This is a genomic window from Paractinoplanes brasiliensis (assembly GCF_004362215.1).
Taxonomy (GTDB): Bacteria; Actinomycetota; Actinomycetes; order Mycobacteriales; family Micromonosporaceae; genus Actinoplanes; species Actinoplanes brasiliensis.
Genome location: NZ_SNWR01000001.1, coordinates 345689 through 402098 on the forward strand (window position 1 = coordinate 345689; position 56410 = coordinate 402098).

Below are 56410 nucleotides of genomic sequence, written 5' to 3' on the forward strand. Positions count from 1 at the left end.
CCCAGCTCACCCGGCGCCCGCAGCCGAGCGCGGGCCGTGCGATCACCGGCGGCGAACCGGCGCGCCGTCACGGCCAGGACCACCAACGGCCGAGCCAACCGGCCCGAGACGAACGCACTCGCCACCAACGCCGCCAGCAGTGCAGCACCCGCCGCACCAGCCACCCACGACCAGGCAACCGTCCGGCCGGACGACGCGGTCGCGGGGAACGCCAGCCGGACACCACCGACCCGTTGCCCACCGACCTCGATCGGCTGCTCCACCACCGGTCCGGTGCCGTCCTCACCGCGCATGCCGCCCATGCCGGGACCCATGCCGCGTCCTGGCCACACCATGCTGCCGTCGACATCCCGCACTACCAGCCGGGCATCGGCTGCCGCAGCCACGGCCGACGCCGGCGCCAGGTCCGCACCGTCCCAGCCGTCCGACCGCGCGTACGCGTCGGCAGCAGCACTCGCCACCCGGGCCGCGACGCGCTGCCGGTCCTGCCGGGCCACGCTGGCCAGTCCACGGTCGGTGGCGATCAACGCGGCAACCGTCAGCACCGCTACCGAGGAGAACGCCACCAGCACGAACACGGCCAGCAGACGCCGCCCCAGCGGACCGGCCAGGGCCGAAGGATCACCGGTCACGCGACCACCCCAGCCGGTAGCCGACGCCCAGCACCGTCTCGACGATCCGCACTCCGTCGGACCCGAGCTTGCGGCGCAGATTCTTCACGTGCGAGTCGACCGTGCGTTCGTAGCCGGGGAACTCGTAGCCCCGCACCTGATTGATCAGCTCGTACCGGGAGTAGACCCGCCCCGGCGTGGCGGCCAGCGCCGTCAGCACACCCCACTCGGTCGGGGTCAGCTCCACCCGAGCGCCGTCCAGATGAGCCTCATGACGGCCCTCGTCGAGCCGAAGCCGCCCGCCGCCGAACGTCACCGCCGCCTCACCGCCGTTCCCGCCGCGCGTACGGTGCAGAACCGCCTCGACCCGCAACACCAACTCGGTCGGCGAGAACGGCTTGGTCACATAGTCGTCGGCGCCACCCCGCAGCCCCTCGATCCGGTCGTCGACGCTGCTGCGCGCGGTCAGCACGACGACCGGCACTCCCCGGCCGCTCTCTCTCGCGACCGCCAGCACCTCCCGGCCGTCCACGTCCGGCAGGCCGAGATCGAGCACTACCAGCTCCACTCCACCGGCGGTCACCAACTCGATCGCCTCGGCCCCCGAAGCGGTGGTACGCACCGCGTGACCGGCCCGCTGCAAATAGCGGCGGACCAACTCCCGCAGCTCCCGATCGTCCTCGACCACCAGCACGGCACCTGACACACCGCCAGCGTTCCCCGGGCGCGGGCACCCCGGCCAGGGCCGAGCGGCCCGAATCACGAATCGGCACACAAGCCCCGTTCAGATCTCCCGCGCCGCTGCCTGTCGAACCGCGATGCGTACTCATGAACGGTGTACGGCACGAGATCGTCGCCGCCGGGTGAGAGCACCCCTGTGGACGGGCCATGACCGGGCATCCCCGGCCGGAGCGGTCAGCGTGGCGCGCGCCAGCGCCTGTGTGAAAGCGGCCGGAGAGCCGTCGATCTCCCACTGGCGAAGCTGGCGTTCGGCGCCGGTGCCCCGCTCCACCAGGAGCGCCAGACAGCGGCCGACCATGTCACGGTCACCGGACTCGTCCAGGGCATCGCGGGTGTAGGCCATCAGGCGCTCGACCTGTGCGTACGGTGCCACCACAGGTTCACTACCGGCGACGAAGCCTCTTCCGCCGAGCCCCGAGCGCGCCGCGGCGGTCAAACTGCCCCGCATGTGGGTGGTACGGCAGCTCGTGATGCGGGGCGATCGCAGAACAGTCGTCACCAGGGCGCGGAACAACCCGGTGAGCAGGACCGCGGTGTCGACGTCGGGGCAGACGTCCGCGACTCTCAGTTCGACCGTGGGATATCGGGGTGACAGCCGGGCGAAGAAGTAGACACTGCGTTCGTCCATCGCCGCGCCCTGACGGATCAATGCCCGGACAACGTCCTCGTAGTGCCGGGCGTCGCGCCACCGGCCCGGCGGGCGCCCGGTCGGCCAGCGCGACACCATGGTGTAACGCCGGCTGTGCCATCCACTCGGCCGCCCCTCCGAGATCGGTGAATTGACGCTGAGCGCCAGCAGCGGCGCCAGCCACGGCCTTATCCCGGCCAAAACCCGCACGCCCTCGTCGCGAGAGGGGACGGCGACGTGAACGTGACAGGCGCAGGTTCCGGACAGGGCGGTTTGCACCGGAAAGCGCCGGGCCAGCTCGCGATAGCGCGGGTCGTCGGTCACCCAGGCCAGACCGGGGTTCGTGTACGGCGAGACTCCGCTCGCCACCAGGCGGCACCCCTCTCGGGCCGCCGCGCCGGACAGCCGGTTCCGCATGGTCCACAGCTGGTCCCGCACTTCGCCGAGCCCGGTGCACACCGCGGTGACGGCTTCGATCTGATATCGCATCAGCTCGTGCTGCAGCCCGCGTGACTGCCCGGTACGGCGCAACACCTCGGGCGCGGCCGGCACAGGGCGCCCGCCGGCCGGGTCGAGCAGAAGGAACTCCTCCTCGACCCCGACTGTCGGCACGGTCGGCGTGGTCATCACGCCTCCAGGCTCGCGCCGTCCGGGGAACCCGCACAGGGACATAAGTCTCGTCTTCGTGGTGAACGGCCCGACGTGCCGTGGCCAACAGCTCACTGCCGGTCCCAGGCATCGGGACCAACGGCCCTGGCGGCAGACGTCCGCGCGGGATGGGATGAGGCCAGGAGCGACGGGTCCGGGAGGCCGGCCATGACTGATTTCGGCAAGCTCCGGACGGAACGAGAAGCCCGGCAACGGCCGGCGGCGTCCGGTGGAAATGTCACTCGGTACAGCGCAGCTGTCGGCCGCTACCTGAGCGCCGCCGGCTACAGCCCGGAGGACTCCGTCAGCGCTCCCCCGCCACCGGCAGCGGTCCGGAAAGGACTGGTGCTGGTGGGGGTGGATGAGACCCCGACCAGTTATATCGCCGTTGACCATGCCGCCATCGAAGCCGAGTTGCGTGGCTGGAACCTTCGCCTGGTCCACGCTCAGCGCCCCGGCGGCGTCCGGCCACATACCCGGGAAGCCGGCTCGCAGCTGCTGGATCGGCTGGTCGACCGCGTTCATGCCTATTCACCCACGGTCGCGGTAACCGGACGGCTGGTCGTCGGGTCGCCCGCCGCGTTGCTGCTGCTGTCGGCGCGAGACGCCGATCTGGTTGTGGTGGGGCACCGGCACGGTACGCCTGGCGCGGTCTTCGGCGTCAGCGTCGGCGACCGGATCGCCGCCGACCACACCGGCGCCGTGCTGGTTGTGCGCATTCCCGGCTGGCCGGCGGGCCCTGAGTTCGGCACTCGGCCGGTCGTGGTGGGAGTCGACGGCGACGACAGCACCGCGGTGGGGTTCGCACACCGCGAGGCACGCCTGCGCGGCAGCGGCCTGGTATTGCTGCACGCGAGCCGGACGCCCCGGATCGACCGGGTCGAGCAGTCGGACGGTGTGGAGATGCGGTGGCGCTACGTCGTCGAGGACCCTTCCGAGGCACTGATCGAAGCGTCGAGCAGGGCGGCGGCCCTGGTGGTCGGCCGCCGAGGGCCAGGCGGGATCCCGTCAGGCCCGCTCGGCTCGGTGAGCCGCTCGGTGGTCCAGCGAGCACACTGCCCCGTCTTCCTGGTCGGATGAGAGTCTTCCTGGTCGGATGAGATCAGTCGGACGAGATCAGGCGGAGGAGATCAGGCGGGCGGCCAGATGCCGAGCCGCCTCCGGCCGAGAGCCACCCGTATCTCCTCCCGCCATGGTCTCGCGCGCAGCACCGATCACTGTCATTGCCCCTTCCCGGAAGCGGGACGAGCGGGCCGGGCATCGGCCGGGAAGCGCTCCGGCCCGCGGGTGGCCATCTCCTCGTAGACCTGCCAGCGCTGGTCGACGGCCTCCTGAGCGAGTGCGGCGAGCCGGGCCGCCTCGGCCGGGTCGGTGTCGCGGAGCCGGCGGAACCGCAGTTCCCGGTCGGTGTAGTCGGACAACGGGGTGCGCGGGCGTGGGGAGTCGAGCAGGAACGGGTTGCGTCCGGCGGCCCGCAGCACGGGGTCGTACCGCATCAGCGGCCAATATCCGGAGCGCACGGCGCGGCGCTGCTGGTCCATTCCGTCGCGCATGTCGATGCCGTGGGCGATGCAGTGCGCATAGGCGATGATCAGCGACGGACCGTCGTAGGCTTCCGCCTCGCGCAGTGTGCACAGGGTCTGCTCCGGGTCGGCGCCCATCGCGACCCGGCCGACGTAGACGTTGCCGTAGGCGATCGCCTGCAGCGCCAGGTCCTTCTTGGGGGTGGTCTTGCCGGCGGCGGCGAACCGCGCGACGGCTGACAGCGGTGTGGCCTTGGACATCTGCCCGCCCGTGTTGGAGTAGACCTCGGTGTCGAGCACCAGCACGTTGACGTCGCGCCCGCTGGCCAGCACATGGTCCAGCCCGGCGGAGCCGATGTCGTAGGCCCACCCGTCACCGCCGACGATCCACACGCTGCGTCGTACGAGATGGTCGAGGACGCTGCGCAGATCGGCGACGGCCGGATCGTCGGCCGGCAGAGTGTCCAGCCGGCGGGTGATCTCGCCGAGCCGTTCGCGCTGGGCGGCGAACTCGGACTCGCGCCGCTGGCCGGCGTTCAGCACCGCATCGACCAGTTCGGCGCCGATCCGGTCACGAAGCAGGCCGAGCCGGTCGGTGGCGAGCCGGTGGTGCAGATCGGCGGCGAGCCGGAACCCCATGCCGAACTCGGCGTCGTCCTCGAACAGGGAGTTGGACCAGGCCGGGCCGCGGCCCTGTGCGTTGCGGGTCCACGGTGTGGTGGGCAGGTTGCCGCCGTAGATCGAGGAGCAGCCGGTGGCGTTGGCGACCATGAGGCGGTCGCCGAACAGCTGCGAGAGCAGCTTCAGGTACGGCGTCTCACCGCACCCCGCGCAGGCGAGGGAGAACTCGAACAGCGGTTGCAGGAATTGTGCGCCGCGCACCGTGCCGAAGTCGACCCGGGACCGCTCGGCGTACGGGAGGGTCTCGAAGAAGGCGATATCGGCGCGCCCCGCCTGAAGCCGGGGTTCCCGAGGTTCCAGGTTGATCGCCTTCCGTTCCGGCGTGCCCACCGGGCAGGCTTCGACGCAGAGCCCGCATCCGGTGCAGTCCTCGAGATACACCTCGAGCGTGAAGCCGCTGTCGGGCAGGCCGCGGGCGTTCAGCGGCGCCGTGGGGAATCCGTCCGGCGCCCCGGCGAGCTCCTTGAGGTCGTAGAACTTCGACCGGATGACACTGTGCGGGCACACGAACGAGCAGGTTCCGCACTGGATGCACGTCTGTGGGTCCCAGACCGCCACGAGATCGGCGATGTTGCGCTTCTCGTACGCGGTGGTGCCGCCGGGATAGGTCCCGTCGGGAGGCAGGGCGCTGACCGGGAGCAGATCGCCCTGCCCGGCCAGCATGGCGCCGGTGACCCGCTGGACGAAAGGTGGTGCACCGGGTGGCACCGGCGGCGGTCGCCGGCGGGTCGCGGTGGCGTGGCCGGGCACGTGAACCCGGCGCAGCGCGGCCAGGGTCGCGTCGACGGCAGCGTGGTTACGGGTGACCACCTCGGCTCCACGCCGGGCGTACGTCTTGCTGATCGCCTCCTTGATCCGGGCGATCGCCGCATCGGACGGCAGCACATCGGAGATCGCGAAGAAGCAGGTCTGCAGGACGGTGTTGGTGCGTCCGGGCAGTCCGTTCTCGGTGGCGATGCGGTCGGCGTCGATCGCCCAGACGCTGAGGCCACGTTCGAGGATCTGTTCCTGCACGTCCAGGGAGAGTTCGTCCCAGACGTGCTCGGGTCGCGCGCAGTTGAGCAGCAGGACGCCGCCCGCAGCGGCACGGTCCAGCACGTCCACGCGGTCGAGCAGCCCGAGGTGATGGCAGCCGACGAACTGCGCCCGGCGGATCAGGTACGGCGCGCGGATCGGTTCGGGTCCGAAACGCAGGTGCGACACGGTCATCGAGCCGGACTTCTTGGAGTCGAGCACGAAGTAGCCCTGCGCATGCAGCCCCGGGTCAGCGCCGAGGATCTTGATGGTGTTCTTGTTCGCACCGACAGTGCCGTCCGAGCCGAGCCCGAAGAAGACGGCACGGACCGCACCGGCCGGCTCGATGTCGAACTCGTCGTAGGGCAGGCTGGTGCCGCTGACGTCATCGACGATCCCCACGGTGAAGCGTGAACGCGGATGTTCCCGGGCCAGTTCCGCGAAGACGCCCGCGACCATTCCCGGTGTGAATTCCTTGGATCCGAGACCGTACCGCCCGCCGATCACGGTGGGCATGGCGTCGCGGCGGTTCTCGGCCAAGGCGGCCACGACGTCCAAGAACAGCGGCTCACCGAGCGATCCCGGCTCCTTCGTGCGGTCCAGCACGGCGATCCGGGTCGCTGTGGCCGGGATGGCGGCTGCCACCTGTTCGGCGGGGAACGGCCGGAACAGGCGAACCTGCACGACACCGACCCGCTGGCCCTGGGCGATCAGGCGGCTCACGGTCTCCTGGGCCGTCTGCACGCCCGAGCCCATCAGAACGATCACGCGCTCCGCGTCGGGTGCGCCGGTGTATTCGACGGTGTCGTACCGGCGGCCGGTGCGCTCCCCGAGTTCCCTCATCGCGGCTCGCACGGCGGCGGGAACCCGTGCGTAGAACGGGTTCACCGTCTCCCGGCCCTGGAAGTACACGTCCGGGTTCTGGGCCGTGCCCCGGATCACGGGACGTTCGGGCGACAGGGACCGGGCCCGATGGTCGCGGACCAGCCCGGCCGGGATCAGAGCCCGGAGGTCGTCGTCGCCGAGCGTCTCGATGGTGTTGATCTCGTGCGAGGTGCGGAAGCCGTCGAAGAAGTGGACGAACGGCACCCGGGTCCGCAGCGTGACGGCCTGGGCAACCAGTGCCAGGTCGTGCGCCTCCTGCACCGAGGCCGAGGCGAGCATCGCGAAACCGGTGGTACGCGCGGCCATGACATCGGAGTGGTCACCGAAGATGGACAGACCCTGCGCCGCGAGCGAGCGCGCGGCCACGTGCAGCACCGCGGGGGTCAGCTCACCCGCGATCTTGTACATGTTCGGGATCATCAACAGCAGGCCCTGCGAGGCCGTGAAGGTGGTCGTCAGCGCACCGCTCTGCAGGCTGCCGTGAAGCGCGCCGGCGGCGCCGCCCTCGCTCTGCATCTCGACGACGGCCGGCACCGACCCCCAGATGTTCGGCCGACGCGCGGCCGACCACTCGTCGGCCAGCTCCGCCATCGCCGACGACGGGGTGATCGGATAGATGCAGCACACCTCGTTGACCCGGTACGCCACCGACACGCACGCCTCGTTCCCGTCGATCGTCGCGCGGCTCATGAGGTGGCCTCCGGAATCAGCGAGATCGCGTGCACCGGGCACTGGGCGGCGCAGGTGCCACAGCCGGTGCAGCGGTCGTAGTCGATGCGGTACCGGTCGCCCGGCCCCACCTTGATGACGGCACCCTCCGGGCAGGCGCCCAGGCACCCGTCGCACTCGAAGCAGGTGCCGCAGGACAGGCAGCGGGCCGCCTCGTATCCCGCCTGTGCGGCGTCGAACCCGCCGACGACCTCGGTGAAGTCGCCCACCCGCGAGCGCGGGTCCTGCTCGGTCTGCTGCCGGCGGTCGGCGTCGCCGAAGTACCAGGGGTGCAGTCCGGCGAACTCGGCGATCGGTGCTCGGGCCGGCTCCGCCGCGGGGCGGTTGCGAAGATAGGCGTCGATGTGGCGGGCGGCTGTGCGGCCGTGGCCCACCCCGACAGTGACAGTGCGTTCGGCGGGCACCATGTCGCCGCCGGCGAAAACACCCGGGCACCCGGTCATCAGCTGGGCGGAGACCAGGACCGTGCCGTCCGATGTGAACTCGATGCCGGGCACGTCGCGCAGGAACGCGGTGTCGGCGCGCTGACCGAGAGCGAGCACGACCGTGTCGGCGGCCAGGGTCTCGGTGCGTCCGGTCGGCACCGGCCGCCCGTCCTCGTCGAGCTCCATCAACTCGACGGTCAGGGCAGGAGCGTCGAAAGCCTGGATCGTCCGCAACCAGTTGATCTTCACACCCTCCCGTTCGGCCTCGTCGGCCTCCTCGACGTGCGCCGGCATCTGCGCCCGGGTGCGCCTGTAGACGATCAGGGCCTCCTCGGCGCCGAGCCGTCGAGCGACGCGGGCGGCGTCCATGGCGGTGTTGCCGCCGCCGTAGACCGCGACGCGCCGACCGATGGCGGGCCGTTCCCCCGCGGCCACCCGGCGCAGCAGGCTCACCGCGTCGACGATCCGGCCGGCCTCCCGAGCCGGAATGTCGACCCGTTTGGACAGGTGAGCACCGACTGCCACGAACACGGCGTCGAAGTTCCCCGCCCGGCGTTCAGCGGCCAGATCCCGTACGGGGGAACCGGTCTTGATCTCGACACCCAGTGCGGCGATGCGGGCGATCTCGGCGTCCAGCACGTCCCGGGGCAGACGGTAGGCGGGGATGCCGTAGCGCATCATCCCGCCCGGTTCGGCCCCGGCGTCGCGGACGACCACCCGATGTCCGAGCCGGGCCAGGTGGTAGGCCGCGGACAAGCCACTCGGGCCGGCGCCGACCACCAGGACGCGCTTCCCGCTCGGAGCGGGCGGTGGGTCCAGCCGCCAGCCACGTTCGACGGCGAGATCGCCGAGGAAACGTTCGACACCGTGGATCGAGACCGAGCTGTCGAGCTCAGCTCGGTTGCAGAGGTTCTCACAAGGGTGGTAGCAGACGCGACCGTGGACCGCGGGCAGCGGGTTGGCGGCGACCAGTTTTCGCCAGGCGCCCTCGTTGTCGCCCTCCCGGGCGAGCGCCAGCCAGCCCTGGATGTCCTCCCCGGCCGGGCACCCCGCGTTGCACGGCGGTGTCAGATCGAGATAGACCGGACGCCGCGCCCGGTCCGGCCCGCCGCGCGGCGTGTCGAGGCGCAGATCGGGGGGTGCGGTCAAATCGTCATGAGGCCTGCTCATGCTTCCATGCAACGCCCGTACGCAGATCGCCTCTCAGGGCCGAAGGACCCTTCTGTGCGGGCGGGCGACCCTGCCCGTCCAGGGGCGGGGCGTCAACTCTGAGGTTATGACCGAGACCCTCACCGGGCTCGACGCCGTCGACGGCCGCCGCCCCCCGCAACAGCTCTTCCGCGATCTGCGCACCTCGGCCGGCGGGCTGGGCGCCCGCGACGCGGCCCGGCGGCTGGCCGTCTACGGCCCGAACGAGTTGTCGCGCAAGCATGCCCGGACCTGGCCCGGGGAGTTGCTGGCCCAGTTCACCCAGCCGCTCGCGGTGCTGCTCATGCTGGCCGCCGTGCTCGCCTGGCTCGGCGGCACCCCGGAGCTGGCCCTCGCTGTCGTCGCTGTCATCCTGCTCAACGCCGCTTTCGCCTTCGTGCAGGAGCGGCAGGCCGAGCGGGCGGTCGAGGCGCTGGCCGCGTATCTGCCGTCCGGCGCCCGGGCCCTGCGCGACGGCCGGATCGCCGACATCCCCGCCCGTGACCTCGTTCCGGGCGACGTCATAGAGATCGCCGAGGGCGACCGGATCTGCGCCGACGGCCGCCTGATCGAGGGCACGGTGTCGGTCGACCTGTCGGCTCTCAACGGCGAGTCCGTACCGGCCGGTCGCACCGCCGACGCGCGTTTCGCGCCGGGCCCGCTGCTCGAGGCGCCGGAGCTGGTGTTCAGCGGCACGGTGTGCGTCGCGGGACAGGGCCGGGCCGTGGTGACCCACACCGGCATGCACAGCGAGATCGGCCGGATCGCGGCACTGTCCCAGCGGGGTAAGACCGAGCCGAGCCCGCTGGAGCGCCAGGTCCGCCGGGCGACCTGGATCATCGCCATCGCCGCGGTGGCCGCCGGGGCGGCGTTCCTGCCGATCGGCGTGGTCGCCGGGCTCGGCTGGGCGGCCGCGATCAGTTTCTCGATCGGCCTCATCGTGGCCAACGTGCCGGAAGGGCTGCTGCCCACCATCACGCTCGCGCTCGCCGCCGGGGTGCGGGAACTGGCCCGCCGGGGCGCCGTGGTGAAACGGTTGTCCGCGGTCGAGACCCTCGGCTCCACCACGGTGATCTGCACCGACAAGACCGGCACGCTCACCGAGAACCGGATGCGGGTCGCGCGGATCTGGCTGCCCGGCTCGGAGGTCGGACCGGACGATCCACGGGCTCGCGACCTTGCCTCCGCCGCGGCCCGCTGCACGACGGCAAACGACACGGGGGACCCGACCGAGCTGGCCCTGCTGCGCCTCGCGGCCGACTTGGGCATTCCGGTGAACACCGTTGAGCGCGACGAGGCGCGTACGGCTCTCCATGCTTTCGATGCCCGGCTGAAGCGCATGTCGACCGTCGACCCCGACGGCGTGCACACCAAGGGCGCCGTCGAATCGGTGCTGCCGCTGTGCACCGGTGTCCGAGCTTCCGACGGGCTGATCGTCCCGGTCACGCCGGAGGTACGTGCCGACGTCGCCTCGGCGGTCGATCGGTACGCGAACGCCGGCCTGCGCGTGCTCGCCGTCGCGGCTCGTCAGCTCGATCCGGCGCCACCGGACCGTGCTGCCGCCGAACGCGATCTGCACCTGCTCGGCCTGGTCGCCATGGTGGACCCGCCCCGGGCCGGGGTTGCCGGCGCCGTTTCCGCCGCTCACCGGGCAGGCATCCGGATCCACGTCATCACCGGTGACTACGGGCCGACCGCGGCCGAGATCGCCCGGCAGGTCGGCATCGGAGGTGAGGGCCGCCGGATCGTGACCGGCGAGCAGCTGGACCACATGAGCGAGGCCGAACTGGACGCTCTGCTGGCCGAGCCGGACGAGGTGATCTTCGCCCGCTCGTCGCCCGAGGGCAAACTCCAGATCTGTGAGGCGCTGCGCGCCGGTGGGCAGATCGTGGCGATGACCGGCGACGGGGTCAACGACGCCCCGGCCCTGCGGCACGCGGACATCGGGGTGGCCATGGGCCGCTCGGGCACCGACGTCGCGCGGGAAGCGGCGACCATGGTGCTCACCGACGACAACTTCGCGACCATCGTACGGGCCGTGGACGCCGGGCGGCGGGTCTTCGACAACGTCCGCAAGTTCGTGCTCTACATCTTCGCCCACGCTGTTCCCGAGGTGGTCCCCTTCCTGGTCTTCGCGTTGTCCGGCGGCGCGGTGCCCTTGCCGCTCACGGTGCTGCAGATCCTCGCCATCGACCTCGGCACCGAGACGCTGCCCGCTCTCGCCCTGGGCCGGGAACGCGCCGAACCGGGCCTGATGGACCGGCCACCACGCTCGCCGAGGCAAGGCGTCATCGACAAACGGCTGCTGCTGCGCGCCTGGGGCCTGCTCGGCGTCGTCTCGGCCGTGCTGGTCATGGCCGGCTACTTCTGGACGTTGTGGCGGGCGGGCTGGCACCCGGACGCCGGCGTCTCCGATCACGTCTACCGGCTGGCCACCACGATGACCTTCGCCGGCATCGTGGCCTGTCAGATCGGCACGGCGTTCGCAGCCCGCACCGACCGGGCCGCGCTGCGGTCGATCGGCCTGCTCAGCAACCGGCTCCTGCTGGCCGGCATCGCCTTCGAGCTCGCCTTCGCGGCTGCCCTCATCTACGTCCCGCCGTTGCAGGAAATCTTCGGCACCGCCGCGCTGGGACCGGCTCACCTGGCCTTCCTGCTGCCGTTCCCGGTTCTCGTCTGGGGCGCCGACGAGCTCTACCGGTGGCGCCGGCGGAAAGCAGACGGGACGCGGTCATGACGTCGAGCACGGCACGAAACGGTTCGGTCGAGATCGCGTACCGGGTGGAGGGCCCCACCGACGGCACACCGCTGCTGCTGATCATGGGTCTGGGCCTGCAGATGCTGTTCTGGCCCGAGACCTTCCGGCGGTTGCTGATCGATCGCGGCTTCCGGGTGGCATCGTTCGACAACCGCGACGTCGGGCTCTCCACCCACCTCACCGGCCACGGCATCGCCTCCCCCAAGGTCATGCTGACCCGCACCCCGGGCTACGGACTTCCCGACATGGCAGAGGACGCGGTGGCCGTGCTCGACGGGCTCGGGTGGCTCACCGCGCACGTGGCCGGGGTGTCGCTGGGCGGGATGATCGCGCAGACGCTCGCCGTGCGGCATCCGGACCGCGTACGTACGCTGACGTCGCTGTCCTCGACACCGGCGCCACACATCGGCCGCCCTCGTCCACGAGCCCTTCCGGCGCTGCTGAGCGGCACCGCGCACAACCCGGAGCAGGCGGCGGCTCACATGGTCCGCATCTTCCGGACCATCGGTTCTCCCGCCTACCCGCTCGACGAGCCGTGGCTCCGCGACGTCGCCAGGCGGAGCTTCGAGCGTGCCCACGACCCGGGCGGGGTACGCCGCCAACTGGCGGCCATCGTCCTCGCGACCGACCGCCGGCCGCTGCTGCGTCGTCTGCGCATGCCCGCGCTGGTCGTGCACGGCGACGCCGACCCGCTCGTACGGTTGTCCGGTGGCCTCGCCACAGCGCGGGCCATTCCCGGCGCCCGGTTCGTCGTCCTCCCCGGAATGGGGCACGACCTGCCCGGCCCGCTTCAGCCGGTCATCGCCGACGAACTCGCCGCCGTGGCGGCGTCCTGGTCGCCGGGATGAGGGGCCGACGGGGCGGACGTCCCGTGGGCACCGGACCTTCGGTCCTGCCGCGTGTCCCCGCCCCTCGATAGCGTCGGATTGCTGCTGAGGAGGTGACGACGATGACAGCCATGATCCTGGTCAGCTCGGTGTTCATCGGGCTCGTCCTGCTCGGTCTGTGGCCGATCGTCCGGGACTGGCGCGACGAGCGCGTCCGCAACGAGGCACACAGACGAAGCGCGCAGGCCACGACCGCGCCCGGAACGGAACCGAGCACTCTGGAGGGCGGCCTCGTCGCGGACCTGTTCGGACAGCGCCTCAACGCAAGCCAGTACCAGCAAGCGATGGAACGGCTGGCCGCCGCCGACGACGACCGCCGGCCGCTGCGGGTCCCGCCTGAGGCCGGCAGTGGCGCCGGCAAGCCGTGAGGAAAGCCGTTCAACCGTGATCCTTGGAGGGGTGATGAGCTCTCGATCGGTCGTACCGTCGGAAAAGGTGCTCTCGAGCTGCGTGGCCGCGGCCGGCTCGGCGCCCTCGTTGCACAACAGCCAGCCGTGGAAGTTCGTGATCGACGGCAACGCGATCGAACTGTACGCCGATTCCGACCGGCGGCTGCGCGTGATCGACCCGGCCGGGCGGGAGCAACTGATCAGCGTCGGAGCGGCGCTGTTCACGCTCCGTCTGGCGATCAGCCGTTCCGGCTTCGCATCCCGGACCAGGATGTTTCCGTCCGCGATGGATCCGGAGCTGGTGGCCCGGGTGACCGTTCGGGGCCGGGCAACCGTCACGGCCGCTGCCGAGTCGCTGTCCGCGGCGATCTCCCACCGGCGCACGAACCGCTGGGCGTTCTCGCCTGTGTCTCCGCCCGAGGCGGCTGTCGAGAGCCTCCGGGATGCCGCACGGCAGGAAGGCGCCGTGCTGAGCGTCGCCTCGCCGGTCGCCCGTACTGCCCTGCTCGGCCTGGCCAGATCGGCCGACCGCTGGCTGCGGGAACGTCCCGGCTATGAGGAGGAACTCGACCGGTGGACCACGGGTGCGGGACAACGCGAGGGTGTCCCGCGCTGGGCGGCCGGTGCGTCGGACGCGCTCGGCGTGATGCCTTTGCGGGACTTCACCGGCAAATCAGGACACCGTCGGCCGGCGGAGAACTTCGAATCGCAGCCGACCGTCCTGGTGCTGGCAACGGAGGGTGATCGGCCCGAGAACTGGGTCCGCGCGGGTCAGGCCCTGCAACGGCTGCTGCTGACCGCGACCTGCCAGCAGCTGGCCGCCATGCCGATCAGCCAGCTGGTGGAGGTGCCCGCGGTCCGCAAGATCCTGCTCGGCCCGGACAGCGAGCTCTCGGCGCAGATGGTGCTGAGGGTCGGCTACGGACGAGTTCCACCCGCAACGCCGCGACGCCCCGCCGGCGAGGTCCTGAAAGTGCGCGAGGAAGCGCTGGTCCGATAGGGACGCGCTGCCCTGAGTGGCAGGACCAAGAGGTCGGCCACCTCGGGACCGACGGCCCTGGCCGGCACCGTCGCGTGAAGGCATGATGAAGACAGGTTCACCGGCACGCAGGTGACAATCTGAGGTGGCGAGGCTCTCCCCCGTCATGGGCCCGAGGAAGGTCCGGCTGGTGAACCCGGCTACCGCCGTGCGGGTTCATCGCTGTCCTCATCTGTTCTCTGCCCGCACGACGGTGGCGCCACCGGGTTTCCGCCGATACGTCGCACTCCTCGAACCACCTTCGGGGCCGACGAGCGATCGCGCCCTCACCGGGATGTCCCGGACGCGCCAAGCGTCCGGGACATCCCTTTTCGGGGGCTGTTTCGCACCGCACCTTGGCGTACTAGCCTCGCCTCCATGGGTGAGAAGTCGTCAGCAGATGGCCGCGGCCAGCCACCGTCTCTCGGGCTCGGTCCCCTGTCCCGCATCCAGCTGGACGAGCTGCTTCAGGAGCTGCTCGGCCGGGTCGGCGATGTGATGGCCAGCCGCGAGCGCCTGCGCTCCCTGCTCGACGCGGTGGTCGGCATCGGCACCGACCTCGACCTGCGCAGCACTCTGCAGCGGATCGTGGAGTCGGCGTGCGCGCTCGTCGGCGCACGATACGGCGCGCTGGGGGTGATCGGCGCCGACCGCACCGAGCTGGCGGACTTCATCACGCACGGCATCGATCCGGCCCAGCACGCCAAGATCGGCGATCTTCCGCATGGCCGCGGCGTGCTCGGCGTGCTGATCACCGACCCGAAACCGGTCCGCCTCCCCGACATCAGGCAACACCCCGATTCGTACGGTTTCCCGCCGAACCATCCCCCTATGCACAGCTTCCTGGGTGTGCCGGTGCGCACCCACGACCAGATCTACGGCAACCTCTACCTCACCGAGAAACGCGACGCCGAGGAATTCAGCGACGACGACGAGGAGATTGTCGTCGCGCTGGCCGCCGCGGCAGGTGTCGCGATCGACAACGCCCGCCTGTACGCGCTGGCCCGCCGCCGGGAACGCTGGCTGGCCGCCACCGCCGAGATCACCGGGGTGCTGCTCGGCACCGTCCGGCGCAGAGAAGCGCTCACGCTGATCGCCCGCCGCGCCCGCGAGGTCACCGGCGCCGAGCTCGCGCTGGTCATGCTCTACGACGAGGAGAACAGCCGCTACACCATCGAGGTGGCCGAGGGCACGGATCCGGTCTGCACGGAACTGGTCGGCCGGGTCGTCCCGGTGGACACCCACGTGGTCGCCGAATTCGCCCGGGAGAAATACCGCGCGATCGACAATCTGCGGGCGGCCGCCGACTGGCCCGGTCCGATGCCCGATGGCCCGGCGATGGCGGCCCCGCTGGCCGGCGCCGACACGCTGCACGGCGTTCTCATCGTCACCCAGCCCATCGGCCAGTCCCCCACCGACGAGGACGCGGTGCAGCTGCCGTTGTTCGCCGGCCAGGCCGCACTCGCCCTCGAGCGGGCACGCGCCCAGGAGGAACGCCAGCAACTCGCCGTCCTGGAGGATCGCGAGCGGATCGCGCGGGATCTGCACGACGTGGTGATCCAGCGGCTGTTCGCCACCGGCATGCACCTGCAAGGCGCCGTCCACCAGGCCGGCAAGCGCGAGGTGGCCGACCGCATCAACACCGCCGTCGACGACCTGGACGCCACGATACGCGACATCCGCCGGTCGATCTTCGAGCTGCGGGCCCCGGTCGGCTCGTCGCTACGGACCGAACTGGGCGAAACCGTCGAAGCGGCCACCGAGGCGCTGGGGTTCCGCCCCACCGTGGACACGGCCGGGCCGATCGACAGCGCCGTGCCGGACGACCTCAAACCCCAGTTGATCGCCGTCCTGCGGGAGGCGCTGTCCAACGTCGCACGGCACGCTCAGGCCACCAGCGTACGGGTCTCGGTGGGCGCCGCCGGCAACGAGGTCGTCCTGCGGATCGAGGACGACGGCACCGGCTTCGACCCGGCCCTCGCCCGCGGTGGCCTGGTCAACATGGGCGAACGGGCTCACGACCTGGGCGGCGCCTTCGACGTCGGCCCCGGTACGGGTGGCACCGGGACACTGCTCGTCTGGCGGGCGCCCACCGGCGGGTGAAAGCGGGTCCTTCGCCCCTGTCACCGGTTCCGGCGCGCGCCGCACGGTGGAGGGGACACCGAAGTGGGAGGTCCTGCTATGACACCGCTCGAGCAGGCCGTTCGCGCGGCACGGCAAGCGCCCTCGGTCTTCAACACCCAACCGTGGGCCTGGCGGATCGACGGCGACCGCATGGAGCTGTTCACCGATCACCGCCGCCGGGTACGGAGCATCGACCCGGACAGCCGCCTGCTCCTGCTCAGCTGCGGCGCGGCTCTGCACCATGCTCGCACGTTCCTCGACGCGGCCGGCTGGTCGGCGGCGGTCGAACGCCTGCCCGACGGGGAACGACCGCATCTGCTGGCCCGCATCTCGCTGGGCCCGCCGACCACGCCGGACCCCGAAGCGGTCCGGATGGCTGCCGTGATCGCACGGCGGCACACCGACCGCCGAGCGTTCAGCGACCGTCCGGTGACCGGCTTCGAACTGACCAAGCTGCGGCGCTTCGTCGAGTCGGAAGGCGCCTACCTGCATGTGGTCGGCCCGGAGCAGGTCACCCGGCTGGCCTTCTCGGCCGAGGTGGCGGCGGGCACCGAGACACGTGACATCAGCTACCGGTCCGATCTGAGGACATGGACCAGCCGCCCGGCAGACAGCGGGGACGGTGTCACCGCGAGGACGGCAGTGCGTCCGGCACCGCGCCCGGTCCCCGTCCGGGATTTCTTCCCCGGCGGGGAGGCCCGCCTGGAGTCCGGTCCCGGCCATGACCGGGGTGCCGCCTTCGTCGTGCTCTTCGGACTCGACGACCGGCCCATGAGTCTTCTGCGCGCCGGGGAGGCCTTGTCCGCGCTCCTGCTGCTGGCGACCGCGGACGGGCTGGCGACCGCGCCGCTCAGTGACGTCGTCGAGAAGGACTGGCCACGCCAGCTTCTCCGCCACCTGCTGCGCGGCATCGGTGAGCCGTACCTTGTCGTACGGCTCGGGTACCGCGCCGGCCGCACGGCAGCGCCGGAAGCTCCACGCCGGGACCTGCGCGAGTTCGTCACCTTCGTCGAAGGGGAGGACGACGCCTCGAGACCTTGACCCTCCCGGCCAGGAAGGGGTGGTGCCCGCGGGCACCACCCCTTCGCCGACCCGATGCGGTCATGCCGCCAACGGTGGAGCGAGACGTACGGCAGCCACGCCGGGAACCGTACGCGCCAGCACCGTCACCACCGCTCGCTCGGTCTCGTCGCTGTACTCCCCGGTCACCGTGACGATGCCGCCCTCGGCGGCCGCCTTCCAGCGTTGCGATCCGTCGGCGTACTCGTCGAGCCGGTGTTGCACCTCGGCGGCCAGAGCCTCGTCGCTGCGCACCATGGCCCGCAGGATGTCCCGGCGGCTGATGATGCCCACCAGCTCGTTGCCGTCGAGCACCGGAAGACTCCGTACGTCGTGCTCGAGCATCGCCTCGGCCACCTCCGCCACGTCCATGTCGGGACGGGTCGCCAGCGGGTACGAAGCCATGACCTCGGTGACCATGCCCGGCCGCTCGCTCGGGTCGGTGTCCGGGTACTGCCGGATGTGCGCGGTCGGGTCCGGTGCGACGCGATGCCAGAGAAGGTCACCCTCGCTGACCATCCCGACCAGCCGGCCGGTGTCGTCCACAACCGGCAGGGCGGTCACACCCCTGGCGGTCATCAGCGCGGCAGCGCTCTCGACCGATGCCGTCTCCGTCACGGTGTGCACGGGGCTCGACATGATGTCCTTCGCGCGCACGAGCTCACCTCCCGGCCATCAGCACGGTCAGGTCGAGCAGCCGGTTGGTGTAGCCCCACTCGTTGTCGTACCAGCCGAACACCTTCGCCAGCCGCCCCTGCGCCTGGGTCAGCCCCGCGTCGAACACACACGACGCCGCATCACCGACGATGTCGGAGGACACCACCGGCGCCTCGGTGTAGCGGATGATCCCGCTCAGCCCCGGACTCGCCGCGGCCGAGGCGACCACCTCGTTGATCCGCTCCGCCGTGACCTCGGCACCCAGCTCCAGCGTCAGGTCGCTGACCGAACCGTCCACCACCGGCACCCGCAACGCGACACCGTCCAACCGGCCCGCCAGCTCCGGCAACACCAGCCCGACCGCCTTGGCCGCCCCCGTGCTCGTCGGAATGATGTTCACACCGGCCGCCCGTGCCCGCCGCGGATCCTTGTGCGGCGCGTCCAGCACATTCTGATCATTGGTGTAGGCGTGCACGGTCGTCAGATAGCCACGCTCGATCCCGAACGCCTCGTGCAGCACCTTCACCAGCGGAGCCACACAGTTGGTGGTGCACGACGCCGCCGAGACGACCTGGTGCTTCACCGGGTCGTACGTGTCCGCGTTGACGCCCGGAACCAGCGTCGCGTCGACCCCGCCCTTGCCGGGAGCGGAGATCAGCACCCGGCCGGCGCCCGCCTTGAGATGCAGGGCGGCGTCATCGCGCGTACGCAGCTTACCGGTCGACTCGATCACCAGATCGACGCCCAGCTCACCCCACGGCAACCCGTCCGGCGACCGCTCAGCGAACGCCGGGATGCTCCGGCCACCGACAACCAGGTGATCGCCCGTGTAACCCACCTCGGCGCCGATCCGCCCGAACGTGGAGTCGTACTCCAGCAGATGCGCCAGCATGGCGGTGTCGTACAGGTCGTTGACCGCCACCACCTCAAGTTCCGCCGCAAGCGGCGCCTTGCCTGCCAGCAGACGCAGATAGTTGCGGCCGATCCGGCCGAACCCGTTGATCGCGATGCGATAGGTCATCGCCATCGCCCTCCTGTCCGTGTCTCGTTCCGTCCCCTCCAGCCTTTCGCCGCCACACCCGCCGCGGCAGAGCCGAAGGTCCCGCGTGAACGGGCCCCAGCGACACGCCTCCGGCCGGTCAGTTCGGGCACAGGGTCTCTGACCACGAGGCCACGCACAATCGGTGCTGTCCCACCTGGCCCGGCCTGCTCCGTCCACGCCCCGGACCCGCACGATGAGGACACTGTGCAGGGCACCGTGGACGGACGACCCGGACCGCGTACGGGATCATCGCTCGCTGATCCACGGTGTCACCATGCGGACGGCAGCGCCGGAGTCACTCCGGACCCGCAGTTCAGCACGGGTTCAGGGCACCAGAACAGCGGCTCCGGTCACCGCGTCCCCGGCCAGGTCTGCCAGCGCATCGGCGGCCCTGGCCATCGGGTACGGCGTGACCTCGACACGAAGCCGGTGCTCCTGCGCGAACGCCAGCAGGTCGCGGCCGTCCCGGCGAGTGTTGGCGGTGACGCTGCGAACCGTCCGCTCCTGGAACAGCTCGCGGTCATAGTCCAGCGACGGGATCTCGCTCAGGTGGATCCCCGCGATCGCCAGAGTGCCACCGCGGTCCAGAGCGCGCAACGCAACCGGCACAAGATCACCGGCCGGGGCGAAGAGCACCGCGGAATCCAGCGCCTCGGGCGGCTCGTCGAAGGCGCCGGCAGCGGAGGCGGCACCGAGTTCCAGGGCCAGCTTCTGCGCCCGCGGCGAGCGGGTCAGCACATGCACACGGGCACCGCGAGCGATCGCCACCTGCGCGGTCAGGTGCGCCGAGGCGCCGAAGCCGTAAATTCCCAGCGTGCCGTGCTCGGGCAGCTCGGCCCGGCGCAACGCCCGGAAGCCGATGATCCCGGCACACAACAGCGGGGCCAGCTCAACGTCCGAGTACCCGTGCGGAAGGGTGTAGGCGAAGTCCGCCGGTACGGTGACGCAGTCGGCGTACCCACCGTCGGCATCCCACCCGGTGTACTGCGAACCGGGACACAGGTTCTCAGCACCGCGAGCGCAGTAACGACATGTGCCGTCGGTCCGGCGCAGCCACGCCACCCCGACCCGGTCACCGGGCCGGAACCCGCTCACCCCGTCACCCAGCTCGAGCACATGACCAACGATCTCGTGGCCCGGGACCACGGACGGACGATGAACCGGCAGATCCCCGCAGACCACGTGCAGGTCGGTCCGGCACACCCCGCAGGCATCGACCGCCACCAGCAGTTCACCCGCCGCCAGCCGGGGCACCCTCATCGCCACCCTGGTCATCGCCCGGCGAACGTCCGGTCCTGGATCGCTGACCTGCCAGCCGTACATGCTTCGCCTCCCTGCTCCACCGTGATCGGCGACCCGTCCACACACCCGATGATCCGCCCTGCCGTCAGCCAGGATCGGCGGCCCGAGCCGCCGATCCCTCGGCCGGTTGCGTGTCCGCTCGTTCATTCAGCGGCGATCTCGATCCGGCGGGCCTCCGGTTGCGGCGCCGACAGCGGCACCACGATCTCGAGGATGCCGTTACGGTACGTCGCCTTGATCTTGCTCTCGTCGGCATTGGCCGGCAGGCGCACCGACCGCTGCATCGAGCCGTAACGGAACTCGCTGCGGTTGAGGCCCTTCTCCTCCTCGCGGCGTTCGGCCTTGACGGTCAGCACGCCGTGCAAGGCCGCGATCTGCAGGTCCTTCTCGGGGTCGAGCCCCGGCAACTCGGCGCGCAGCAGGTACTGCTCGTCGGTGATGCGGTCCTCGAAGCGGATCGCGGGCAGCGGACGCGGGAAGTCGACCTCCAGCCAGTCGGTCATGTCTCCGAACAGGCGTGGCAACAGTCCGGACATCGCGTCATCTCCTTTCGGATGTGGGCTTTCACCTCTATCCGAGCGCGCGACAGGGCCGCTGGTCAGAGGCGGAAGTCCTCAACCGGTCGGGACGACGGGGGGCCCGTCAGTTGACTCCCGTTCCGAAGCGGACGCCGCGCAGCTGGCTGTCGTCGTGCGAGAACGTCAGGTCCGACCGCACCTCGACGACCCCGGCCACCTGCCGGCTCAGCCGCTCCACGATCTCGGTCGAGGACCAGCGGTCGACCTTGCCCGACAGGGTGACAACGCCGTCGACCACGGCCGCGGTGACGGATGCGTTCTCGTCGTCCACGTACGGCCGCAGCACGGCCGCCTCGATGTCGGCCAGGATCTCGTCGTCAGGCCGCAGGTGGGTCTTGAGCAGGTCACCCCGCGAGACGATGCCGATCAGCCGGCCCAGGTCGTCGACGACCGGCAGCCTCTTGACCTTCTCACGATCCATCAGCCGGGCGGCCGCCGCGATCGACGTGCCGCTGAGCGCCGTCACCGCGGGCGCGGTCATCAGCTCCGACACCGTGCGCGCGAGAGCCTTGTGCCGGTCATCGCGGCGCCGGCGCCCGTCGAACAGCCGGGGCTCCTCATCACCCGCATACTCGATCTTGCGCAGCAGGTCAGCCTCGGACACCACCCCCACCACGCGGCCGAACGCGTCGATCACCGGCACCGCGCTCAACCTGTTGTCGACCAGCAGATCGACCACATCCCGGTAGGTGGCGGCGGCGTCCACCGACAGAACCGCCTTCGTCATCACATCGTCGACACCCCAGGTCTTCACCGTGCCCTCCTTCGTCAGGCCTACGGCAACCACGCTATGGCGCTGGGCACGGCTCGAGCAGGGCCGGGCGGAGTGCCGGGCCGGGACTTTCGGCCCGGTGTCACGATGCCGCCCGGCAGTCCGGCCTCACGCCGCAACCGCGACGGGGACAACCGGGATCGTGCCACCGTCGCCGGGATCGAAGAAGTACGCCTCCCTCAGGTCGATGGCCAGCGACACCGGATCGCCGATGGTGACGGGGGTCTGTTGCGGCACCTTCGCGGTCCACAGCTGGGCGCCGGCGGATTCGTCCACAGCGACGGGCATGTCGCTGCCGCCGGCGGGTGATGCGTCGCCCTGCGGGAGGTGGAACAGCACGTGCTTCTCGTCGCCCAGCGACTCGACACCCAGGGGAACGACGTCCAGGGTCGCGGCCGCCTCTCCGGCGTCGGCCGAGAACGAAGCCGGGCGAAGCCCCAGGACGACCGCCGAGCCGAGATAGCGGCTCAGGGCGGGGCGCAGCAGGAGAGCCTCCGGCACCTCGAACTGCCGTCCGGCCAGCTCGACCGTCACCCGCGACGCGTCGCCCCGCAGTGCGACAGTCGCGAAGTTCATGCTCGGCGAGCCCATGAACCCGGCGACGAACTGGTTGGCCGGCACACGGTACAGCTCATCGGGGGTTCCCACCTGTTGCAGGCGGCCCTTGTCCAGGACAGCGATCCGGTCGCCCAGGGTCATCGCCTCCACCTGATCGTGGGTGACGTAGACCGTGGTGACCCGGTACCGCCGGTGCAACCGTGCCAGTTCCGCGCGCATGGAGACACGGAGCTTCGCATCGAGGTTCGACAGCGGCTCGTCGAGCAGGAAGACGCGTGGCTGGCGCACCATCGCGCGACCCATGGCCACCCGCTGGCGCTGCCCGCCCGAGAGCGCGGCCGGCTTGCGTTCGAGCAGATCGGACAACCCGAGCAACTCCGCCGTGCTGCCCACCTTCTCGCGTATCTCGCCCTTGTCGATTCTCCGTAGACGAAGGGCGAAACCCATGTTCTGTTCCACCGTCATGTGCGGGTACAGAGCGTAGTTCTGGAAGACCATCGCGATGTCGCGGGACTTCGGCGCCCAGTCGGTGACCTGTTCGCCGTCGATCGACACCTGTCCCGTGGTCACGTCCTCGAGACCCGCAATCATCCGCAGCACCGTCGACTTCCCGCACCCGGACGGGCCCACCAGCACGAGAAACTCGCCGTCCTCGATCGTCAGGCTCAGATCGTCGACCGCCTTCGACCCACCCGGGAACACCTTCGTCAGGTGGTCCAGTCTCACGACCGACATGGGACACCTCCCTGCGCCACTCCCGCCGTACGCTCGGCAACGGCGATGATCTGTTCAGTACAGCCCGGCCCGCGCGGATGCGTCAGGGTCGTCGGACCGGCCACCGGGTGCCGGATGTCCGCCCGAACAGGGCCGATGAGCCCTCACCCGCGGCGATCGATCGCCGTAGCCTCAAGGTGCAGGGGTGGTGGCGCATGACAGTCCGGGTCTTCTTCCATCGAGGTTCGGGAGACGATCCCACTGCGGTCATGGCAGTGAGCCGTACCGTGCCCGAATCCCCCAAGGTGGCCACAGCGGCCCTTCGCCAACTGGTGAGCGGCCCGACCCGAGCGGAGCGCCACGACGGATACCGGTCGCCGTTCAGCAAGGCGACGGCCGGCATGCTGCGCAGCGTCAAGATCAAGAACAGGGTGGGGTACGCCGACTTCCGCGACTACCGCGAGGAACTGCGCAACTCCACCAGTAGTGCGGGCAGCGCCGCTCTGCTGGCCGAGCTCGATGCGACCTTCAAGCAGTTCGGGACGGTCCGCAGCACGGTCTACTCGATCAACGGAGACGTTCCGGCGTTCTACGAGTGGCTTCAGATGACGCCGCCGGACGGGTTCGGACCGACGCTCGCCGACGCTCGCCGGGCCGCCCGGGCCTTCCTGACCGACGTGGCCGGCATGCGCGATCCGGTCGTTCGGGCGTCGCGGTGGCGCAGCGACTTCATCGCCACGGTCGACGTGCGGGCCGGTTCGCCGACCGGTCCGATCAGCACGGTCACCCTCGGGAAGGGCAAGTCTTCCTTCACCGTCCTGGACGTCACGACCGGAACCATCGTGGTCGACCGCCCGGCCGCCGCGATCACCCCGAGCGACCTGGAGGTCGTCACCTCGCCGATGACGATCAGCGGCCGGGCGCTCGCGTTCGAGGGCAACGTCGCGGTCCGGGTGGTCGCGATCCGCAACGGAACTGTGCGCCAGGTCGGCGCCGGCCAGGTCATCGGCGGCGGGGACGTGATGCGGCCCTTCACCGGCCAGATCTCGTTCACCACCCCGAAGTCGGGCACCGGCTGGGTCGTCGCGTCCGAACGCTCCGCCCGTGACGGCACGATCATCAAGGTGACAGCGGTCCGGGTCGCCTTCGTTCAGCAGCCGGCATGACACCGGGCGGAGGACCGTAGCGGCTGCCACGGCACTGGTCCCGCCACGGCGGAACCGGTGTCAGGCAGCCGCCGACCCCAGATCCGGGGGCACGACAAGGGGATGACGTTTGTCGTCGCGCGCGGCAAGCCTCTCCATCTCGCGCACATACTGCCGCCGATTGATCTCGCCCGAGCTCAGCTGCGAGACCAGGACGCCCTCAAGGCTCTGCGGGGACGCCGATCCCGTACGTCCGTCGGCGTCCTTCCCGTGCGTGGTCTTCTCTGCCTCGGCCGGGGACCCGGTGGGTGATTCGGGCACCAGCGCGATCACCAGGGCGGTGCCTACAACTATCGCCAGCATCATCACATACAGCATCTCGACCACCTCCCGCCTTCCACGTTCGCAAGCAGCCGGGCGTGATCGGCAGGGACCAAGGTCCCGGTACGGAAGGGCAGGGGTCCCGGACAGGATGCGGCAGTCAGGAGGGGGTGCCGGGGTACGCGTACAACTCGATCAATCGATGACGGGCTGCCTGGAGGCGGCCCGCGACGACGTCGAGCATCCGTTCGCTGATCTGGAGGCCGAGATCCGGCGCCTCCGTCATGAGTTCACGCAGGCGCGACGCGTCGACGGCGACAGCACGCATGTCCTCGATGACAGCGGCGCCGAACCTCCACAGGTACGGCGGGCGTGCCCACGACCATCCCAAGACCGAGCCCGCCCCGACCCGTTCGATCTGGATGTCGCCGCGGCCCGGCACGTGAAAGTCGATCGAGACCGTGCCGCTGTGCAGTAACCACAGGTGCTTCGCCGCTGTGTCCTCGCGGAACAGCCGGGTCCCGGCCGGGTGGTGGACCGGCTTGCCCAGCAACGCCAGCCGGTGCAGCCACCCGGCCGGCAGGTCCGACACGAAATCGTGCATGGCAAGCAGGTCGAAAACCGTCAGCGAGGCCACAGCGACGTCCCCTCCTCGTGGTCGAAGCCCCAGGTTAGGAACTCAGGCCCTCGGCGGTCAGGGCCGAAGGGCCCTCGGTCTCGGCGGTGCGGCCCAGCCGTTCGGCGCGCATCTTGATGCCGATCAGCATGCGGCGTTCCATGACGAGGCTGCCCGGCGCCATGACGGCGTTGTAGATGAACGTGCCAACGAAACCGGCAGCCGGCGGCATGACGCGGTTGCGGCTGATCAGCCGGGTGCCACCCGCCACGGGACGGAGCACGAAGGCCCACACCCACAGTCCGTCGACGGACCGGAAGATCAGCGTCCGGTTCTCGTCGCACGTCTCCACCCGCATGGGCGGGGCGTCCTTGCCCAGGGGCAGCTCGTCACCGACGGCCAGATGCTGCAGCTCCGGCACGATCTCGTCGGCGCTGTGCATATTCAGTCCGAAAAGGTTCTCGATCCAGTCGTACGTGTACGCCCCGCCCCGGCCGCTGCCCATCTGGATCAGCCACGGCCACACCGCCGAAGGTGGAGCGGCGATCGTGACGGCCCGTGTGGACACCAGGTCGGCGTCCGGCAGCAGGTCGTCGCCCGGAAGTTCCTCGGCGATCTCGTCCGTGGTGGCGCCCCAGGTCAGATACCAGCGGCGAGCAGGGGCAGAGACAGCAGCCGCCACCAGGCCCGCGGCGGCGACCAGCGTCCAGGTTTTCATCCCGACACCATCACCTTCAGGGCGCCCGAGTGGATCGGGTCGGCGAAGACGTCGTACGCGTCCATGAACTCACCGAAACCGAAGTGGTGCGTGATCATGTGGCCCAGGTCGAGCTGACCGGCGGCCACCATGTCGAGCAGGCGCGGCGTCGAGTACGTGTCGACCAAGCCGGTCGTGATGGTCACGTTGCGGATCCACAGGTCTTCCAGGTGCAGCGTGGCCGGCTTGCCGTGCACGCCGATGTTCGCCACCCGGCCGCCGGGCCGCACCAGGGTCGTGCACAGTTCGAACGTGGACGGCGTGCCAACCGCCTCCATGACGACATCGGCGCCCAGTCCACCGGTCATTGCCCGTACGGTCTCAAGGGGGTCCTGACTGCCGGCGAGCACCGTGATGTCGGCGCCGAACATCTTCGCGGCCTGCAGACGGCTCTGAGCCTTGTCGATCACGACGATGTGCGCGGGCGAGAAGAGCCGAGCCGTGATCACGGCAGCCAGACCGATCGGGCCGGCCCCCACGATCACCACGGTGTCACCGGGCCGGACGCCGCCGTTGAGCACCCCGACCTCGTACGAGGTGGGGAGGATGTCGGCCAGCAGCACCGCCGCCTCGTTGGTCACCTGCTCCGGCAACTTGTACGTGGACAGGTCCGCGAACGGAATCCGGGCCAGCTCCGACTGCACCCCGTCGACGAGGTGGCCGAGAATCCAGCCGCCACCGTTGCGGCACTGTCCGTAGGCGCCCTGGCGGCAATAGGAGCAGATGCCGCACGCGGAAATGCATGAAGCCAGAACGCTGTCCCCCACCGCGAGCCCCGAAACCCCGTCGCCGATCTCGACGACCGTTCCCACGGCCTCGTGGCCGAGCACTCGTCCGGGTTCGACCTCGGGCACGTCACCGCCGAGGATGTGCAGGTCGGTGCCGCAGATGGTGACCGCGTCGACCCGGATGATCGCGTCACGTGGGTCCTGGATGATCGGGTCGGGAATCTCGGTCCACGAGCGCACTCCCGGACCGCCGTAAACAAGTCCTTTCATGACCATCTCCTTTCCTTCCCTCCACGGTCGGCCCGGCGGGACACAGCGGGTAGGGACCTCCGGCCCTACAGTGCGGGTCCTCGGCAGGGCTACCAACGAGGAGAGAGGAAAGGGGTGCGTTCCGGATGACCAGATATGTGTACGACTTCGTGGAGGGGAACAAGGACCTCAAGGATCTGCTCGGTGGCAAGGGCGCCAACCTGGCCGAGATGACCCGGATGGGTCTGCCCGTGCCGCCCGGCTTCACGGTGACGACGGAAGCGTGCCGCGAGTACTTGCACACCGGCTCGATGCCGAGCGGCCTGCTCGGCGAGGTCGAGCATCATCTGCGGATGGTCGAGAACCAGCTGGGCAAGGCGTTCGGCGACGGGGAGGACCCGCTGCTGCTGTCGGTGCGCTCGGGCGCGAAGTTCTCGATGCCGGGCATGATGGAGACGATTCTCGACATCGGGCTGAACGACGTCAGCGTGACTGGTCTGGCCCGGCGCAGCGAGAACGAGCGGTTCGCCTGGGACTCCTACCGCCGTTTGATCCAGATGTTCGGCAAGACGGTGTTCGACGTGCCGGGCGAGGAGTTCGAAACCGAGCTCGCGCACGCCCGCGACGCCGCCGGTGTTCGTAGCGACGCGGAGCTCGACGCCGGGCAGTTGCAGGATCTCGTCAACGCCTACAAGAAGGTCTTCCACGCCGCCACCGGACGCGACTTCCCGCAGTCACCTCACGAGCAGCTCTTCCTGGCCATCGGCGCGGTGTTCCGGTCGTGGAACGCCGAACGGGCCCGGATCTACCGGCGCAAGGAACGCATCCCGCAGGATCTGGGAACCGCGGTCAACGTCATGGCCATGGTTTTCGGCAACCGTGGCGCCCGCTCCGGCACCGGCGTCGCTTTCACGCGTGACCCGGCGACCGGCCGGCGCGGTGTCTATGGTGACTATCTGCAGAACGCGCAGGGCGAGGACGTCGTGGCCGGCATCCGCAACACCGTCGGTCTGGCCGATCTCGAGGCTCTCGACCCGGGTAGTTACCGGGAGCTGCTGTCGATCATGCAGCGGCTCGAGCAGCGTTACCGCGATCTGTGCGACATCGAGTTCACGATCGAGAACGGCAAGCTGTGGATGCTGCAGACGCGGGTCGGCAAGCGCACCCCCGCCGCGGCCTTCGTCATCGCGGCCCAGCTGGTCGACGAGGGCACCATCACGTTGGACGAGGCGCTGCAGCGGGTCTCCGGTGAGCAGCTGGCTCAGCTGATGTTCCCCAGCTTCGACGAGTCCGCCGCTCCCGAGCCGCTGACCACCGGCGTGGCCGCTTCCCCGGGCGCGGCCGTGGGCGCCATCGTCTTCGACAACGCCGAAGCAGCCGCCGCGACAGGCCCCGTCATCCTGGTGCGCCGTGAGACCAACCCCGACGACCTGCCCGGCATGATCGCCGCTCAGGGCATCCTGACCAGTCGCGGCGGCAAGACGTCGCATGCGGCGGTCGTCGCCCGCGGCATGGGCAAGACCTGCGTCTGCGGCGCCGAGGAGGTGCTCGTCGGCGACAACACGCTCAGCGTGAACGGCACGACCTTGCGGGCCGGCGACATCATCTCGATCGACGGCACGACCGGCCGTGTCTACGCCGGATCGGTGCCGGTGAGCCCGTCCAAGGTCGTCCGGTACTTCGAGGGCGAGCTGACCGCGCACGGCGACCCGCTGCTGGCCGCGGTCGAACGCCTGATGATCCATGCCGATCACGTCGCGACACTCGGGGTGCACGCCAACGCCGACACCGGCGCCGACGCCGCCCGGGCCCGTCGTTTCGGCGCCACCGGCGTGGGGCTCTGCCGCACCGAGCACATGTTCCTCGGCGACCGGCGCGTCCTGGTCGAGCGGCTGATCCTGGCCGGGAACGCGGCGGAACGCGACGAGGCGCTCGCCGCCCTGCTGCCGCTGCAGCGGGCCGACTTCGAGGAGTTGTTCGCCGCGATGGACGGCCTGCCGGTGACGATCCGCCTGATCGACCCGCCGCTGCACGAGTTCCTGCCCCCGCTCGAGGAATTGACCGCCCGCGTCGCGAGGGCCGAGGCGCTCGGCAAGGACCCCGGTCACGACGGCGCCTTGCTGAGCGCCGTCCGCCGCATGCACGAGGCCAACCCGATGCTCGGTCTGCGGGGAGTGCGCCTCGGGCTGGTCATCCCCGGGCTGTTCGCCATGCAGGTCCGGGCCATCGCGCAGGCAGCCGCGGCCCGTGTCGCCGCCGGCGGTGATCCCCGGCCCGAGATCATGGTGCCGCTGGTCGGCGCCGTTCAGGAGCTGGAGGCCGTACGTGCGGAGGCCGAGACCGTCCTGGCAAGCGTGCCCGGCGCGCCGCCCATCCGGATCGGCACGATGATCGAGGTCCCCCGAGCTGCGCTGACCGCCGGCCAGATCGCCGGAGCGGCCGAGTTCTTCTCGTTCGGCACCAACGATCTCACTCAGATGACCTGGGGTTTCTCCCGCGACGACGTGGAAAGCGCGTTCTTCGGCCGCTACTTCGACCTGGGCGTGTTCGGAGTCTCCCCGTTCGAGACGATCGACATCGAGGGCGCCGGCGAGCTGGTCCGCATCGCCGTCACCCGCGGCCGGGCCGCTCGGCCGGACCTGACCGTCGGGGTCTGCGGCGAGCACGGCGGCGATCCCGCCTCGGTGCGCTTCTTCCACGACGCCGGCCTCGACTACGTGTCCTGCTCGCCGTTCCGGGTCCCTGTCGCCCGGCTGGAAGCGGGTCGGGCAAACGTCTCCGCTTCTCACTCCGACAGCAGATGAGGAACCGTCATGAGTACGACGTTGGAGGCCCGGCCCGTCGCCGTCCCCGTGTCCGGTGACGTCACGGTCGTTCCCGTCCTGGACGGTGAACGGCCGGTCGGCGCCTGGATCGCCGGGTCCGGCACAGCGACCTTCCGGCCTGTCATCGACATCAATCAACTCGTCGGCACCGTGCTCGGCGGGGCGGCGGTGATCGCCATCGCGCTGGCCGTTGCCGCCGGCCGGCGTCGCTCGGCCGTGGGTGCGGTGACGATGGGACCAGGGGGCTGGGTCAGCATCAAGGGGGCGCCACGTCCGCCTCTGCGGACGTCCACGCCACGGCCGCTGTGGGCCCGTTTGATCGGCGCCCACCCGGCCGGCCTCGACAAACCGTGCCGGCGTCGCTGAGACGCTTCAGTGGGGGTGCTCGCCCAGGAGTCTGGTGGCGAGCACCGCCGCTTGGGTGCGCCGCTCGAGTCCCAGCTTCGTGAGCATGCTGGAGACGTAGTTCTTCACCGTCTTCTCGGCCAGGAACATCCGGGCGGCGATCTCGCGGTTGGTCAGGCCCTCGGCGACGTACTCGAGGATGCGGCGTTCCTGCTCCGTGAGCGCGGCCAGCTCGCGCGGCTGTTCCACGCCGTTGCGGATGCGCTCGAGCACCCGTGCCGTCACCGCGGGGTCCAGCAGCGACTGTCCGGCTGCCACCCGCTTGACCGCGTCGAGCAGGTCGGTGCCGCGAATCTGCTTCAGCACGTAACCCGACGCGCCGGCCATGATCGCGGCAAACAGCGCCTCGTCGTCCTCGTACGAGGTCAGGATCAGCCCCTTGATCGACGAGTCGACCGCCCGCACATCGCGGCACACGTCGATGCCGTTGCCGTCGGGCAGGCGCGCGTCGAGGATCGCGACGTCGGGCCGCAGCGCGGGGATGCGCCGGGCCGCCTCCTGAGCGGAGCCGGACTCGCCGACCACCTCGATCTCGCCGCCGGACTGGAGCAGGTCGACAAGGCCGCGGCGCACCACCTCGTGGTCGTCGAGCAGAAAGACCCGAATCATCCTTCGTTCCTATCTCCGCCGAAGCCGTGCGCCCAGGGCCGAAGGGCCCGGCCGCTGTGCCATTGCTCGCCTGCATCGTAGGCCCTCCGGCCTGTTGCTGCGGGACCTCGCGCTCTGCCGCGCCGCCGCAGAGCGATCGACTCTTGGGAGAGGCGGACGGCTCTGGGAGATGACATGGACCACATGGGGACGGCTCCAGCGGGGACGACGGTTGACGCTCTCACCTCGGACGGCGGAATTGTCGCGATTCGGCCCGTCCGGCCCGGCGACCGTAATGGACTGGCCGCGATGTTCCGGCACGCGAGCGCGGACAGCCTGCGGCTGCGGTTCTTCGCGGCGCCGAGCGAGACGTCCCTCGACGCCGAGGTCGAGCGCCTCTGCCGGCCGGAAACCACCCGGCATCTGACGATGCTGGCCGTCGAGGGGGACGATCTCGTCGGCGTGGCCTCGTGCGAAAGCGGTGACGAGGCGAGTGAAAGGGCCGAATTCTCCCTGTTCGTCGCCGATCAGCACCATGGCCGCGGCATCGGCACCCTGCTGCTCGAGCACCTCGCCGCCCGTGCCCGGCGTGCCGGCATTCAGGAGCTGACCGGGGAGATCCTTCCGGCGAATCGGGACATGTTGCGCGTGGCGCATGACCTGAGCGTTCCGACGTGGACAAGGTTCGACGACGGCATTTTCGACATAGGCCTCGACACGGGCGCCGACGAACGGGCTTACACCGCCCTGGACCGCCGTGACCGTGTCTCGGAACGGGCCTCGCTGCGGGCGCTGCTGTCGCCGGCCTCGATCGCCGTTGTGGGTGCGGGCCACCGGCCTGGCGGTGTCGGGCACGAAACGGCATGTGCGCTGCGCGAGTACGGCTTCGGCGGCCCCCTCTACGTCGTCAACCGGAGTGGCGCCCAGGTCGCCGGCCTCGCCGCGCGCCGACGGGTCGCCGATCTGCCGGCGCCCATCGACCTGCTGGTCGTGGCGGTGCCCGCCGATGACGTGGCCGGTGTGCTCGAGCAGGGCGCACAGATCGGGGTACGCGCGGCGGTCGTGCTCAGCGCCGGGTTCGGCGAGGCGGGCGAGGAGGGCCGGCAGCTTCAGCATGACCTGGTGCGGCTCGCCCGCCGCCACGGCATTCGCCTGGTGGGACCGAACTGCCTCGGCATCGTCAACACCGACCCGCGGGTACGGATGAATGCCAGCTTCGCGCCGTCCGTGCCGGCCTCCGGTGGGCTGGCGGTCGCGGCCCAGTCCGGCGCGGTCGGCGTTGCTCTGCTCGATGACGCCACCCGCGCCGGCTACGGCATCTCCAGCTTTGTCTCGCTGGGCAACAAGGCTGACGTCAGCGGCAACGACCTGATCGCGTACTGGTACGACGACCCGGCGACCCAGGCGATCGCCTTGTACCTGGAGTCGTTCGGCAACCCCCGCAAGTTCGCCCGGACCGTCCGGGCGCTGGGCCGCCGCAAGCCTGTGCTGGCCCTCAAGAGCGGGCGCTCGGCCTCCGGGCGCCGCGCGGGGGCGTCCCATACCGCAGCCGCCGCCGCGCCCGACGCCACCGTCGATGCCTTGTTCGCGCAGGCCGGCGTGATCCGGCCGGAGGACCTCGGGGAGATGACCGACGCCGCACGCATGCTCACCGGCCAGCCACTGCCCGCCGGGGAGCGGCTCGTTGTCGTCGGCAACGCGGGTGGCCTCAACGTCCTCGCGTCCGACGCGGCTGAGGCCGCCGGTCTCACGGTCCCGGCGCTGAGCGCGAGGCTGCGTGAGCGTCTGCAAGCGGTCACCAAGGGCGCCGCGTCCACCGACAACCCGATCGATCTCGGCGCCGGAGCCCCGGCCGCCGCCTTCGCCGCGGCCGCCGAGGCGGTGGCCGGCAGCGGTGAGGCGGACATGCTGCTGCTGGTCGTGATCGGCACCCGATCCAACGACCCGGCCGGGATCGTGCGGGCCCTCGGTGAGGTCGTCGACCGTTATCCGGCTCTGACCGCTGCCGCCGTCGTGGTCGGAGCCGGCGAACTCGCTGACCGGCTGGGAAAGCGCGGCGCTCCGGTTTACGGACTGCCCGAACGAGCCGTGCGTGCGTTGTCGGCCGCTTCCAGGTATGCCGCGTGGCGCCGGGAGCCGCTGGGAGCGCGGCCCCGCCTGACGGGTGTGCGGGAAACTCGGGCGCGTGCCGCGGTCGGCGAGGGGCTGACGGCTGGAGCAGGGTGGCAGCCGTTCGAGCGCACGGCCGCGATCCTGACCGCGTACGGGATCGCTCTGGAGCCGGCGGCAACGGCGATGACCGCCGAGGAGGCGACGGAAGCAGCGGAACGGATCGGTTGTCCCGTGGTGGTGAAGTCCGCCGACCCCGACCTGGTGCACAAGACCGACGTGGGTGGGGTGCGTGTCGGCCTCACCGGCCCGGACGAGGTCCGGGGGGCTTTCGACCAGGTGGCGGCGGTGGGCCGTCCCGGCTCCGGCGTGCTCGTGCAGAAGCAGATCACCGAGCCGGTGGAACTGGTCGCCGGAGTGGCGCACGACCCGTTGTTCGGCTCCGTGGTCCTCCTCGGGCTCGGTGGTGTCCACACCGACATCCTGGGCGACACCGCGTTGCGCCTGGTGCCCATGACCGACCTCGACGCCGGCCGGATGTGGCGCGGCCTGCGTGGCGCGCCCCTGCTCACCGGTTACCGCGGGTCCGCCGCCGTCGACACCGCGGCGCTCGAGGAGTTCCTGCTACGGGTCGGCCGTCTGGCCGAGGACTTCCCCGAGATCGCCGAGCTTGACCTCAATCCGGTTCTCGCCGGACCCGGCGGTGTGGTCGCGGTGGACGCCAAGCTGCGCCTTGCCCCGATCGGCGCCGAACCGGACTCCGCCCTGCGCGTTCTGCGTGCAGCCGACGCCTGAAGGAGGCCGTCATGTCCACAGAGAAAATCGTCGTCGGCTACGACCGTTCGCCGCAGGCGCGCAAAGCCGCGGCCTGGGCGCTTGACGAGGCAACCCGCACCGGCGCGGTCGTCGAGTTCTTCCACGCCTACGAATGGCCGCACTGGGCGCCGGCCGTGTCGATGGTGCCGCCGGTCGCCGTCCTGCCCGCGGAACAGATCCGGCGCGACATGGACAACTCACTTCGTGACGCAGTCGCCTCCGCCGCCAGGACACACCCCGGCGTGACCACGACAACCAGCGTCGCGGATGCGGGCGCCGCGCTCACCCTGATCGACCGTTCCCGGCACGCGCAACTCATTGTGCTGGGCAACCACGGGTACAGCGCCGTCGCGGGGCTCTTGGGCTCGGTCAGCGTCGCGGTCAGCGCGCACGCCTACTGCCCGGTCGTCATCGTCCGGGGCGACGCAGCACGGCAAGGTCCCGTAGTGGCCAGCATTGACGATTCACCGTCCTCACACGCCGTGCTGGGCTTCGCGTTCGAGAAGGCCGCGACAGGGGGCACGCCGCTGGTGGTGATCCGGGCATGGCCGCCGACCGCTGGGGTACGGGACGATCCGCTGTTCGCCGAGGGGAAGGTGCCGATCGGCATCCGCCACCCGTTCGACGAACTCATCAGAGGCTGGCACGCGAAGTATCCGCAGGTCGACGTGACGGCACAAGCCGTGCTGGAGCACCCGGCGGCAACGCTCACCGAGGCCAGTACGACCGGCCGGCTGCTTGTCATCGGCACGCACGGCCGCGGTGTGCTGCGTGGCCTGCTGCTCGGCTCGGTGAGCCAGCATCTGCTGCGGCATGCCTCCTGCCCGGTGGCTGTCGTGCGTGAGACGGCGAGGTGACCAGACATGAACACATTGATCAAGCGCTGGGTACTGGCCGGGATCGACGGCGCCGACCCGGGTGGTCATGCCGTCGACTGGGCGGCACGCGAGGCCTGGCGCCGCCGCCTGCCGCTGCGGATCGTGCACGTGCTCGAGTGGCGGCCGGTGGAGACCGGCGAGGCCGGCAAGACCTATGTCGAGATGGCCTGGACACGGGCGAACGCCCTGACCGGCGAAGCCTCACGCCGAGCCGGTGAGATCGCACCCGGCATCGAGGTACGGGCGGAAACGGTGCTCGGTGAGCCGGCAGGCCGCCTGCTCGAGCTGGCCCGCGACGCGGAGCTCGCCGTGCTGGGGCACCGCGGACGAGGCGGATTCGCCGGCCTTCGCCTGGGGTCGGTCAGCGAGCGGGTCGCCGAGCACGCCCCTTGCCCGGTGGTGGTGCTGAGGGCGTCCCTCGACAGGGAGGGGCCGATCATCGCCGGCGTGGATGCCTCACCGTCGGCAGACGACGTGCTGAGCAGCGCGTTCGAAATGGCGAGCGGACAGGGCCGCGGGCTCGTGGTGATCCACTCTGTCGGTGACACCGCCGGCGAGCCGGCCGATCTCGAACAGCGAATCACACGGTGGCAGGTGAAACATCCGCAGGTGCCCGTCGAGATCCGGATGACGAGCCACACCGCCCGGGACGCATTGACCGAGGCATCGAGTTCCGGGCGCCTCGTGGTTGTCGGCAGTCGCGGTCACGGTCTCCTGCACGCCGCGCTGCTGGGCTCCACCGGTCTGCACCTCCTGCGCCATGCGGCCTGCCCGGTGCTCGTGGCCCGGCCGGTGAGCCCCCGCTGACGGTGGTCGCCCGACCGTTGCCGGAAGGCCGTCCGGCCCTGGCCGGGCGGCCGTCGCGCGGGCAGCGTGGGTGCAAAGAAGGGAGACCACCATGAGCACGCGGCTACGATTGGCCGGCTGCGGTCTGAGCGCCGGCAAGAGGACCAGGTTGCACCGGATTCTCTACCGGCACGGACTCGGCAACGGCACCGCCCTGTTCCTGCCGTACGACCAGGGACTCGAGCACGGACCACGGGACTTCTTCGCCGACCCGATCGCCGGTGACCCCCGGTACATCATCCGCCTGGCGCTCGAGGGCGGCTTCAACGGCATAGCCATCCAGATCGGCCTGGCCGAGAAGTTCTACTGGGACTACGCCGGCGAGGTGCCGCTCATCCTCAAACTCAACGGCAAGACCGACATCCCGGACGACGCCCGTGCGCTGTCACCCGTGCACGCGTCCGTCGAGGACGCCGTACGGCTCGGCGCGGACGCGGTCGGCTACACCCTGTACGTCGGTTCGCCGGCGCAGGATGAGGACTTCGCGCAATACCGCGTCGTGCGCCAGGAGGCCCAGCGGCTCGGCATGCCGCTGATCGTCTGGGCCTACCCACGCGGCCAGGCGATCGAGAACAAGGGCGGCAAGGACTCGTTCTACGCCGTGCACTACGCCGCGCGCGTCGCCAGTGAACTCGGCGCCGACGTTGTCAAAGTCAACTTCCCGCACCCGGAGAAACACACCTCGGTGCCCGCCGACTACACCGCCGAGTTCAGCAGCCAGGACGCGATCGACGCCGTCGTCAAAGCGGCCAACCGTACGATGGTGCTGGTCTCCGGCGGCAGCCGCGCGACCGACGAGGTCATGTTCGAAAAGGCCCAGGAGTCGATGTCCGCCGGCGCCACCGGTCTGATCTTCGGCCGCAACGTCTGGCAGCGCGACCACGAGGAGTCACTGCGTTTCGTCGACCGCCTACGGCAGATCCTCGCCAAATACCCGACCTCGTGAACGGACCTGGATCAGGTTCCCTGTTGGCGGCGGTCGACCCGGAACACGGGATAGTCGTCCGCGATTCGTTCGAACTCCGCCAACGGGGCCCGCCGGTCGACCGGCACATGTGCTCGCGCGCCCGGCGCCACGGCCAGGAAACGCCGCAGAACAGGCGCACGCTGTGCCGCTTCGAGCTCGACCAACTGGACCACTTCACGGCGGCCGTGCCGCAGCACCGCCTTGCCGTGAGCGGCCCTGACATTGGCGACCCAGTTCGCCTCCTGCCCCAGCATCGAGACGAGATAGCGTTCGCCCTGATAGCGGGTCACCACCAAGGGCAGCACCACGGTCGTGCCGGTTCGACGGCCGGTGACCTCGAGCGTGACCCAGTCCGGCGGGGCAAGGATCGCCGCCCCGAACAGCAACGCCGAAAGGCGGTTGAGGGCTCGGGCCACACGTCCCGGCCGCCCGCCGCGGTACATCCGCCGGCGCATCGCATCGGTGATGATCATCGTTGCCGCCTTGCTTCACGAGCGATGTAGACCGGGCAGTCGGCGTGGTGCAGCAGCTGAAGGCCGACGGAGCCGAGCAGCGTGCCTGCGATGATGCCGTGTCCACGGCTGCCGACAACGACCAGCTGAGCCGTGGTGGATGCCGCAACCAGCGCCGCGGCGGCGCTCTCGCCGGTCAGCACGACGTCGACCGGAACCTGGGGGTACTTGTCACGCCACGGCGCCAACTGCTTCTCCAGTGCCGCTCGCTCCTCCGCCTGCGGGCCTGGGCCACAGGCCCTGACGGCGATCAGGGTCGTGTTGCGGCCGGACGCCTCGTCGAGCGCGACCGACAGTACATGCTCCGCCGAGGGCGAGGAGTCGACGCCGACTGCGACCGGCCCCTCGATGAGGTCGCCGCCACGACCGCGCACGACGACCACCGGGCACGGCGCGTGCGTCGCCACGCGTTCGCTGACCGAGCCCAGCAGCAGACCGGAGAAACCGCCCCGCCCACGGCTGCCCAGCACGACCATCTGGGCAGTCTCGCATTCGGCCAGCAGCCGGGGCGCGACCCGGCCGATAACCGGGTCTCCCTCCACCTCGACGTCCCTCGCGCCGACTCGTGCCTCGTGGACGGCGGCGGTGGTCAGGTCCTCGGCGTGCTTGCGCGCCAGGTCGAAGTACTGGTTGCTCATGTCGTACCGCGCCTCACGCCACTCCCAGTCGTAGACGTGAGTGACGCGTAGCGGCAGATGCCGGCGGGATGCCTCTCGTGCGGCCCAGCGCACCGCCGCCTTGCTGGTCTCGGTGCCGTCTGCCGCAGCCATGATCGAATAGGGATACATGACTCTTCCTCTCTGCGTTTCCCTCAGCATCTCCCCGGCCGGGTCACCTCGACAGGGCGACAAGTCCCGGCGGGCCGGCCCCGAAGTCACTCGGACTTCGCCTACCGGCGGGATGACAGGACTTCCGGCCCTGACCCTGTTAGCAGCGCACAGCTAACGTGCTAATTGAGGAACCAGCCGGGAGGAGGCGAGAAGGATGACAACCACCACCAACACGAAGAGCGTGCGCGAGACGCCGCCCGCCAAGCAGTCGGCGAAACCCGAGGAGCGCCGGGAGCGCACCCGCCGGATCGGGCGCGAGATCGGCACACTGGCCGTCAACATGTACGAGCGCGGCGTGGCCGACGTCGTGGCCTTCGAGAAGGAAGCGGCGAAGATCGCGCCGTATCCGTGGGCGAAGACAGCGCTGACCACCAGCGCCGGTCTCGTCGAGGACGTCGGCGCCGCCTACGTCAAGACAGCGCGTCAGATTCTGCGCTAGCAGCACCACAACGCGGAGCAGCCCGGCCGCAACGTCGCGGCCGGGCTGCTCCGACGAGTGTGATCCGGTCAGATGAGCCAGCGGTTCTTCTGCACGAAGGGCAGCGACGCCCACCACTTGCCCAGACCCCACGTGTGGCCGGCGTAGGTGAGCGCGAGCACGATACCGGCCAGGCCGTAGACGACGTGGTAGTCGACGATCGGGTTGGTCGACCCACTGGGCTCACCACCGGTGGTGGTCTTGTCCGGCGGCCACTCCGCCGCCCACATCAACGCCATCATCACCGCACCCGCGACCGCGGCGATCCGCAGCCCGATACCGAGCACGAACGCCACACCGATAGCGAGCAGACCCAGCATGAACAGCCAGTCCGCCCACGCGTCACCGGCGATACCGCGGAAGAAACCGTCGAACGGACCGACCTCGACATTGGACAAGAAACCCTTGGTCGGCGAGCCACCGTTGATCCAGGCCCGGGCCGACGGAGTCGCAAAGCCCCATCCGAAGGTCTTGTCGAAGAACGCCCACAGGAACACAAAACCCGTGGCGATACGCAGCACCGCCAGCATACGCGCAGCGGTGTGGGTGAGCATGGAGCCGGGCGCCTCGACCTTCTCGAGGTGAGCGGCCGACCCCCGGCCGATGGTGGTCATGATGTCCTCCCTGACTATCGATGTGCTTACCTTCCGAACCTGCCGCAGACCCGCCGACGGCGCCCGAGGCGACCAGCCTGAACTGAACGGGACCAAAGTCCGGTCCTCAGCGGTGAGAAGCCGGACGCTTCCGACGACGAGCGGTCCCCGGCGGCCGGATGCGGTCGATGAGCTCCTCCAGCACCGGGCCTGCCACGATCAGCAGGGCCAGCGCCAACAGGATCGCGATGATGACGAACGACATGACGATCACCTCTCCCGGGCGATCAGCACGGGGCACTCCGCATGGTGCAGCAACTGCTGCCCGGCCGAGCCGAGGAGGGCCCCGCTGAGCGGACCCCGCCCGTGACTTCCCACGACCACCAGCTGCCCTGTGGCCGAAGCGGCGACGAGCGCCGCGGCGGCACTCTCGTGCGTGACGACGACCTCGACGCCGACGCGGGGAAATTTCGCCGCCCACGGCGCCAGCAGCTCGTCCAGAGCGGCTCGCTCGGCCGCGTCCTCCGACGGGGTGTCCACGTCGGCCGGCCGTACGTTGGCAAGCCACAGGGGAATGACCGGCAGATAGGAACGGACCACGGTCAAGGCCGCACCACGGGCCGCGGCCGCCTCGAAAGCCACCCCGAGCACATGCTCGGCGGCGGGCGAATCATCCACCCCCGCCACCACCGGTCCGTCCGGCCCCGCCCGGCCCCGAACGATGACCACCGGGCACGGCGCTTCCGACGCCATGCGCTGGCCCACGGAACCAAGCAGCAGACCGGCGAAACCACCGCGGCCACGATTACCGACAACCAGCATGACCGCGCCACGAGCGATTTCGAGCAAGCGGGGCGCCGCGCGCCCGATGAGCGTGCTGGTCGCGATCTCGATCCCCGGAGCAACGGCCCGGGCGCGAGCGCGAGCCGCCGACACGGTGGCCTCGGCAACGGCCTGCGCGACGTCGACATAATCCGTGCCGACGGTGAAGCGCGACTCGTTCCAGTCCCAGTCGAAAGCGTGCGCGATTCGCAGGGAGGCCTGACGTCGTCCAGCCTCACGGGCCGCCCATTCGACGGCCGCGGTACCGCAGGCCGTGCCATCCGTGCCCACCACGACGCTCGGGGTCCTCATGGCCTTCTCCCTTCGAGCTCCTGCCTCATCGTCAGGTGTGGCTGAGAAAAGGTGCAGGGCGTCAGGTCCCGTCCGAAAGGCCACAAGTCCCGGATCTGCCACGGGCGGCGCCCCGCACGTCCGGACGGGACCATTGACTCCGACAGTGCTGACAACAGGCCGTGCCGGACATGCAGAGCAGCCGCCTACCCTGCGGATATGAACACGGACTCGTCATCACTGCAGGCCAAGCCGGTGATGGTCGGCGTGAACGGTTCACATCCCGGGCCTGTTCTCGTGGACTTCGCGGTGGCCGAGGCGGTCCTGCTCGGGGTGCCGCTGGTCGTCACGCACGTCTGGCCCGGTCGCTACACAGGAGCCTTTCGCGGACGGGGTGCGGTCCCCTCGCCGGCCGACGCACAGCGGCTGCTGGCACTCTCGGCCGAACGCGCTCGCATGATCGCACCGGGTCTCGCCGTCAGCACCGAGTTGCTCGACGGTGGCGCCGGCGACGTTCTGAGCAGGGCCACGGAAAACGCGAGCCTGCTGGTGGTCGGTCACCGCGAGGAGGCGCATCCGAGGTCAGCGTGGGGCTCGACGACCGCCTATCTGGCGCACCACACCGCCTGCCCGCTGATGATCTATCGAGGTTCCGTGCCGGCGGACGGGCCGGTCGTGGTGTCGGCCTCCGCACGGCTCGACGGCGACACCACCCTCGCGTACGCCTTCGCACGCGCTCGCCAGACGGGTGCCTCCCTCGTGGTTGTTCACATGTGGATGCGACCGGGCGCCGAGGACGGTATTCCGCCCGTGGTGACCGCAGGAGGATACGCGGAGGAGCGGGCCGCGGCGGAACGAACCCTGACGTCAGCGCTCGCCCCCTTGGTTGTGAGGTTCTCCGACGTCGCGCTGGAACGCCTCGTCGTTCATGACCGCGACATGGCCAACACGCTCGAGCGAGCACTGCGCCGAGGCCGTCTGATGGTCGCCGGCACCGGCCGCAGTGGCGCCTTTGCCGAGATCCTCTGCGGCGCCGCGGATTCCCGGATCGGCCGGCGATCGACGTGTCCCACCGTGCTCATCCCATCAGGTCTGCCCGCGCGTGCCGGAGCCGGCCGTACCGCTGCCGACGGCGTCCGACGGGAGATCCGATGACGACCATGACCGCCGCCCCCGTGACGCGCGAGATTCTGACCGACTGCGTACGCACGGCCACAGCGGCCCCGTCTCTGCACAACAGTCAGCCGTGGCTCTTCCGGATCCGCGGTTCCCGGATCGAGATGTACGCCGATCCGACGCGCCGTCTGGACGTCGTGGACCCCGACGGCCGCGAGCAGTTCATCAGCGTCGGCGCAGCGGTGTTCACCCTGCGCCTGGCCATCCGCCGCGCCGGCTTCGGCTGCGACCTGGACCTGCTTCCCGATCCGGCCCGGCCGGATCTGGTGGCCCGGGTGGCCGCCATGCGGCCCCTCCCGGTCAGTGCGGGCGTGGAGGCGCTCGCGGCCGCTGTTCCGTACCGGCACACCAACCGCTGGCCGTTTGCCACCACGCCCGTGCCGGACGACGTGCTCGGTCGCCTGCAGGACGCCGCCCGCCGGGAGGGCACCATGCTGGCCGCGACACGGCCACCAGGCCGCGATGCCGTCCTTCGTCTGGCCCGCTCGGCCGATCACCAGCTCTATGAGCGGCCCGGCTACCGTGCGGAGCTGGCCGCCTGGGCCGCGCCGGAGGGCCGGTCGGACGGTATCCCGCGCTGGGCGCTGGGCGCGGGCGACGCGCTCAACATCCTGCCCATGCGTACCTTCGCCGAGCCGGCACGGCCACGCGACCGTTTCGAGCCGTCTCCCATCATCCTGGTGCTGGCCACCGCCGGCGACACCCGGGCCCACTGGATCCGGGCAGGTCAGGCTCTGCAGCGAGTGCTTCTCACCGCAACCTGGTACGACCTTGCCACGATGCCGTTGAGTCAACCGGTCGAAGTTCCGTCGGTCCGGCGTCTGCTCATCGACCCCGGCTCCGGTTTGTCGGCCCAGATGGTCCTGCGGATCGGCTACGGACGCACGATCGGCCGCACACCGCGCCGTCCGATGACCGAGGTGCTGTTGCCGAACGTCCGCCGGGCGGCCCGGAGGACTTCCGGCCCGCCGACCCATGACGGAATACTCAGGTGATCTTGCCGCGGGCGCGGGATGGTCGAAGCAGGATTCACCGAGGAGGAGCGATGTCGCCGGCTACCTTGACACGCCCGTTCACCCGGCCGGACCCGGCGCCGTCGCTCGATGCGGCGTTCAGCAGCAACGGGCCGGTTCTGGTCGCCGTTGACGACGAAGCCAACGCGGCAGTCCTGCTGAGCCGGGGGCATGACGCGGCGGTCCGGTTGGGGGTCACTCTGCGTGTCGTCTACATCTGGTCGCGGTGCCGCCCGCCGGACTGCTCCCATCACCGGCGGTGCCATCAGGACATGGAAGGGGCGAACCGCTTCTCGAGACGGCTGCTCGACGAGCATCTTCCCGAGGCGACAGCGCCGGTGGAACGCGAAGTAGTGCATGACGAGAACCCGGCGAGCGCTCTCGCCGCGCTCAGCGTCGGCGCGAGTCTGCTGCTCATCGGCGCCGAGGCGGCCGGTGGGGCTGTGGGAGAGACCACGCGGGCACTTCTCGGCCGGGCGGCCTGCCCCGTGACCGTCGTACGGGATCATCGTCGTTCCAGCGCCTCGGTGAACTGATGGCCCGTACGGGCGCCCTGATCCTGCTGCGGCACGGTCAGAGTGCCGGCAACGCAGCGGACGTGTTCACCGGCTGGTCCGATTCCCCGCTCAGCGAACTGGGCAGGTCGCAGGCACGCGGGGCGGCGGAGACGTTGCGGCGGCTCGGCGTCTCACCCACCGTCGTGCACACCTCCCTGCTCCGCCGGTCCATCACCACCGCAGAGATCGTGACGGACAGCCTGGGCTGTGGGTGGGTTCCGGTGTGCCGCACCTGGCGGCTCAACGAGCGGCACTACGGGGCCCTGACCGGCCGCCGCAAACGCGCGGTGGCAGCCGAAGTCGACTCCTCGGTGTTCCGTGCCTGGCGGCGTTCCTTCGCGACGGCCCCACCCGCGATGAGCGAACGTCACGCCGCGGCGATGTATGCCGATCCTCGCTATGCCACGCTCGGTCCGGAGGCCCGGCCGCTGACCGAGAGCCTTGCCGACGTCTGGGTGCGGATGCGGCCGTACTGGACCGATGTTCTGTATCCCCAGCTGGCGGCCGGCGGCACACCGCTGGTCGTGGGTCACGGCAACAGCCTGCGAGCCCTCGTGATGTTCCTGGAAGGGCTCAGCCCGGCCGAGGTGGAGCTGCTGGACGTCCCGACCGCCGCACCGATGCGCTACGAGCTCGACCAGCGGGGGCGGCTGGTCGCCGGCGCCGGCGGGCGATATCTCGATCCGGTCACCGCCCAGGAGCCGATCAGGACCGGCCCCGGATGATCGTGGCCGGCCGAGTCCCGGCCGCGCCACGGCGTCGGGACTTAAGTCCCGAGTTCCGTCGACGATCGACCCGGGCGGTGGACGGCGGACGGCGAGGATCGTCGGGGGTGACGACCCGGCAGGCCGGTTCCCGGCCTGGGAAGGAGACCCCGATGACTATCTCAGCCACCGTGGACGCGCTGGTCACCGGCGCTCAGAAGGCGCTCGCCGATTACTCGCCCCTCGATCAGGAACAGATCGACCGGATCGTCAAGAAGGCCTCCGTGGCCGCTCTCGACCAGCACGCGCGGCTGGCCCGGCTCGCCGTTGAGGAAACCGGCCGTGGCGTCTTCGAGGACAAGGCCGTCAAGAACATCTTCGCCTGCGAGCACGTGACCCACGGGATGGCCAAGGTGCGCACGGTCGGGGTGATCAGCGAGGACGAGATCAACGGCATTGTCGAGATCGCCGACCCGGTCGGCGTGGTCGCGGGCATCACGCCCGTGACCAACCCGACCTCGACCACCATCTTCAAGGCGTTGCTGGCGCTCAAGACCCGCAACCCGATTGTGTTCGCCTTCCACCCGGCCGCTCAGCGGTGCAGCGCGGAGGCTGCCCGCGTGGTACGCGACGCGGCTGTGTCCGCCGGCGCGCCGGAGCTGTGCATCCAATGGATCGAGGAGCCGTCGGTCGAGACCACCACGGCGCTCATGCACCACCCCGGAATCTCGACCATCCTGGCCACCGGCGGCAACGCCATGGTGCGGGCCGCCTACTCCGCGGGCAAACCCGCGCTGGGTGTCGGCGCCGGCAACGTTCCGGCATACATCGACGCCACAGCCAAACTCGAGCGGGCCGTCCACGACATCGTGCTGTCCAAGTCCTTCGACAACGGCATGATCTGCGCCTCCGAACAGGCCGTGATCGTTGACGACGAGATCTACGACGCGACGCTGACCGGGTTCGGCCGGCTGCACGCCTACCTCGCCACGGTTGAGGAGAAGGCGATGCTGGAGCAGTTCATCTTCGGTGTGGGCGCGAACGGCTCCGGGTGCGACGGGGCCCGCCTCAACGCGGATGTGGTGGGCCGGTCGGCGGCCTGGATCGCCGAGCAGGCCGGCTTCCACGTGCCGGAGCAGACCTCGATCATCCTCGCCGAGGTCGAGGAGGTCGGGCCGGCCGAGCCATTGACGCGGGAGAAGCTGGCGCCGGTCCTGGCGGTGCTCCGTGCCCGGTCACGTGAGGAAGGCATGCAGCTGGCCGCCGAGATGGTGGAGTTCCACGGGCTCGGTCACAGTGCGGTCATTCACGCCGAGGACGAGGACCTGGTCAAGGAGTTCGGCCGCCGGATGAAGGCGGTCCGGATCATCTGGAACTCCCCCGCGTCCCAGGGCGGGATCGGGGACATGTACAACGCTTTCCTGCCCTCGCTCACCCTGGGTTGCGGCAGCTACGGCGGCAACTCGGTGTCGGACAACATCTCCGCCGTCAACCTGATCAACATCAAGCGGATCGGGCGCCGCACCAACAATCTGCAGTGGTTCAAGGTGCCCTCGAAGATCTTCTTCGAGCCGCACGCCATCCGTTACCTGGCTGACATGCCCGAGGTCGAGCGTGTGACGGTGGTGGCCGACGAGACCATGACCCGGCTCGGGTTCGTCGATCGGGTCAACCGGGTGCTGCAGAGCCGGCCGAACCGGATCGCTCTGCAGATCATCGACGACGTGGAGCCCGAGCCGGAGATGACGACGGTGGAGCGCGGCGCGGCCCTGATGCGCTCCTTCCGCCCCGACACGATCATCGCCCTGGGCGGGGGCTCGGCCATGGACGCGGCCAAGGTCATGTGGCTGAAGTACGAGCACCCCGAGGTCGACTTCGACGACATGCGCGAGAAGTTCTTCGACATCAGGAAGCGTGCGTTCGCCTTTCCCGCCCTCGGTGCGCTGGCGCGGCTGGTGTGCATCCCCACGACGTCGGGCACCGGCGCCGAAGTGACCCCGTTCGCGGTCATCACCGATCACCGCACCGGCAAGAAGTATCCCCTGGCCGATTACGCGCTCACCCCGACGGTCGCCATTGTCGACCCCGAGCTGGCTGCCAGCCTGCCGCGCACCATCGCGGCGGACAGCGGCTTCGATGCCCTGACCCACGCCATCGAGACGTACGTGTCGGTCTATGCCAACGACTTCACCGACGGCCTGGCCCTGCACGCCATCCGCCTGATCTTCGCCAACCTCGAACGATCGGTCACGACGGGAGATCCCGAGGCACGCGAGCACATGCACAACGCCGGAACAGTTGCCGGAATGGCCTTCGGCAGCGCCTTCCTCGGGGTGGTGCACGCGATGTCACACACGTTGGGCGCCACCTTCCACATCGCGCACGGGCGCACCAACGCGGTCCTGCTCCCGCACGTCATTCGCTACAACGGCACCGTGCCGTCCAAGCTGTCGAGCTGGCCGAAGTACGAGAGCTACCGGGCGCCGGAACGCTTCGCCGACATCGCGCGGACCCTGGGCCTTCCGGCCGCTACGCCCGCGGACGGGGTGGCCTCCCTCGCCGAGGCGGTGGAGAAGCTGCGTGACGCCGTCGGCATCGAGCCCTCGTTCGCCAAGATCGGCGTCGACGAGGAAAGCTTCCTCGCCGCTCTGCCGCAGCAGGCGCTCAACGCGTACGAGGATCAGTGCGCGCCGGCCAATCCGCGGATGCCGATGATCGACGATCTCGAGCGCCTGATGCGGGACGCGTACTACGGCTGACCACCGCGAAGACAGGACCTTCGGCCCTGACCAACCGTGCGGTCGCAGGCCACGGTGAACGGCACACTGTTCTGGAGGTTTCCACCGTGACCGGGTACGACGACGAGGACCTACGAGCGGCCGCGGAGGCCGGCCGGCACGCACCCTCGATGCACAACAGCCAGCCGTGGCTGTTCCGCTTGCGCGACGGCGCCGTCGAGATCCTGGCCGACACCACCCGGCAGCTGCCCGTCGCCGACCGCTCCGGCGGGGCAGCCCGGCTGGCTTGCGGGGCCGCCTGCTACAACGCCAGGCTGGCGCTGGCGGTCCGCGGCCGGCCGGCGGAGGCATTGCTGCGTCCGGCCGTGGACGAGCCGGAGCTGCTGGTGCGGCTCGTCCCCGAGGCGAGCCGCAGGCCGACCTCGGCCGAGCGCGCGCTGTTCGCCGCCATCCCCCGCCGGCACAGCAATCGGGCGCCGTTTCACCCCGACCCGGTGCCACCGGCGATCCGGATCAAACTCATCGAGGCGGCCCGGGACGAGGGAGCATGGCTCGACCTGCTGGTCGGCATGACCGCGATGACCGGCTTCGCCGAGATCGCCGGCAGCGCCGATCGGGTCCTGCGGCGAGATGGCCTCTACCAGGCCGAAATGCTGGGGTGGACACACGCCGGCCTGGCCGCCGACGGCGTACCGGCGGGCGCCGGGGCGCCCCTGCCCGAACCGTACGACCTGCTGCCGCAACGGTTCTTCGGCACGCAACGACGTGTGGACGGCGAGGACTACGAACCTGAGCCGTTGGTGGCCGTGCTGGGAGTGAGCGGCGACCTGCCGATCGACCACCTCACCGCCGGTCAGGCCCTGCAGAAGGTCTTGCTCACCGCCACCGAGGCCGGTCTCGCCGCGTCGATGATCTCGCAGCCCATCGAGGTCGGCGCCGCCCGCGACCAGTTGCGCCGCTCGCTCGGACGCTCCGGCTTCCCGCAGATGACGATCCGTCTGGGCTACGGCGATCCCACCGTCCCGGCACTGCGGCGTTCCCTCGACGACGTCCTGGTCCATCACCCCGCCGATCGGCGCTGACTGCCGGAGGTCGAAAAGCCCTCTGCTCGGGACGTAGGCCCCTGCCGTTCTCCGCCGGTGAGGCGAAGGCTGGGCACAAGACCTGTCCACCGCGCACGTCTGTGAGGCGGCGATGACCAGCTACGGCGACCTGACGCCGATCCGTTCCGCGTTGCGGCGGGTCACGCCACAGCGAGCCCTGCACCGGGCCGGCCTGTCCGAGGAACCGGAGGTGCCGCGGCCGACGGATGCGCCGGAGGTCGCCGCGTTGCTGACCGACGAGGGTTTCGCCTCCGCGGTCGCCGGCGTCGCCTGCGAACTCGGCCGGGATCCCCGCGATGTGCGCGCCGAGGCGGCCGTTTATCTGCGTGAGATGGGCGCCACCCAGACCAGACGCGCGACCAGCGATTGGGCGCGGTTCAGCCGCTGGCTCACCCGGGCGCACGAGCTGGTCGGGGATCCCGAGCAGGCCCGGCGGCTACGATCCCTGGATCGCAAGCAGTCGTTGCTGTTCCCCTTCTCGCACCGCTCGTACCTGGACGGCATCACGGTGCCGGCCGCGATCCGCCGCAACGGCATCACGCCGCCGTTCGTGCTCGCCGGCGCCAACCTCGACGTCTTTCCGTTCAACCATCTGCTCCGCCGGTCGGGGTTCATCTACATCAGGCGATCCACCACCGACAATCCCGTCTATCGATGCGCGCTGCGGTGGTACGTGGCCCAGTTGATCCGGAACCGGCGCAACCTGTGCTGGTCGATCGAGGGTGGCCGGACCCGGACGGGCAAGCTCCGTCCGCCGACGTACGGCTTGTTGCGCTACGTGATCGACGCGCTCGGCACGCAGCCCGGCGCTCAGGCTTCGATCGTGCCGGTCTCCATCGTGTACGAGCAGTTGCATGAGGTGCCGCTGGTGACCATGGAGGCGCGCGGCGTCACCAAGCGGCCGGAGGATCTGCGCTGGCTGTGGGCCTTCAGCCGGTCCCAGCGGCAGCCGTTCGGCCGGGCGTTCGTCGAGTTCGGCGATCCCGTGCCCCTCGCCGGGCGGCTTGCCGAGCTACGGGCCGATGCCCGGGCCGCGCCGCACGCCGTCGAACGCATCGCCCTCGAGACCTGTCACCGCATCAACCGTGCGACGCCGGTGACGACCACGGCCGTCGTCTGTCTCGCCCTGCTGGCCACCGATCGAGCCCTGACGCTGGACCAGGTGCTCGCCACGGTGGCGCCCCTGGCCCGCTATTTCGCCCTGCGGGGCAAGCCGGTCGCCGGAGCGGCGGATCTCACCGACCGCGCCACGGTGCACCGCGCGCTCGACGACCTGGTCCGTTCCGGAGTGCTGGTCAGCGTCGACGGAGCCACCGACACGATCTGGACGGTCGCGCCGGGACAGCATCTCGTGGCGGCGTTCTATCGCAACACAGCCGTGCACACACTCGTCGACCGGGCGGTCGGTGAGCTCGGCCTGGTCGCCGCCATGGAGGGCGGCGAGAACGGTCTGGCCACCGCCGACCGCGCCACCTTGCGGCTGCGTGACCTGCTCAAGTTCGACTTTTTCTTCCCGTCCCGCGCCGAGTTCGCCGGCGAGATGGCCGCCGAGCTCGCCCTCGTCGACCCTCGGCAGGCCTCCGGGTTGCACGAGTTCACGCCGGCCGACGCCGGACGCTGGCTGCGCGACAGCGACCTGCTGGTCGCGCATCTGGTGCTGCGGCCCTTCCTGGACGCCTACCTGGTCGTGGCCGAGGAACTGGCAACCTGGGACGACGAGGACCCGTTCGACGAGACGACGTTCCTCGACGAATGCCTGCGCCTGGGCCGGCAGTGGGCCCTGCAGAAACGACTGGCCAGCGAGGAGTCCGTATCGCTGGAGCTGTTCAGGCCGGCGCTGCGGCTGGCCGAGCACCGTGGCCTGGTCGCGCCCGGGCCGGGAACGTCGAAGCGACGCGCCGAGTTCCGCGAGGAGATCCGGGAGACCGTACGTCGGCTCAATGCGCTCGCAACGCTGCAACAGGAGAACCCGTCATGACCGTCACCTGCCCCGACATCATCGAAACCGTCTGCGGCGGAGCGGCCGGGTCGAAGATCGCCGCGTTCTTCGACCTCGACGGAACGCTGGTACGCGGATTCACCGCCGAGAGCATCCTGCGCGACCAGCTCCGGCGAGGCCAGATCGGCCCGGCGGAGCTCGCCCGCCTCGTCGCCGCGGTGCCGGAAGGCCACGAGAGAATCGGTCGGATCGGCATCGAGGCCTTACGCGGCCGGACCGTCGATGAGATGACCGACGTGGGCCTGCGAACGTTCGTCAACGAGATCGCCGGCGCGATCCGGCCGGAGGCCCGGAATCTCGTACGCGCGCACCTGCGAATGGGGCACACGGTGGTCATCGCGTCCTCCGCGACCCGGATCCAGATCGAGCCGGTCGCCCGTGACCTGGGCATTCCGCACATCGTCTGCACGGAGCTGGAGGCCGACGGCGGCGTCCTCACGGGGCACAGCGCCGCCGGCCTGCTCTGGGGCCGGCCGAAGGCCGCGGCCGTGCGCGCGTTCGCCGACGCCCACGAGATCGACCTCGAGGGCAGCTACGGATACGCCAACGGGGCGGAAGACGTCGCCTTTCTGAGCTCGGTCGGCCACCCGTACGCGGTGAATCCCGACTCCGGCCTGGTTCACGCCGCCGAAGACCGGGGCTGGCCGATCCTGACCCTGCGCGAGCCCCCTTCACCGGGCCTTCGCGCCTACCTCGGCACCCTCGCCGGCCTCATCGGCGTGAACACCGGGCTCGCCACCGGCATCGGATGCGGCTGGCTCACCGGCGACCGCAGGCTGGGTATCAACGCGGGCATCGGCCTGGCCGCAGACCTGGCGTTGGCCTTCACCGGCGTGCGCCTCGACGTGACCGGCGCGGAGATCCTGGAGAAAGCACGCCCCGCGGTGTTCATCGCCAACCACCAGAGCACCCTCGACGCCCTTGTGCTCGCCTCGTTGCTCCGGCACGACTTCACCGCCGTGGCCAAGAAGGAGGCCCGGCTGGACCCGCGCATGATCGTCATCGGCGCGACCGTCGACCCGGTCTGGATCGACCGGTCCGACCTGACGAAGGCCAAGGCCAGCCTGGACGCCGCGGTCCGGCGCCTGCGCGACGGAACCTCGATCCTGATCCTGCCCGAAGGCACCCGTATGCCGACGCCGACGCCGGGCCGGTTCAAGAAGGGCGCCTTCCGCATCGCCATGCAGGCCGAGGTGCCGATCGTGCCGATCGTGCTGCGCAACACCGGGGAGCTGGCCTGGCGCCGATCGCTGGTCGTCAACCCCGGCACCGTCGAGATCGCGGTCCTCGAGCCGATAACCACCGGCGACTGGGATCTTGCCGATCTCGACCGGCGGATCGCCGAGGTCCGGCAACTCTTCGTCGACACGCTCGAGAACTGGCCACGAACACTCACCGACGAAGCCCTGCCCGTCGGAGCAAGGCGGGGCTGGGCTTGAGGGGAGGCCCGGTGTTCCCGCGCACCGCATCGGCGTCGCGCCCGGAGCGAGAGGAAGGATCATGTCCGGACCGCACACCCACGTGCTCGTCGCCTTCGCCACCCGTAACGGTTCCACCCGGCAGGTGGCCGAGTTCGTCGGCACGGTCCTGCACCACGCGGGCGCGGAGGTCGAGGTGACGCCGGCGCACTCCGTCGTCGGGCCCGTGCACGGATACGACTTGGTCGTCCTCGGCGCGCCGATCTACTCGGGGCGCTGGCACCGAGACGCACGTCGCTTCCTCAAGCACCACCGCGATGACCTGAGCAGCGTCCCGATCGCCGTCTTCGCGCTCGGCCCCCGTCACGACGACGAGGAAGCGTGGCGCCGCAGCCGGCGCCAACTGGACCGGGCACTCGCGGCCCAGCCGTGGCTGAAGCCCGTGTCCGTCGCCCTGTTCGGCGGCGCCGACCCGATCAGTCGCCGGACCTCGGCACGGGAGGACCTGCGCGACTGGTCGGCGATCGGCGCCTGGGCCCGGGAACTTCTGGCCCGGCCGGCCCTCCAGCCCTGATCGGAGGTGTCATGCGACCCACCGGCGCCGCCGCTGACGTGCTGACCTCGGACGGCAGGATCGTCGCGGTCCGGCCGGTCCAGCCGGACGACCGTACGGGACTCGCCGCGCTCTATCGGGCGGGAAGCCCGGAGAGTCTGCGGTTGCGGTTCTTCGGGCCACCGAGCGGTCCCGCCCTCGACGTCGAGGTCGACCGTCTCTGCCGGCCCCAGAGCAATCGGCACCTCGCCGTCCTCGCCCTCGACGGCGAGCAGGTGATCGGCGTGGCGGCGTGCGACCGCACCGACGACATTGCCGAGCAGGCCGAGTTCGCGGTCTTCGTCGCCGACGCGCATCACGGCCGTGGTGTCGGCACCCTCCTGCTGGAGCACCTGGCGGCGCTGGCCCGCCGCCGGGGCATCCAGGAGCTCGTCGGCGAGGTCCTGCCGGTCAACCAGGCCATGCTGCGGGTCGCCCGGGACCTGAACGCGCGCGCCTGGTCCCGCTTCGGTGACAACGTCGTCGACGTCGGAATCGGCACCGGCACCGGCACCGGCACCGGCAGAACATCGTCGACGACGGACGAGCGTGACCGGACTGCCGAGAGGGTCTCGTTGCACTCCCTGCTGCAGCCCGCGTCGGTGGCCGTCGTCGGAGCCGGTCGTGTCGGTCACGAGGCTGTCCAGGCCCTCGTCGGGTACGGCTTCACCGGCCGCGTCCACGTCGTCGACGCGACCGTCCAAGAGGTCGCCGGCATCCCCGCCTGCGCCTCCGTCGCGCAGTTGCCGGCGCCGGTCGACCTGCTCGTCATCACCGTCTCCGGCGATCAGCTCCTCGGCGTGCTGGCCGACGGAGCCAAGGTGGGTGTGCGAGCCGCCGTCGTCCTCGGCAGAGGCTTCGACCCGAGCAGACCCGAAGGTCGCGAACGGCAGCACGAGCTGGTCGAGTTCGCCCGCCGGCACACCATCCGCCTGGTCGGCCCGGACAGCCGGCATCACGCTGGAGCCGGCGGCGCTGCCACGGCGGGTCGATTCGGTAGAACTGGCCGCCGGCGTCACTCATGATCCGTTGTTCGGCCCGGTGGTGCGGCTGGGCGTCGGTGCGGCGCCGGGCGGTCTGCCGGAGGACCAGGCGCTGTGCCTGGTTCCGATGACCGACCTGGACGCACGCCGGATGTGGCGCAGCTTGCCGGCGGCGCCGCGGCTCGCCGGCCGCCGGGACGGCACGCCGCTCGAGGACCTCCTCCTGCGGCTCGGCCGCCTGGCCGAGGACTTCCCCGAGATAGCCGAACTGGATCTCGATCCCGTGCTGGCCGGCCCCGGCGGCGTTGCCGCGCTCAACGCACGCCTACGCCTCGCACCAGCCGGCAACGAACCGGACCCTTCTCTTCGAGCGCTTCGCCCCTCGTGAGGCAACCGCCGGTCCGGTTGATCAAACCTGTGACGCCGGCCTCCGCGGCCCGCACGCCTCCCGCAAGCCAGAGCCGAAGGTCCCGGCGACCGGGTTCCTTGCCCCCTGGGCGCCATCCACGCCACGGGCACACCCTGACAGCATGGTGAAGGCGCTGGAGACCCACGCCGCGATCCTCTTCTTCGTGGGCGACCGGGTCTACAAGATGAAGAAGCCTGTCGACCTGGGTTTCCTGGACTTCCGGGAGCCGGCTGACCGGGCGGCCGTCTGCCGTCGCGAGGTAGAGCTGAACCGGCGGCTGGCCGCCGACGTCTATCTCGGCCTGGCCGAGGTCCACGGGCCCGACGGGGAGCTCTGCGAGCACCTGGTCGTGATGCGGCGCATGCCGGAGGACCGCCGGCTGTCCACGCTGATCCGCGCGGGCGCGCCGGTGGACGATCATCTGCGGCGGCTGGCGCGGCTGCTCGCCCGCTTCCACACCACCGCGGTTCGTGGGCCGGCGATCTCGGCCGAAGGCACCCGCGATGCCCTGCTCGGCCGATGGGATGCCACCTTCACCCAGCTGCGGCCCTTCCACGGTGGCGTCCTGGACGAAGCGATGGCCGGTGAGGTGGAGGACCGCACCCGGCGGTTCCTGGCCGGGCGCGAAGCGCTGTTCGCGCTACGCGTGGCGCAGGGCCGGATCGTCGACGGCCACGGCGACCTGATCGCCGACGACGTCTTCTGTCTCGATGACGGCCCCCGGCCGCTGGACTGCCTGGAATTCGACGACCGCCTGCGCTTCCTGGACGTGCTCGACGACGCCGCCTTCCTCGCGATGGATGTCGAGCACCTCGGCGCGGTCGCGCAGGCACAGGCGTTCCTCGACTGGTACGCGGAGTTCAGTGGCGACTGCGCGCCTCAGCCCCTTCGGCATCACTACGTGGCCTACCGCGCGTTCGTGCGGGCCAAGGTGGCCTGCCTGCGGCACCAGCAGGGCGACCCGTCGGCCGCGGGCGACGTCTTCGCGTACACCGGCCTCGCTCTTCGGCATCTGCGGGCCGGGACGGTACGGCTGATCCTCGTCGGCGGCGGCCCGGCCACCGGCAAGACGACTCTGGCCGGGGGGATCGCCGACCGGCTGGGTGCGGTCGTGCTGAGCAGCGACCGCATCCGCAAGGAGACGGCAGGCCTGGCGCCCGGCATGAGCGCCGCCGCCGCGTACCAGAACGGCATCTACACCCGGGAGTGGACCGACCGCACCTACCGCGAGCTGCTTCGGCGCGCCGAAGAGCTGCTGGAGCGGGGCGAGACCGTGATCCTGGACGCCTCGTGGACGGCGGCCCGGCATCGCGAGGCAGCCCGCCGGGTCGCGGCGGCCACACACAGCGACCTCCATGAGCTGCGGTGCACGGCCGACCGTGCGACCGTCGTGCAGCGCCTGGCCCACCGTACGGGGAGCATGTCCGACGCCGATGCGACCATCGCAGCGGCAATGACGGCCGCCGCCGCGTCCTGGCCCGAGGCCCACCTCATTACCGGGGCGTCGCTGGATCAAGCGCTCGCTGTCGTCGAGCCGGCCACGTAGCACTCCCGGCTCCTTGGCGAGCGTGCACCGGTGACCTGCGTGGCGCCGGCCGGAGGCCTCAGCCGTTTCCGGTCGCCACGAAAGCCAGGTAGACCTCGGTCAGCGCCTGCCGTTGACGTGCGCTCAGCCGCGGATCCGCGGCGATCGCGGTCAGCACCGCCGGCGGTGCGTCCCACTCGGGACCCGCCTCGGTACGCAGGGCGTCGGCAGTGGTCCGCAGCGACTCGGCGATGGCGTGCAGCACCCTGTCGGAGGGCGCGCGCAGCCCTCGCTCGATCTGCGACAGGTAGGGCCCGGAGATGCCCACCATGGCCGCGAACTGCCGGATGGGCAGCTCGGCCAGCTCCCGCCGGCGCCGGATGATCTCACCCAGGGCCGGACCCACGCTCATCGGGCGCCGGCTCCGGCCAGCGCGGCCGGGACGGTTGCCTGCGCGGTCCGCAGGACGTCGTGACGCCGCCGCCCGTCCATGAGGTTGATCCCCAGGGCGCGCAGGTCGTCGTGGCCGGGGGTGATCACCGTGACCCGGGCGCCCGAACGCTCGACCTTGCGCCGCTCGAGGCTGACCTGGGCGGCGAAGACCTGGCGCAGGGCGCGCTCGACCCGCCAGGACGGCCTGATCGGCCGGTCGGTCGAGTAGCTGGCCATCGGCGCCAGCACGTACACCTCGTCGAGCCGCTGCCCTTGCAGAAGATCGAGCGAGACGACCGAGCGCACTCCCCCGTCGACGTACCGGCGGTCGCCGATCACCGCCGGTGAGTGCCAGCCGGGTATGGAGCAGGAGGCGACGACGGCGTCGGGCAGGGGGACCTGAGGGCTGCCGGGACGACCGAAGACGACACGCCGCCCGCGCTCGTAGTCGACTCCGACGATCCAGGTGTCCCGCTCGGGCCAGTGGTGCGGGTCGTGGCTCACCATCGTCTCGAGGTAACGGCGCAGAGTGTGGTGTTGCGCCCGCCCCTGAGGGACGAAAGCGCTGGCCAGCGCCCGGGGATGAACGCTGTGCGGTGCCAGGGCGGCGGTGGCCAGCATCCGGGCCGACCCGAAGCGTACGCGCGGCGGCGGAGGGAGGCGTCCGGAGTCGTGCTGGAACTCGTGGGCGCCGGGCAGGTGGTCCTCCCCCTCACCCAGTTGATGCGCGACCAGCTGGGCGGGCGTGAGACCGAGCCGCAGCGCGGCCGCCACGATGCTGCCGGCGCTCGTGCCGACGATGACGTCGCACTCGCCCAGTGGCCGGCCGATGCGGTCCTCGAGCGCCGCCAGCCCGCCGATCATCCAGGCCGCTCCCAGAATGCCGCCACCGCCGAGCACCAGGCCCACCCGTTCACCGCTCATACCGCTCACCATCCCTGTGATCCAAGGCACATGGTGCCACGGTCGGCGGGCCCGCGACCACGTCCGGATCCCCCGCACGGGCCGTTCGACCCTGGTGACGGCTGCCCGGCCGTCGCGACCGTGGAGACATACGTCCGCGCCCCGAAGGAGGCCACGGTGGACTACCTGAGCCCGTTGGACACGTCTTTTCTGGACGCCGAGGACGAAGACCCGCATGCGTCGCTGGCCATCGCGTCCGTGGCCGTGCTCGACGGCCCGGCGCCCACCCAGTCCGAGTTCGCCACGGCGATCCGCGGCCGCCTGGCGCTCGTGCCCCGCTACCGGCAGAAGGTCCGCCGGGTCCCGCTGAATCTCGGACGACCGGTCTGGGTCGACGATCCCGACTTCGACCTGGACTTCCACCTGCGGCGCACCGCCCTGGCCGAACCCGGCGGCGACGCCGCCCTGGAACGGCTGATCGGCCGCGTGATGTCCCAGCGGCTGGACCGTGATCGGCCGTTGTGGGAGGACTGGCTGGTCGAGGGCCTGCCGGAAGGACGGTGGGCCGTCATCTCCAAGGTGCACCACTGCATGATCGACGGGGTGACCGGCAACGAGTTGTACCGGCTGATCTGCGACAACAGCCCCAAACCGCGGCGGCCGGCGCCCGACCGGTGGCGGCCCGCAACCCCCTACGACGACCTCGATCTCACCCTCGACGCGCTCGGCCAGCTCGCACGCATCCCCTTCGACCAGGCCCGGTGGCTCGCCGGCGCCCTGCGCGAGCCGGTCCGCGCCACCCGGCAGATCGGCGCCCTGGCCCGCGGCGCGGCGGCCCTCGCCGGAGCTTTCGTTCCCGCGCCGGCGACGTCTCTGGCCGGGCCGCTCGGCCGCGCCCGCCGCTACGCGGTGGCCCGCATCCCGCTCGACGAGATAAGCGCGGTCGCCCGGGCGCACGAGGTGACGATCAACGACGTCTATCTGGCCGCCGTCGCCGGGGCGCTGCGCCGGCTGATGCTCCAGCGGGGCGAGGAGCCGCGAGCGGGGGTCATCCGGACCCTGGTGCCGGTCAACGTCCGGACCGAGGATGCCCGGCACGTCTTCGACAACCGCGTGGCGTCGCTCCTGGTCGACCTGCCCGTGGAGGTCGA

General features: G+C 70.6%; 51 protein-coding genes (2 of these 51 cut by a window edge). 28 read left to right on the forward strand and 23 right to left on the reverse strand.

Annotation, left to right across the window (positions count from 1 at the left end; genetic code table 11):
• The 3 genes from C8E87_RS01370 to C8E87_RS01380 all read right to left on the reverse strand — a co-directional run.
• Positions 1-632 carry the 5' portion of a HAMP domain-containing sensor histidine kinase gene (locus C8E87_RS01370; protein WP_133871378.1) on the reverse strand. The gene continues 778 nt to the left of window position 1, outside the view, so the window shows 632 of its 1410 coding nt (coding positions 1-632); the start codon lies at positions 630-632; its stop codon lies beyond the left edge, outside the window.
• Positions 622-1317 (reverse strand): response regulator transcription factor, encoded by a 696-nt coding sequence (locus C8E87_RS01375; protein ID WP_166661022.1) that lies wholly within the window; start codon positions 1315-1317, stop codon positions 622-624. The genes C8E87_RS01370 and C8E87_RS01375 overlap by 11 nt, the downstream gene beginning before the upstream one ends.
• Positions 1318-1437: 120 nt before the next feature.
• On the reverse strand, positions 1438-2607 hold the full coding sequence (locus C8E87_RS01380) for a carboxylate-amine ligase (RefSeq protein ID WP_166661023.1): 1170 nt from the start codon (positions 2605-2607) through the stop codon (positions 1438-1440).
• Positions 2608-2796: 189 nt separating this feature from the next.
• Between C8E87_RS01380 and C8E87_RS01385 the strand changes: the two genes are divergently transcribed.
• Positions 2797-3708: a universal stress protein gene (locus C8E87_RS01385; RefSeq protein ID WP_133871380.1), complete on the forward strand. Its 912-nt coding sequence runs from the start codon at positions 2797-2799 to the stop codon at positions 3706-3708.
• 140 nt (positions 3709-3848) lie between these two features.
• Here the strand turns inward: C8E87_RS01385 and nifJ are convergent, their stop codons facing one another.
• Both nifJ and C8E87_RS01395 read right to left on the reverse strand, forming a co-directional pair.
• A complete protein-coding gene (nifJ, locus tag C8E87_RS01390) occupies positions 3849-7421 on the reverse strand; it encodes a pyruvate:ferredoxin (flavodoxin) oxidoreductase (RefSeq protein ID WP_133871381.1) in 3573 nt (1190 codons plus the stop codon).
• The gene (locus C8E87_RS01395; RefSeq protein WP_133871382.1) at positions 7418-9055 is read right to left on the reverse strand and encodes an NAD(P)-binding protein; all 1638 of its coding nucleotides are present in this window, start codon (positions 9053-9055) and stop codon (positions 7418-7420) included. Before C8E87_RS01395 ends, nifJ begins: the two co-directional genes overlap by 4 nt.
• Positions 9056-9161: 106 nt before the next feature.
• Between C8E87_RS01395 and C8E87_RS01400 the strand changes: the two genes are divergently transcribed.
• From C8E87_RS01400 to C8E87_RS01425, 6 genes are all read left to right on the forward strand, one after another.
• On the forward strand, positions 9162-11810 hold the full coding sequence (locus tag C8E87_RS01400) for a cation-translocating P-type ATPase (RefSeq protein WP_133871383.1): 2649 nt from the start codon (positions 9162-9164) through the stop codon (positions 11808-11810).
• Positions 11807-12679, forward strand: coding sequence for an alpha/beta fold hydrolase (locus tag C8E87_RS01405; protein ID WP_133871384.1), 873 nt, complete (start codon positions 11807-11809; stop codon positions 12677-12679). Before C8E87_RS01400 ends, C8E87_RS01405 begins: the two co-directional genes overlap by 4 nt.
• A 101-nt stretch (positions 12680-12780) precedes the next feature.
• Positions 12781-13086: a hypothetical protein gene (locus tag C8E87_RS01410; RefSeq protein WP_133871385.1), complete on the forward strand. Its 306-nt coding sequence runs from the start codon at positions 12781-12783 to the stop codon at positions 13084-13086.
• A gap of 34 nt (positions 13087-13120) precedes the next feature.
• A complete protein-coding gene (locus C8E87_RS01415; RefSeq protein ID WP_133871386.1) occupies positions 13121-14107 on the forward strand; it encodes an Acg family FMN-binding oxidoreductase in 987 nt (328 codons plus the stop codon).
• Positions 14108-14503: 396 nt separating this feature from the next.
• Complete coding sequence (locus tag C8E87_RS01420; protein WP_133871387.1) at positions 14504-16228, forward strand: GAF domain-containing sensor histidine kinase; 1725 nt, start codon at positions 14504-14506, stop codon at positions 16226-16228.
• 78 nt (positions 16229-16306) lie between these two features.
• Positions 16307-17290, forward strand: a complete 984-nt coding sequence (locus tag C8E87_RS01425; protein WP_133871388.1) for an Acg family FMN-binding oxidoreductase — start codon at positions 16307-16309, stop codon at positions 17288-17290.
• A gap of 60 nt (positions 17291-17350) precedes the next feature.
• Here the strand turns inward: C8E87_RS01425 and C8E87_RS01430 are convergent, their stop codons facing one another.
• The 6 genes from C8E87_RS01430 to C8E87_RS01455 all read right to left on the reverse strand — a co-directional run bounded on the left by C8E87_RS01430 (position 17351) and on the right by C8E87_RS01455 (position 22952).
• Entirely contained in the window at positions 17351-17965 is a 615-nt protein-coding gene (locus tag C8E87_RS01430; protein ID WP_133871389.1) for a CBS domain-containing protein, read from the reverse strand.
• Between the two features lie 4 nt (positions 17966-17969).
• Positions 17970-18986 (reverse strand): type I glyceraldehyde-3-phosphate dehydrogenase, encoded by a 1017-nt coding sequence (gene gap, locus C8E87_RS01435; protein WP_133876550.1) that lies wholly within the window; start codon positions 18984-18986, stop codon positions 17970-17972.
• 345 nt (positions 18987-19331) lie between these two features.
• Positions 19332-20330 carry a zinc-binding alcohol dehydrogenase family protein gene (locus C8E87_RS01440; protein WP_133871390.1) on the reverse strand — a complete coding sequence of 333 codons (999 nt, stop codon included), beginning with the start codon at positions 20328-20330 and terminating at the stop codon, positions 19332-19334.
• A 122-nt stretch (positions 20331-20452) separates the two neighbouring features.
• The gene (locus tag C8E87_RS01445) at positions 20453-20845 is read right to left on the reverse strand and encodes an Hsp20/alpha crystallin family protein (protein WP_133871391.1); all 393 of its coding nucleotides are present in this window, start codon (positions 20843-20845) and stop codon (positions 20453-20455) included.
• A gap of 106 nt (positions 20846-20951) precedes the next feature.
• Positions 20952-21641 (reverse strand): CBS domain-containing protein, encoded by a 690-nt coding sequence (locus tag C8E87_RS01450; RefSeq protein WP_133871392.1) that lies wholly within the window; start codon positions 21639-21641, stop codon positions 20952-20954.
• A 126-nt stretch (positions 21642-21767) separates the two neighbouring features.
• Complete coding sequence (locus C8E87_RS01455; RefSeq protein ID WP_133871393.1) at positions 21768-22952, reverse strand: ABC transporter ATP-binding protein; 1185 nt, start codon at positions 22950-22952, stop codon at positions 21768-21770.
• A 248-nt stretch (positions 22953-23200) separates the two neighbouring features.
• Between C8E87_RS01455 and C8E87_RS01460 the strand changes: the two genes are divergently transcribed.
• A complete protein-coding gene (locus C8E87_RS01460; RefSeq protein WP_166661024.1) occupies positions 23201-24097 on the forward strand; it encodes a Gmad2 immunoglobulin-like domain-containing protein in 897 nt (298 codons plus the stop codon).
• Between the two features lie 60 nt (positions 24098-24157).
• Here the strand turns inward: C8E87_RS01460 and C8E87_RS01465 are convergent, their stop codons facing one another.
• From C8E87_RS01465 to C8E87_RS01480, 4 genes are all read right to left on the reverse strand, one after another.
• On the reverse strand, positions 24158-24463 hold the full coding sequence (locus C8E87_RS01465; protein WP_166661025.1) for a hypothetical protein: 306 nt from the start codon (positions 24461-24463) through the stop codon (positions 24158-24160).
• A gap of 94 nt (positions 24464-24557) precedes the next feature.
• Positions 24558-25034 (reverse strand): Crp/Fnr family transcriptional regulator, encoded by a 477-nt coding sequence (locus tag C8E87_RS01470; protein WP_239080619.1) that lies wholly within the window; start codon positions 25032-25034, stop codon positions 24558-24560.
• A 34-nt stretch (positions 25035-25068) separates the two neighbouring features.
• The gene (locus tag C8E87_RS01475; RefSeq protein ID WP_133871396.1) at positions 25069-25731 is read right to left on the reverse strand and encodes an SRPBCC family protein; all 663 of its coding nucleotides are present in this window, start codon (positions 25729-25731) and stop codon (positions 25069-25071) included.
• On the reverse strand, positions 25728-26768 hold the full coding sequence (locus tag C8E87_RS01480; protein WP_133871397.1) for a zinc-dependent alcohol dehydrogenase family protein: 1041 nt from the start codon (positions 26766-26768) through the stop codon (positions 25728-25730). The genes C8E87_RS01475 and C8E87_RS01480 overlap by 4 nt, the downstream gene beginning before the upstream one ends.
• Before the next feature lie 125 nt (positions 26769-26893).
• On the opposite strand from C8E87_RS01480, the gene ppdK reads away from it, so the two are divergent.
• Positions 26894-29551, forward strand: a complete 2658-nt coding sequence (gene ppdK / locus C8E87_RS01485; protein ID WP_133871398.1) for a pyruvate, phosphate dikinase — start codon at positions 26894-26896, stop codon at positions 29549-29551.
• A gap of 9 nt (positions 29552-29560) precedes the next feature.
• Positions 29561-29938 (forward strand): hypothetical protein, encoded by a 378-nt coding sequence (locus C8E87_RS01490; protein ID WP_133871399.1) that lies wholly within the window; start codon positions 29561-29563, stop codon positions 29936-29938.
• Between the two features lie 6 nt (positions 29939-29944).
• On the opposite strand, the gene C8E87_RS01495 is transcribed toward C8E87_RS01490, so the two are convergent.
• Entirely contained in the window at positions 29945-30586 is a 642-nt protein-coding gene (locus C8E87_RS01495) for a response regulator (RefSeq protein ID WP_133871400.1), read from the reverse strand.
• A gap of 183 nt (positions 30587-30769) precedes the next feature.
• Between C8E87_RS01495 and C8E87_RS01500 the strand changes: the two genes are divergently transcribed.
• The 4 genes from C8E87_RS01500 (at position 30770) to C8E87_RS01515 (ending at position 36160) form a co-directional block, all read left to right on the forward strand.
• A complete protein-coding gene (locus C8E87_RS01500; protein ID WP_133871401.1) occupies positions 30770-33469 on the forward strand; it encodes a bifunctional acetate--CoA ligase family protein/GNAT family N-acetyltransferase in 2700 nt (899 codons plus the stop codon).
• Between the two features lie 11 nt (positions 33470-33480).
• Entirely contained in the window at positions 33481-34347 is an 867-nt protein-coding gene (locus C8E87_RS01505) for a universal stress protein (RefSeq protein ID WP_133871402.1), read from the forward strand.
• A gap of 6 nt (positions 34348-34353) precedes the next feature.
• On the forward strand, positions 34354-35175 hold the full coding sequence (locus C8E87_RS01510; RefSeq protein WP_133871403.1) for a universal stress protein: 822 nt from the start codon (positions 34354-34356) through the stop codon (positions 35173-35175).
• A 91-nt stretch (positions 35176-35266) separates the two neighbouring features.
• Complete coding sequence (locus C8E87_RS01515; protein ID WP_133871404.1) at positions 35267-36160, forward strand: class I fructose-bisphosphate aldolase; 894 nt, start codon at positions 35267-35269, stop codon at positions 36158-36160.
• Positions 36161-36171: 11 nt separating this feature from the next.
• On the opposite strand, the gene C8E87_RS01520 is transcribed toward C8E87_RS01515, so the two are convergent.
• On the reverse strand, positions 36172-36654 hold the full coding sequence (locus tag C8E87_RS01520; protein ID WP_239080621.1) for a nitroreductase/quinone reductase family protein: 483 nt from the start codon (positions 36652-36654) through the stop codon (positions 36172-36174).
• The gene (locus tag C8E87_RS01525; protein WP_133871405.1) at positions 36651-37481 is read right to left on the reverse strand and encodes a universal stress protein; all 831 of its coding nucleotides are present in this window, start codon (positions 37479-37481) and stop codon (positions 36651-36653) included. The genes C8E87_RS01520 and C8E87_RS01525 overlap by 4 nt, the downstream gene beginning before the upstream one ends.
• Before the next feature lie 196 nt (positions 37482-37677).
• Here C8E87_RS01525 and C8E87_RS01530 point away from each other — a divergent pair, with 196 nt between their 5' ends.
• The gene (locus C8E87_RS01530; RefSeq protein ID WP_133871406.1) at positions 37678-37962 is read left to right on the forward strand and encodes a hypothetical protein; all 285 of its coding nucleotides are present in this window, start codon (positions 37678-37680) and stop codon (positions 37960-37962) included.
• Between the two features lie 68 nt (positions 37963-38030).
• Here the strand turns inward: C8E87_RS01530 and C8E87_RS01535 are convergent, their stop codons facing one another.
• From C8E87_RS01535 to C8E87_RS01540, 3 genes are all read right to left on the reverse strand, one after another.
• Complete coding sequence (locus tag C8E87_RS01535; RefSeq protein WP_133871407.1) at positions 38031-38615, reverse strand: DoxX family membrane protein; 585 nt, start codon at positions 38613-38615, stop codon at positions 38031-38033.
• Positions 38616-38721: 106 nt separating this feature from the next.
• Complete coding sequence (locus C8E87_RS43435) at positions 38722-38859, reverse strand: hypothetical protein (protein WP_166661026.1); 138 nt, start codon at positions 38857-38859, stop codon at positions 38722-38724.
• 5 nt (positions 38860-38864) lie between these two features.
• Complete coding sequence (locus C8E87_RS01540) at positions 38865-39728, reverse strand: universal stress protein (protein WP_133871408.1); 864 nt, start codon at positions 39726-39728, stop codon at positions 38865-38867.
• Positions 39729-39965: 237 nt separating this feature from the next.
• Between C8E87_RS01540 and C8E87_RS01545 the strand changes: the two genes are divergently transcribed.
• The 12 genes from C8E87_RS01545 (at position 39966) to C8E87_RS01600 (ending at position 53945) form a co-directional block, all read left to right on the forward strand.
• Positions 39966-40862: a universal stress protein gene (locus C8E87_RS01545; protein ID WP_275409153.1), complete on the forward strand. Its 897-nt coding sequence runs from the start codon at positions 39966-39968 to the stop codon at positions 40860-40862.
• Complete coding sequence (locus C8E87_RS01550) at positions 40859-41878, forward strand: Acg family FMN-binding oxidoreductase (RefSeq protein WP_239080623.1); 1020 nt, start codon at positions 40859-40861, stop codon at positions 41876-41878. The genes C8E87_RS01545 and C8E87_RS01550 overlap by 4 nt, the downstream gene beginning before the upstream one ends.
• 50 nt (positions 41879-41928) lie before the next feature.
• On the forward strand, positions 41929-42432 hold the full coding sequence (locus tag C8E87_RS01555; RefSeq protein WP_133871410.1) for a universal stress protein: 504 nt from the start codon (positions 41929-41931) through the stop codon (positions 42430-42432).
• Positions 42432-43178 (forward strand): 2,3-bisphosphoglycerate-dependent phosphoglycerate mutase, encoded by a 747-nt coding sequence (locus tag C8E87_RS01560; RefSeq protein WP_133871411.1) that lies wholly within the window; start codon positions 42432-42434, stop codon positions 43176-43178. The genes C8E87_RS01555 and C8E87_RS01560 overlap by 1 nt, the downstream gene beginning before the upstream one ends.
• A gap of 152 nt (positions 43179-43330) precedes the next feature.
• Positions 43331-45916, forward strand: coding sequence for a bifunctional acetaldehyde-CoA/alcohol dehydrogenase (gene adhE / locus C8E87_RS01565; RefSeq protein ID WP_133871412.1), 2586 nt, complete (start codon positions 43331-43333; stop codon positions 45914-45916).
• A gap of 86 nt (positions 45917-46002) precedes the next feature.
• Positions 46003-46977, forward strand: a complete 975-nt coding sequence (locus tag C8E87_RS01570; protein WP_166661027.1) for an Acg family FMN-binding oxidoreductase — start codon at positions 46003-46005, stop codon at positions 46975-46977.
• A 112-nt stretch (positions 46978-47089) separates the two neighbouring features.
• Positions 47090-48976, forward strand: a complete 1887-nt coding sequence (locus tag C8E87_RS01575) for a lysophospholipid acyltransferase (protein WP_133871413.1) — start codon at positions 47090-47092, stop codon at positions 48974-48976.
• On the forward strand, positions 48973-50436 hold the full coding sequence (locus C8E87_RS01580; RefSeq protein ID WP_133871414.1) for an HAD-IB family hydrolase: 1464 nt from the start codon (positions 48973-48975) through the stop codon (positions 50434-50436). Before C8E87_RS01575 ends, C8E87_RS01580 begins: the two co-directional genes overlap by 4 nt.
• Positions 50437-50497: 61 nt before the next feature.
• Positions 50498-50989, forward strand: coding sequence for a flavodoxin domain-containing protein (locus C8E87_RS01585; protein ID WP_133871415.1), 492 nt, complete (start codon positions 50498-50500; stop codon positions 50987-50989).
• A gap of 11 nt (positions 50990-51000) precedes the next feature.
• Positions 51001-52032, forward strand: a complete 1032-nt coding sequence (locus tag C8E87_RS01590; protein WP_133871416.1) for a GNAT family N-acetyltransferase — start codon at positions 51001-51003, stop codon at positions 52030-52032.
• Positions 51983-52378 carry an acetate--CoA ligase family protein gene (locus C8E87_RS43440; protein WP_239080625.1) on the forward strand — a complete coding sequence of 132 codons (396 nt, stop codon included), beginning with the start codon at positions 51983-51985 and terminating at the stop codon, positions 52376-52378. Before C8E87_RS01590 ends, C8E87_RS43440 begins: the two co-directional genes overlap by 50 nt.
• A gap of 142 nt (positions 52379-52520) precedes the next feature.
• A complete protein-coding gene (locus C8E87_RS01600; protein WP_133871418.1) occupies positions 52521-53945 on the forward strand; it encodes a bifunctional aminoglycoside phosphotransferase/ATP-binding protein in 1425 nt (474 codons plus the stop codon).
• 58 nt (positions 53946-54003) lie between these two features.
• Here the strand turns inward: C8E87_RS01600 and C8E87_RS01605 are convergent, their stop codons facing one another.
• Positions 54004-54336, reverse strand: a complete 333-nt coding sequence (locus tag C8E87_RS01605; RefSeq protein ID WP_133871419.1) for a helix-turn-helix domain-containing protein — start codon at positions 54334-54336, stop codon at positions 54004-54006.
• Positions 54333-55280 carry a patatin-like phospholipase family protein gene (locus tag C8E87_RS01610; protein ID WP_166661028.1) on the reverse strand — a complete coding sequence of 316 codons (948 nt, stop codon included), beginning with the start codon at positions 55278-55280 and terminating at the stop codon, positions 54333-54335. The genes C8E87_RS01605 and C8E87_RS01610 overlap by 4 nt, the downstream gene beginning before the upstream one ends.
• A gap of 156 nt (positions 55281-55436) precedes the next feature.
• On the opposite strand from C8E87_RS01610, the gene C8E87_RS01615 reads away from it, so the two are divergent.
• On the forward strand, positions 55437-56410 hold the 5' portion of the coding sequence (locus tag C8E87_RS01615; RefSeq protein WP_133871421.1) for a WS/DGAT/MGAT family O-acyltransferase. It continues 460 nt past the right edge of the window; the window shows 974 of its 1434 coding nt (coding positions 1-974); it begins with the start codon at positions 55437-55439; its stop codon lies beyond the right edge, outside the window.

What these genes read in the sequence shown, in the direction of transcription:
- C8E87_RS01380 (WP_166661023.1), bottom strand. Translation starts at nt 2,607, where the DNA reads ATGACCACGCCGACCGTGCCGACAGTCGGGGTCGAGGAGGAGTTCCTT.
- C8E87_RS01385 (WP_133871380.1), top strand. Translation starts at nt 2,797, where the DNA reads ATGACTGATTTCGGCAAGCTCCGGACGGAACGAGAAGCCCGGCAACGG.
- nifJ (WP_133871381.1), bottom strand. Translation starts at nt 7,421, where the DNA reads ATGAGCCGCGCGACGATCGACGGGAACGAGGCGTGCGTGTCGGTGGCG.
- C8E87_RS01395 (WP_133871382.1), bottom strand. Translation starts at nt 9,055, where the DNA reads ATGAGCAGGCCTCATGACGATTTGACCGCACCCCCCGATCTGCGCCTC.
- C8E87_RS01400 (WP_133871383.1), top strand. Translation starts at nt 9,162, where the DNA reads ATGACCGAGACCCTCACCGGGCTCGACGCCGTCGACGGCCGCCGCCCC.
- C8E87_RS01405 (WP_133871384.1), top strand. Translation starts at nt 11,807, where the DNA reads ATGACGTCGAGCACGGCACGAAACGGTTCGGTCGAGATCGCGTACCGG.
- C8E87_RS01410 (WP_133871385.1), top strand. Translation starts at nt 12,781, where the DNA reads ATGACAGCCATGATCCTGGTCAGCTCGGTGTTCATCGGGCTCGTCCTG.
- C8E87_RS01415 (WP_133871386.1), top strand. Translation starts at nt 13,121, where the DNA reads ATGAGCTCTCGATCGGTCGTACCGTCGGAAAAGGTGCTCTCGAGCTGC.
- C8E87_RS01420 (WP_133871387.1), top strand. Translation starts at nt 14,504, where the DNA reads ATGGGTGAGAAGTCGTCAGCAGATGGCCGCGGCCAGCCACCGTCTCTC.
- C8E87_RS01425 (WP_133871388.1), top strand. Translation starts at nt 16,307, where the DNA reads ATGACACCGCTCGAGCAGGCCGTTCGCGCGGCACGGCAAGCGCCCTCG.
- gap (WP_133876550.1), bottom strand. Translation starts at nt 18,986, where the DNA reads ATGACCTATCGCATCGCGATCAACGGGTTCGGCCGGATCGGCCGCAAC.
- C8E87_RS01440 (WP_133871390.1), bottom strand. Translation starts at nt 20,330, where the DNA reads ATGTACGGCTGGCAGGTCAGCGATCCAGGACCGGACGTTCGCCGGGCG.
- C8E87_RS01445 (WP_133871391.1), bottom strand. Translation starts at nt 20,845, where the DNA reads ATGTCCGGACTGTTGCCACGCCTGTTCGGAGACATGACCGACTGGCTG.
- C8E87_RS01455 (WP_133871393.1), bottom strand. Translation starts at nt 22,952, where the DNA reads ATGTCGGTCGTGAGACTGGACCACCTGACGAAGGTGTTCCCGGGTGGG.
- C8E87_RS01460 (WP_166661024.1), top strand. Translation starts at nt 23,201, where the DNA reads ATGGCAGTGAGCCGTACCGTGCCCGAATCCCCCAAGGTGGCCACAGCG.
- C8E87_RS01475 (WP_133871396.1), bottom strand. Translation starts at nt 25,731, where the DNA reads ATGAAAACCTGGACGCTGGTCGCCGCCGCGGGCCTGGTGGCGGCTGCT.
- C8E87_RS01480 (WP_133871397.1), bottom strand. Translation starts at nt 26,768, where the DNA reads ATGAAAGGACTTGTTTACGGCGGTCCGGGAGTGCGCTCGTGGACCGAG.
- ppdK (WP_133871398.1), top strand. Translation starts at nt 26,894, where the DNA reads ATGACCAGATATGTGTACGACTTCGTGGAGGGGAACAAGGACCTCAAG.
- C8E87_RS01490 (WP_133871399.1), top strand. Translation starts at nt 29,561, where the DNA reads ATGAGTACGACGTTGGAGGCCCGGCCCGTCGCCGTCCCCGTGTCCGGT.
- C8E87_RS01495 (WP_133871400.1), bottom strand. Translation starts at nt 30,586, where the DNA reads ATGATTCGGGTCTTTCTGCTCGACGACCACGAGGTGGTGCGCCGCGGC.
- C8E87_RS01500 (WP_133871401.1), top strand. Translation starts at nt 30,770, where the DNA reads ATGGGGACGGCTCCAGCGGGGACGACGGTTGACGCTCTCACCTCGGAC.
- C8E87_RS01505 (WP_133871402.1), top strand. Translation starts at nt 33,481, where the DNA reads ATGTCCACAGAGAAAATCGTCGTCGGCTACGACCGTTCGCCGCAGGCG.
- C8E87_RS01510 (WP_133871403.1), top strand. Translation starts at nt 34,354, where the DNA reads ATGAACACATTGATCAAGCGCTGGGTACTGGCCGGGATCGACGGCGCC.
- C8E87_RS01515 (WP_133871404.1), top strand. Translation starts at nt 35,267, where the DNA reads ATGAGCACGCGGCTACGATTGGCCGGCTGCGGTCTGAGCGCCGGCAAG.
- C8E87_RS01520 (WP_239080621.1), bottom strand. Translation starts at nt 36,654, where the DNA reads ATGATCATCACCGATGCGATGCGCCGGCGGATGTACCGCGGCGGGCGG.
- C8E87_RS01525 (WP_133871405.1), bottom strand. Translation starts at nt 37,481, where the DNA reads ATGTATCCCTATTCGATCATGGCTGCGGCAGACGGCACCGAGACCAGC.
- C8E87_RS01530 (WP_133871406.1), top strand. Translation starts at nt 37,678, where the DNA reads ATGACAACCACCACCAACACGAAGAGCGTGCGCGAGACGCCGCCCGCC.
- C8E87_RS01535 (WP_133871407.1), bottom strand. Translation starts at nt 38,615, where the DNA reads ATGACCACCATCGGCCGGGGGTCGGCCGCTCACCTCGAGAAGGTCGAG.
- C8E87_RS43435 (WP_166661026.1), bottom strand. Translation starts at nt 38,859, where the DNA reads ATGTCGTTCGTCATCATCGCGATCCTGTTGGCGCTGGCCCTGCTGATC.
- C8E87_RS01540 (WP_133871408.1), bottom strand. Translation starts at nt 39,728, where the DNA reads ATGAGGACCCCGAGCGTCGTGGTGGGCACGGATGGCACGGCCTGCGGT.
- C8E87_RS01545 (WP_275409153.1), top strand. Translation starts at nt 39,966, where the DNA reads ATGGTCGGCGTGAACGGTTCACATCCCGGGCCTGTTCTCGTGGACTTC.
- C8E87_RS01550 (WP_239080623.1), top strand. Translation starts at nt 40,859, where the DNA reads ATGACGACCATGACCGCCGCCCCCGTGACGCGCGAGATTCTGACCGAC.
- C8E87_RS01555 (WP_133871410.1), top strand. Translation starts at nt 41,929, where the DNA reads ATGTCGCCGGCTACCTTGACACGCCCGTTCACCCGGCCGGACCCGGCG.
- C8E87_RS01560 (WP_133871411.1), top strand. Translation starts at nt 42,432, where the DNA reads ATGGCCCGTACGGGCGCCCTGATCCTGCTGCGGCACGGTCAGAGTGCC.
- adhE (WP_133871412.1), top strand. Translation starts at nt 43,331, where the DNA reads ATGACTATCTCAGCCACCGTGGACGCGCTGGTCACCGGCGCTCAGAAG.
- C8E87_RS01575 (WP_133871413.1), top strand. Translation starts at nt 47,090, where the DNA reads ATGACCAGCTACGGCGACCTGACGCCGATCCGTTCCGCGTTGCGGCGG.
- C8E87_RS01580 (WP_133871414.1), top strand. Translation starts at nt 48,973, where the DNA reads ATGACCGTCACCTGCCCCGACATCATCGAAACCGTCTGCGGCGGAGCG.
- C8E87_RS01585 (WP_133871415.1), top strand. Translation starts at nt 50,498, where the DNA reads ATGTCCGGACCGCACACCCACGTGCTCGTCGCCTTCGCCACCCGTAAC.
- C8E87_RS01590 (WP_133871416.1), top strand. Translation starts at nt 51,001, where the DNA reads ATGCGACCCACCGGCGCCGCCGCTGACGTGCTGACCTCGGACGGCAGG.
- C8E87_RS01600 (WP_133871418.1), top strand. Translation starts at nt 52,521, where the DNA reads ATGGTGAAGGCGCTGGAGACCCACGCCGCGATCCTCTTCTTCGTGGGC.
- C8E87_RS01605 (WP_133871419.1), bottom strand. Translation starts at nt 54,336, where the DNA reads ATGAGCGTGGGTCCGGCCCTGGGTGAGATCATCCGGCGCCGGCGGGAG.
- C8E87_RS01610 (WP_166661028.1), bottom strand. Translation starts at nt 55,280, where the DNA reads ATGAGCGGTGAACGGGTGGGCCTGGTGCTCGGCGGTGGCGGCATTCTG.